General features: G+C 63.6%; 51 protein-coding genes and 1 pseudogene (1 of these 52 cut by a window edge). 30 read left to right on the forward strand and 22 right to left on the reverse strand.

The window, feature by feature from the left end:
- Nucleotide 1: 1 nt before the first annotated feature.
- Nucleotides 2-1,102 (reverse strand): Gfo/Idh/MocA family protein, encoded by a 1,101-nt coding sequence (locus AC6CIG_RS25410; RefSeq protein WP_127710621.1) that lies wholly within the window; start codon nucleotides 1,100-1,102, stop codon nucleotides 2-4.
- Between the two features lie 42 nt (nucleotides 1,103-1,144).
- On the reverse strand, nucleotides 1,145-2,350 hold the full coding sequence (locus tag AC6CIG_RS25415; protein ID WP_127710623.1) for an ROK family transcriptional regulator: 1,206 nt from the start codon (nucleotides 2,348-2,350) through the stop codon (nucleotides 1,145-1,147).
- 229 nt (nucleotides 2,351-2,579) lie between these two features.
- On the opposite strand from AC6CIG_RS25415, the gene AC6CIG_RS25420 reads away from it, so the two are divergent.
- The 16 genes and pseudogenes from AC6CIG_RS25420 to lpdA all read left to right on the forward strand — a co-directional run bounded on the left by AC6CIG_RS25420 (nucleotide 2,580) and on the right by lpdA (nucleotide 20,456).
- On the forward strand, nucleotides 2,580-3,884 hold the full coding sequence (locus AC6CIG_RS25420; protein WP_127710625.1) for an ABC transporter substrate-binding protein: 1,305 nt from the start codon (nucleotides 2,580-2,582) through the stop codon (nucleotides 3,882-3,884).
- Between the two features lie 78 nt (nucleotides 3,885-3,962).
- A complete protein-coding gene (locus AC6CIG_RS25425; protein WP_127710627.1) occupies nucleotides 3,963-4,901 on the forward strand; it encodes a carbohydrate ABC transporter permease in 939 nt (312 codons plus the stop codon).
- Nucleotides 4,894-5,742: a carbohydrate ABC transporter permease gene (locus AC6CIG_RS25430; protein ID WP_127710629.1), complete on the forward strand. Its 849-nt coding sequence runs from the start codon at nucleotides 4,894-4,896 to the stop codon at nucleotides 5,740-5,742. The genes AC6CIG_RS25425 and AC6CIG_RS25430 overlap by 8 nt, the downstream gene beginning before the upstream one ends.
- Nucleotides 5,743-5,778: 36 nt before the next feature.
- Nucleotides 5,779-6,849, forward strand: a complete 1,071-nt coding sequence (locus AC6CIG_RS25435; protein ID WP_127710631.1) for an ABC transporter ATP-binding protein — start codon at nucleotides 5,779-5,781, stop codon at nucleotides 6,847-6,849.
- A 194-nt stretch (nucleotides 6,850-7,043) separates the two neighbouring features.
- Nucleotides 7,044-7,583 (forward strand): protease inhibitor Inh/omp19 family protein, encoded by a 540-nt coding sequence (locus tag AC6CIG_RS25440; protein ID WP_018097293.1) that lies wholly within the window; start codon nucleotides 7,044-7,046, stop codon nucleotides 7,581-7,583.
- Nucleotides 7,584-7,645: 62 nt separating this feature from the next.
- Nucleotides 7,646-7,789 (forward strand): annotated as a pseudogene (locus tag AC6CIG_RS25445) (helix-turn-helix transcriptional regulator); the annotation flags it as partial.
- 41 nt (nucleotides 7,790-7,830) lie between these two features.
- A complete protein-coding gene (zapE, locus tag AC6CIG_RS25450; RefSeq protein WP_127710632.1) occupies nucleotides 7,831-8,985 on the forward strand; it encodes a cell division protein ZapE in 1,155 nt (384 codons plus the stop codon).
- Between the two features lie 181 nt (nucleotides 8,986-9,166).
- The gene (gene mdh / locus AC6CIG_RS25455) at nucleotides 9,167-10,129 is read left to right on the forward strand and encodes a malate dehydrogenase (protein ID WP_018097290.1); all 963 of its coding nucleotides are present in this window, start codon (nucleotides 9,167-9,169) and stop codon (nucleotides 10,127-10,129) included.
- A gap of 33 nt (nucleotides 10,130-10,162) precedes the next feature.
- A complete protein-coding gene (sucC, locus tag AC6CIG_RS25460) occupies nucleotides 10,163-11,359 on the forward strand; it encodes an ADP-forming succinate--CoA ligase subunit beta (RefSeq protein ID WP_018097289.1) in 1,197 nt (398 codons plus the stop codon).
- 6 nt (nucleotides 11,360-11,365) lie between these two features.
- The gene (sucD, locus tag AC6CIG_RS25465) at nucleotides 11,366-12,268 is read left to right on the forward strand and encodes a succinate--CoA ligase subunit alpha (protein WP_003530262.1); all 903 of its coding nucleotides are present in this window, start codon (nucleotides 11,366-11,368) and stop codon (nucleotides 12,266-12,268) included.
- Between the two features lie 280 nt (nucleotides 12,269-12,548).
- Nucleotides 12,549-15,545, forward strand: coding sequence for a 2-oxoglutarate dehydrogenase E1 component (locus tag AC6CIG_RS25470; protein ID WP_018097288.1), 2,997 nt, complete (start codon nucleotides 12,549-12,551; stop codon nucleotides 15,543-15,545).
- 115 nt (nucleotides 15,546-15,660) lie between these two features.
- The gene (odhB, locus tag AC6CIG_RS25475) at nucleotides 15,661-16,917 is read left to right on the forward strand and encodes a 2-oxoglutarate dehydrogenase complex dihydrolipoyllysine-residue succinyltransferase (protein ID WP_018097287.1); all 1,257 of its coding nucleotides are present in this window, start codon (nucleotides 15,661-15,663) and stop codon (nucleotides 16,915-16,917) included.
- Nucleotides 16,918-17,105: 188 nt separating this feature from the next.
- A complete protein-coding gene (locus tag AC6CIG_RS25480; protein WP_018097286.1) occupies nucleotides 17,106-17,750 on the forward strand; it encodes a LysE family transporter in 645 nt (214 codons plus the stop codon).
- The gene (locus AC6CIG_RS25485) at nucleotides 17,750-18,250 is read left to right on the forward strand and encodes a hypothetical protein (RefSeq protein ID WP_018097285.1); all 501 of its coding nucleotides are present in this window, start codon (nucleotides 17,750-17,752) and stop codon (nucleotides 18,248-18,250) included. Before AC6CIG_RS25480 ends, AC6CIG_RS25485 begins: the two co-directional genes overlap by 1 nt.
- Entirely contained in the window at nucleotides 18,247-18,999 is a 753-nt protein-coding gene (locus AC6CIG_RS25490; protein WP_018097284.1) for an SDR family oxidoreductase, read from the forward strand. Before AC6CIG_RS25485 ends, AC6CIG_RS25490 begins: the two co-directional genes overlap by 4 nt.
- Nucleotides 19,000-19,049: 50 nt before the next feature.
- Nucleotides 19,050-20,456 (forward strand): dihydrolipoyl dehydrogenase, encoded by a 1,407-nt coding sequence (lpdA, locus tag AC6CIG_RS25495; RefSeq protein WP_498324062.1) that lies wholly within the window; start codon nucleotides 19,050-19,052, stop codon nucleotides 20,454-20,456.
- Between the two features lie 42 nt (nucleotides 20,457-20,498).
- On the opposite strand, the gene AC6CIG_RS25500 is transcribed toward lpdA, so the two are convergent.
- Nucleotides 20,499-21,575 (reverse strand): TraB/GumN family protein, encoded by a 1,077-nt coding sequence (locus tag AC6CIG_RS25500; RefSeq protein WP_018097282.1) that lies wholly within the window; start codon nucleotides 21,573-21,575, stop codon nucleotides 20,499-20,501.
- Between the two features lie 86 nt (nucleotides 21,576-21,661).
- Entirely contained in the window at nucleotides 21,662-22,597 is a 936-nt protein-coding gene (locus AC6CIG_RS25505) for a tyrosine recombinase XerC (RefSeq protein WP_164866960.1), read from the reverse strand.
- A gap of 177 nt (nucleotides 22,598-22,774) precedes the next feature.
- Here AC6CIG_RS25505 and AC6CIG_RS25510 point away from each other — a divergent pair, with 177 nt between their 5' ends.
- Together AC6CIG_RS25510 and AC6CIG_RS25515 are read left to right on the forward strand one after the other, a co-directional pair.
- Nucleotides 22,775-23,698 carry a GNAT family N-acetyltransferase gene (locus AC6CIG_RS25510; RefSeq protein WP_018097280.1) on the forward strand — a complete coding sequence of 308 codons (924 nt, stop codon included), beginning with the start codon at nucleotides 22,775-22,777 and terminating at the stop codon, nucleotides 23,696-23,698.
- Nucleotides 23,699-23,707: 9 nt separating this feature from the next.
- Entirely contained in the window at nucleotides 23,708-24,844 is a 1,137-nt protein-coding gene (locus tag AC6CIG_RS25515; protein WP_018097279.1) for an AAA family ATPase, read from the forward strand.
- Nucleotides 24,845-25,012: 168 nt separating this feature from the next.
- Here AC6CIG_RS25515 and fsa read toward each other — a convergent pair whose 3' ends face one another.
- The gene (gene fsa / locus AC6CIG_RS25520; RefSeq protein WP_003530290.1) at nucleotides 25,013-25,666 is read right to left on the reverse strand and encodes a fructose-6-phosphate aldolase; all 654 of its coding nucleotides are present in this window, start codon (nucleotides 25,664-25,666) and stop codon (nucleotides 25,013-25,015) included.
- Nucleotides 25,667-25,841: 175 nt separating this feature from the next.
- On the opposite strand from fsa, the gene AC6CIG_RS25525 reads away from it, so the two are divergent.
- The 7 genes from AC6CIG_RS25525 to AC6CIG_RS25555 all read left to right on the forward strand — a co-directional run bounded on the left by AC6CIG_RS25525 (nucleotide 25,842) and on the right by AC6CIG_RS25555 (nucleotide 33,862).
- Entirely contained in the window at nucleotides 25,842-28,046 is a 2,205-nt protein-coding gene (locus tag AC6CIG_RS25525; protein ID WP_127710638.1) for a primosomal protein N', read from the forward strand.
- A gap of 121 nt (nucleotides 28,047-28,167) precedes the next feature.
- Nucleotides 28,168-28,554 carry an AGROH133_08824 family phage infection protein gene (locus AC6CIG_RS25530; protein WP_003530294.1) on the forward strand — a complete coding sequence of 129 codons (387 nt, stop codon included), beginning with the start codon at nucleotides 28,168-28,170 and terminating at the stop codon, nucleotides 28,552-28,554.
- A gap of 238 nt (nucleotides 28,555-28,792) precedes the next feature.
- Complete coding sequence (locus AC6CIG_RS25535; protein ID WP_010970368.1) at nucleotides 28,793-29,359, forward strand: F0F1 ATP synthase subunit delta; 567 nt, start codon at nucleotides 28,793-28,795, stop codon at nucleotides 29,357-29,359.
- On the forward strand, nucleotides 29,359-30,888 hold the full coding sequence (atpA, locus tag AC6CIG_RS25540) for a F0F1 ATP synthase subunit alpha (protein ID WP_018097277.1): 1,530 nt from the start codon (nucleotides 29,359-29,361) through the stop codon (nucleotides 30,886-30,888). The genes AC6CIG_RS25535 and atpA overlap by 1 nt, the downstream gene beginning before the upstream one ends.
- 27 nt (nucleotides 30,889-30,915) lie before the next feature.
- On the forward strand, nucleotides 30,916-31,797 hold the full coding sequence (locus AC6CIG_RS25545) for a F0F1 ATP synthase subunit gamma (RefSeq protein WP_018097276.1): 882 nt from the start codon (nucleotides 30,916-30,918) through the stop codon (nucleotides 31,795-31,797).
- A gap of 24 nt (nucleotides 31,798-31,821) precedes the next feature.
- Nucleotides 31,822-33,336 (forward strand): F0F1 ATP synthase subunit beta, encoded by a 1,515-nt coding sequence (gene atpD / locus AC6CIG_RS25550; protein ID WP_018097275.1) that lies wholly within the window; start codon nucleotides 31,822-31,824, stop codon nucleotides 33,334-33,336.
- A 121-nt stretch (nucleotides 33,337-33,457) separates the two neighbouring features.
- Nucleotides 33,458-33,862 carry a F0F1 ATP synthase subunit epsilon gene (locus AC6CIG_RS25555; RefSeq protein ID WP_026168835.1) on the forward strand — a complete coding sequence of 135 codons (405 nt, stop codon included), beginning with the start codon at nucleotides 33,458-33,460 and terminating at the stop codon, nucleotides 33,860-33,862.
- Between the two features lie 374 nt (nucleotides 33,863-34,236).
- On the opposite strand, the gene AC6CIG_RS25560 is transcribed toward AC6CIG_RS25555, so the two are convergent.
- Nucleotides 34,237-35,340 (reverse strand): saccharopine dehydrogenase family protein, encoded by a 1,104-nt coding sequence (locus AC6CIG_RS25560; protein WP_127710640.1) that lies wholly within the window; start codon nucleotides 35,338-35,340, stop codon nucleotides 34,237-34,239.
- Between the two features lie 124 nt (nucleotides 35,341-35,464).
- Between AC6CIG_RS25560 and AC6CIG_RS25565 the strand changes: the two genes are divergently transcribed.
- Nucleotides 35,465-35,896 carry an Lrp/AsnC family transcriptional regulator gene (locus tag AC6CIG_RS25565; protein WP_033047599.1) on the forward strand — a complete coding sequence of 144 codons (432 nt, stop codon included), beginning with the start codon at nucleotides 35,465-35,467 and terminating at the stop codon, nucleotides 35,894-35,896.
- Between the two features lie 14 nt (nucleotides 35,897-35,910).
- Here the strand turns inward: AC6CIG_RS25565 and AC6CIG_RS25570 are convergent, their stop codons facing one another.
- From AC6CIG_RS25570 to AC6CIG_RS25590, 5 genes are all read right to left on the reverse strand, one after another.
- The gene (locus AC6CIG_RS25570) at nucleotides 35,911-36,795 is read right to left on the reverse strand and encodes a DUF6030 family protein (protein WP_437412432.1); all 885 of its coding nucleotides are present in this window, start codon (nucleotides 36,793-36,795) and stop codon (nucleotides 35,911-35,913) included.
- Nucleotides 36,796-36,923: 128 nt separating this feature from the next.
- The gene (locus tag AC6CIG_RS25575; protein WP_127710644.1) at nucleotides 36,924-37,778 is read right to left on the reverse strand and encodes a metal ABC transporter permease; all 855 of its coding nucleotides are present in this window, start codon (nucleotides 37,776-37,778) and stop codon (nucleotides 36,924-36,926) included.
- Nucleotides 37,775-38,632, reverse strand: a complete 858-nt coding sequence (locus tag AC6CIG_RS25580; RefSeq protein ID WP_437412431.1) for a metal ABC transporter permease — start codon at nucleotides 38,630-38,632, stop codon at nucleotides 37,775-37,777. The genes AC6CIG_RS25575 and AC6CIG_RS25580 overlap by 4 nt, the downstream gene beginning before the upstream one ends.
- A complete protein-coding gene (locus AC6CIG_RS25585) occupies nucleotides 38,629-39,564 on the reverse strand; it encodes a manganese/iron ABC transporter ATP-binding protein (protein ID WP_127710646.1) in 936 nt (311 codons plus the stop codon). The genes AC6CIG_RS25580 and AC6CIG_RS25585 overlap by 4 nt, the downstream gene beginning before the upstream one ends.
- Nucleotides 39,561-40,466, reverse strand: a complete 906-nt coding sequence (locus tag AC6CIG_RS25590; RefSeq protein WP_127710648.1) for a metal ABC transporter substrate-binding protein — start codon at nucleotides 40,464-40,466, stop codon at nucleotides 39,561-39,563. Before AC6CIG_RS25590 ends, AC6CIG_RS25585 begins: the two co-directional genes overlap by 4 nt.
- Nucleotides 40,467-40,587: 121 nt before the next feature.
- On the opposite strand from AC6CIG_RS25590, the gene AC6CIG_RS25595 reads away from it, so the two are divergent.
- A complete protein-coding gene (locus AC6CIG_RS25595) occupies nucleotides 40,588-41,016 on the forward strand; it encodes a Fur family transcriptional regulator (RefSeq protein WP_018097266.1) in 429 nt (142 codons plus the stop codon).
- A 6-nt stretch (nucleotides 41,017-41,022) separates the two neighbouring features.
- Here AC6CIG_RS25595 and AC6CIG_RS25600 read toward each other — a convergent pair whose 3' ends face one another.
- The 11 genes from AC6CIG_RS25600 to AC6CIG_RS25650 form a co-directional block, all read right to left on the reverse strand.
- Complete coding sequence (locus AC6CIG_RS25600) at nucleotides 41,023-41,928, reverse strand: DMT family transporter (protein ID WP_127710650.1); 906 nt, start codon at nucleotides 41,926-41,928, stop codon at nucleotides 41,023-41,025.
- 125 nt (nucleotides 41,929-42,053) lie between these two features.
- Nucleotides 42,054-43,538 (reverse strand): nucleobase:cation symporter-2 family protein, encoded by a 1,485-nt coding sequence (locus AC6CIG_RS25605; protein ID WP_127710652.1) that lies wholly within the window; start codon nucleotides 43,536-43,538, stop codon nucleotides 42,054-42,056.
- Nucleotides 43,539-43,728: 190 nt separating this feature from the next.
- The gene (locus tag AC6CIG_RS25610) at nucleotides 43,729-45,201 is read right to left on the reverse strand and encodes a nucleobase:cation symporter-2 family protein (RefSeq protein ID WP_437412430.1); all 1,473 of its coding nucleotides are present in this window, start codon (nucleotides 45,199-45,201) and stop codon (nucleotides 43,729-43,731) included.
- Between the two features lie 258 nt (nucleotides 45,202-45,459).
- Nucleotides 45,460-47,184, reverse strand: a complete 1,725-nt coding sequence (locus AC6CIG_RS25615; RefSeq protein ID WP_018097262.1) for an ABC transporter substrate-binding protein — start codon at nucleotides 47,182-47,184, stop codon at nucleotides 45,460-45,462.
- An 81-nt stretch (nucleotides 47,185-47,265) separates the two neighbouring features.
- Nucleotides 47,266-47,685, reverse strand: a complete 420-nt coding sequence (locus AC6CIG_RS25620) for a DUF2160 domain-containing protein (RefSeq protein ID WP_127710656.1) — start codon at nucleotides 47,683-47,685, stop codon at nucleotides 47,266-47,268.
- Nucleotides 47,685-48,509, reverse strand: coding sequence for a carbohydrate ABC transporter permease (locus AC6CIG_RS25625; protein WP_010970356.1), 825 nt, complete (start codon nucleotides 48,507-48,509; stop codon nucleotides 47,685-47,687). The genes AC6CIG_RS25620 and AC6CIG_RS25625 overlap by 1 nt, the downstream gene beginning before the upstream one ends.
- Nucleotides 48,510-48,528: 19 nt before the next feature.
- On the reverse strand, nucleotides 48,529-49,395 hold the full coding sequence (locus AC6CIG_RS25630; protein ID WP_003530331.1) for a carbohydrate ABC transporter permease: 867 nt from the start codon (nucleotides 49,393-49,395) through the stop codon (nucleotides 48,529-48,531).
- 1 nt (nucleotide 49,396) lies between these two features.
- Nucleotides 49,397-50,467, reverse strand: coding sequence for an ABC transporter ATP-binding protein (locus AC6CIG_RS25635; RefSeq protein WP_018097260.1), 1,071 nt, complete (start codon nucleotides 50,465-50,467; stop codon nucleotides 49,397-49,399).
- Between the two features lie 24 nt (nucleotides 50,468-50,491).
- Nucleotides 50,492-51,562, reverse strand: coding sequence for an ABC transporter ATP-binding protein (locus AC6CIG_RS25640; RefSeq protein ID WP_018097259.1), 1,071 nt, complete (start codon nucleotides 51,560-51,562; stop codon nucleotides 50,492-50,494).
- A 38-nt stretch (nucleotides 51,563-51,600) separates the two neighbouring features.
- Nucleotides 51,601-53,112, reverse strand: coding sequence for a glycerol-3-phosphate dehydrogenase (gene glpD, locus AC6CIG_RS25645; RefSeq protein WP_018097258.1), 1,512 nt, complete (start codon nucleotides 53,110-53,112; stop codon nucleotides 51,601-51,603).
- A 128-nt stretch (nucleotides 53,113-53,240) separates the two neighbouring features.
- Nucleotides 53,241-54,005 carry a DeoR/GlpR family DNA-binding transcription regulator gene (locus AC6CIG_RS25650; protein ID WP_018097257.1) on the reverse strand — a complete coding sequence of 255 codons (765 nt, stop codon included), beginning with the start codon at nucleotides 54,003-54,005 and terminating at the stop codon, nucleotides 53,241-53,243.
- Nucleotides 54,006-54,170: 165 nt separating this feature from the next.
- Here AC6CIG_RS25650 and AC6CIG_RS25655 point away from each other — a divergent pair, with 165 nt between their 5' ends.
- The 3 genes from AC6CIG_RS25655 to AC6CIG_RS25665 form a co-directional block, all read left to right on the forward strand.
- The gene (locus tag AC6CIG_RS25655) at nucleotides 54,171-54,941 is read left to right on the forward strand and encodes an SDR family NAD(P)-dependent oxidoreductase (protein WP_127710658.1); all 771 of its coding nucleotides are present in this window, start codon (nucleotides 54,171-54,173) and stop codon (nucleotides 54,939-54,941) included.
- Nucleotides 54,942-55,060: 119 nt separating this feature from the next.
- Nucleotides 55,061-55,957, forward strand: coding sequence for a LysR family transcriptional regulator (locus AC6CIG_RS25660; RefSeq protein WP_010970351.1), 897 nt, complete (start codon nucleotides 55,061-55,063; stop codon nucleotides 55,955-55,957).
- A gap of 174 nt (nucleotides 55,958-56,131) precedes the next feature.
- On the forward strand, nucleotides 56,132-56,389 hold the 5' portion of the coding sequence (locus tag AC6CIG_RS25665; RefSeq protein WP_127710660.1) for a formate dehydrogenase subunit gamma. The gene runs 222 nt beyond the window's last position; 258 of the gene's 480 nt are visible here — the first part of the coding sequence; it begins with the start codon at nucleotides 56,132-56,134; its stop codon lies off the right edge, out of view.

Here is a 56,389-nt window from a genome sequence, read left to right on the forward strand (position 1 = left end):
ACTAGCGGCCGATGCGACCGTCGACGAGCGATTGCGACAGAGGGGCCGGCCGCTCGGCCTTCGTGCTGATGCTGACGGTGGAACCGGTATCGGCCGCCTTGTGGAACGCTTCCATGACCTCCAGCACGTGCAAGGCGAGGTCTCCGTTTGCCCGGTGCGGCCGGCCCGAGCGGATCGCATGTGCCATGTCGGCCACCCCGATCGAGCGGTAGTTGCCGTCGGCATAGGGCTCGCTCGTCGCGGTCTGCTCGAAGGTGCCGCCCTTTTTCAGTAGCTCGATCTGGCCGCCGAAATGGTTCGGATCCGGGACGATCAGCGTGCCCTCGGTTCCATAGAGCTCGAGAGGCACATGCCTGTGGCCCGCCACATCGAAGCTCATGCCGATCTGCACGACGGCTCCATTCTCGAAGGCCATGATGCCGGCGACATGGGTCGGCACGCGGACGGGGATGCGTTCGCCGTTGCGCGCCTCGCTGGTGATGGTCCGCTCCTTCCGTGCCGCCGTCGCAAATCCGGCAACCTTGGCGACGGGGCCAAGGAGGTTGACGAGGTCGGTGATGTAGTAGGGACCCATATCGAGCATCGGCCCGCCGCCGACGTCGTAATAGAAGTCCGGATTGGGATGCCAGCGCTCGTGACCCGGGCACATGAAGGTGGCGGTGCCGCCGACGGGCGTGCCGAGCACGCCGGAATCGACGATTGCGCGTGCCGTCTGATGCGAGCCGCCGAGAAAGGTGTCCGGGGCGGCGCCGATCCGCAGGCCTTTCTCGCGAGCCAGCGCCACCAGCTTGCGTCCGTCAGCGAAGTCGGTGGCGAGCGGCTTTTCGGAATAGGTGTGCTTGCCGGCCTCGAGGACCTGCATGGCGACGGCCACGTGCGCCTTCGGCACGGTCAGGTTGACGATGAGCTCGATCGACGGGTCCGCGAGGAGATCGGCGACGCTGCGGGCCTCGACCTTGAACTCCGCCGCGCGCTCTTCGGCAAGGTTGCGGTTCAGGTCGGCGATGCCGCGGATGTCGAGGATCGGAAAGGCTGCCATCGCCTTCAGATAGGCCGACGAGATGTTGCCGCAGCCGATGATGCCGATACCGAGTTTTTCCATCAGTCTCCTCCCGAAATGGATACATAAGTTCGGCGCAGCGCATCAAAGCGCCGGTGCCGGTCCGGTCGTCCCCCAGGGGGACTCGTAGAGTTCGCAGAGCGCCACGACCGCCGCCCCCTGAGCCCAGGTCTCGTCGGCCGATTCGTCGAAGACGAGTTCGGCCACCGTCGAGATCGAGGGCGGGATCGCGTTCTGAAAGGACCGGCGGATGCTCTCCACGAAAACGGTGCCGAGCGACAGGCTCGAACCGACGATGACGACGCGCGGCGGTCCGAACAGCGTAACTATGTTGGCGACGGCGAGCCCGACCGCTTCTCCGGCCCGCGAGGCGGCCGTGGTCAGCGCTTCGTCCTCGGCCGCGATCAGCATCTGCGCATGCGTCATGCCCCGTCCGAGGCGCACCGCCTCGGCGAACCGCCCGTCCATCGGGTGTTCGCCGAGAATCGCGTTCTCCCCGGCGAGCGTCGAAAGGCGGACGGTACGGCTCTCGCCGACGCCGAGCACAAGATCGCCGAGATTGTGGCTCAGGCCCCCGGCGCCTCGGAAAAGCTGGCCGCCATGCAGCACGCCAAGCCCGAGGGTCTGCTCCAGCGAAACGAGAACCATATCGTCGAGGTCGCGGGCGCGACCGAACCAGTGATGGGCAAGCGTGATGGCGTGCGCGTCGCTCTCGACGATCGTCGGGACGTTGAGCCTGCTCGTCATTTCGCTTGCGAAATCGACGTCCGTTTCCCGGAAGATCGGGCTGGAGCGGACGTGACCGGTGCGGTGTTCGACCACGCCCGGCAGGCCGATGCAGATCGAATCGATGTCGTCGAGCGAAAGGTCGGCGTCGACCACGCAGCGGCGCACGCCGTCCTCGATCAGATCGGCGATGACGGCGATCGGCTGGCGGTCGACCCGGATCGGCAAAGTCAGGTCGGAGAGCACTTCGCCGCGAAAGTTGGTGACGGCGAAAACCATACGATTGGCGGCGATCTTGGCACCGACGACGCGAGCGGCCTCCGGGTCGAGCTCCAGCATGACGCGCGGGCGGCCCCTTGCGGCAGCGTTGCGGATATCGCCCTCGTGCCGGGTCAGGATGAGGCCGTCGTCAAGCAGCGACGCGGTGATCGCGGAAACGGTGGTCGTGGACAGTTCGGTGCGTTCGCTGATCTCGACGCGTGAAATGGGGCCGTGCCGGCGGATCGTATCGAGCACGTTGAAGCGATTTATCGCGCGCATCAGTTCGGGATCGGCGGTCTTCATCGGTCTTCAGTATGCTCGCATGCTGGATTGGTTGGCTGGGCGGGGTGAAATCATTTAGCAGGAATACGAATTAAATAACGGGCAATTAGCGCCTCCTGTCAAGCGGAGCTCCCGAAATATTCGCGAGGGCTGTTGACATTTGCCGGCATCTCCTCTGAATTAATCCGCATTGGGGACAAAATGAAGAGGACGTTTTGGCCCCTTGAAGGAGTTTGGGAGGAGAAAGATGATGATGCTCGAACGCGGGTCGGCGCCTCTGCGCGCCACCAGACTTTCCGCGCTTGCTGCCGTAGCCGGCATGGCGCTTCTCTTCGATGCGAGCCACGCATCCGCCGATACGGTGGTCAGGTGGCTTCATCTGGAGACTGTTCCGGCCTATTTAAAGATGTGGGAGGACATCGCCGCAAAGTACGAATCGGAACATGCGGGCGTCGATATTCAGCTCCAGTTCCTGGAAAACGAGGCATTCAAGGCGAAGCTGCCGACGCTTCTGCAGTCGGATGACGCGCCCCATTTCTTCTATAGCTGGGGTGGCGGCGTGCTGAAGCAGCAATCCGAGACCGGGGCGCTCATGGATCTGACGGAGGCGATGCGCGCCGACGGCGGCGCCTGGGAGAAGAGCTACAATCCCGCTGCGCTCAAGGGCTTCACCTTTGACGACAGAATTTATGCGGTTCCCTTCAAAATGGGAACGATCAGCTTCTTCTATAACAAGGAGCTCTTTCAGAAGGGTGGCGTCAAGGCCGAGGACATCAAGACCTGGGACGATTTCCTCACGGCCGTGAAGACGCTGAAGGAGGCCGGTATTACGCCGATCGCCGGCGGCGGCGGCGACAAGTGGCCGTTGCATTTCTACTGGAGCTACCTGGTCATGCGCAATGGCGGCCAGCAGGTCTTCGAGGATGCCAGGAACAACGAGGGCGAGGGCTTCCTGCATCCGTCGATCATCAAGGCCGGCGAGCAGCTCGCCGAGCTCGGCAAGCTCGAGCCGTTCCAGGGCGGTTATCTCGGCGCGAGCTGGCCGCAGACGCTCGGCCTGTTCGGCGACGGCAAGGCGGCGATGATCCTGAGCTTCGAGACGACCGAAGCCACCCAGCGCGCCAATTCCGGCGACGGCAAGGGCCTCGCGCCAGAGAATATCGGCCGCTTTCCCTTCCCCGCCGTCGAGGGCGGGGCGGGTGCTGCCACCGACACACTGGGCGGTCTCAACGGCTGGGCGGTAACCAAAAATGCTCCGCCTGAAGCGCTGGATTTCCTGCGCTACCTGACCAATGCGGAAAACGAGCGGCTGATGGCGAGCATCGGCATGATCGTCCCGGCGGCGGCAGGGGCCGAGGATGGCGTCACCAACCCGCTGGTGCGGGCTTCGGCCGACCAGCTCGCGGCCTCTACCTGGCACCAGAACTATTTCGACCAGGATCTCGGCCCCTCCGTCGGCCGCGTCGTGAACGACGCTTCGGTCGAAATCGTCTCCGGACAGATGTCCTCGGAAGAGGCGGCCCGGATGATCCAGGACGCCCGCGAACTCGAATGAGTGCGTAAGCGAGGGCGGCGGGAGCTCCCGCTGCCCGGCTTTCCTTCGACCATCCGGAACGAAAGGTGCGAGGACCAGATGACCGACGCGACTGCGACGATCACCGCGGTGCCGGCCACGGCAAGCCGCAAGAAAGTGCGGTACAAGAGCCCGACCGTGCGCGGGCGCCTGCCGGTGCTCATCCTCTTTCTGCCGCCGGCCCTGCTGCTGTTCACGGTCTTCGTCATCCTGCCGATGGGAGAGGCGGCCTGGTACAGCCTCTATCGCTGGAACGGCTACGGAACCCCGACGCAGTTCGTAGGCCTGCGCAATTTCGAGGTGCTGTTCAACAATGCGGCCTTCTCGCGGGCGCTGATCAACAACGGCATCATCATTCTCGTTTCGGCGCTCCTGCAGATTCCGCTCGCCCTCTGGCTTGCTATGATGCTCGCGCACAGGATCGCCGGCGTCGTCGCCTTCCGGCTGATCTTCTTTCTGCCCTACGTGCTGGCGGATGTCGCGGCCGGGCTCATCTGGCGTTTCGTCTATGATGGCGACTACGGGCTAGTGGCCGCGGTCGCCGGCTTCTTCGGCGTCGCCACCCCCTACGTGCTCGCCGACCGCAGCCTTGCCATCTATGCGGTGCTTGCCGTGATCATCTGGAAGTATTTCGGCTTCCACATGATGCTGTTCATCGCCGGCCTGCAGGCGGTCGACAGGAGCGTGCTCGAAGCTGCCGAGATCGACGGAGCGACCGGTTGGCAGAAATTCCGCTACGTGACCCTGCCGCTCCTCGGCTCGACCGTCAGGCTGTCGATCTTCTTCGCCGTCATCGGATCGCTGCAGCTCTTCGACCTCGTCATGCCCCTCACGGGCGGCGGGCCGTCGAACTCGACGCAGACCATGGTGACCTTCCTCTACACCTACGGCGTCACCCGCATGCAGGTGGGGCTCGGAAGCGCGGTCGGCGTGGTCCTCTTCGTCATCTGCGTCACGCTCGCTTTCGGCTACAAACGGATATTCATGCGCCATGACTGACACGACTTCTTCCGTTCGCATGACCGCAGCCACCCGCCTCTATCTCTACGTGTCGCTGTCGCTGGTGGCGATGGTGGTCCTGCTGCCCCTGGTCACCACGGCGCTCGGCGGCTTCAAGTCGCTCGGCGATCTGCGCGTCAATCCGTTCGGCCTGCCTTCCGAATGGCTGTGGTCGAACTATCTCGATATCCTTTTCGGCGACCGCTACTGGCGGCAGATGCTGAACTCGCTGTTCATCGCGGCCATAACGGTGGCGCTGACCGTCATCGTTTCGGCCATGGCCGCCTTCACCTTCGCCCATGTCAGGTTCTTCGGTTCGAACCATTTGCTGAACTATTTCCTGATCGGGCTCATGTTCCCGGCGGCAACGGCGATCCTGCCGCTCTTCATCCGCATCCGCGATCTCGGCCTGCTCGACACCTATTGGGGCGTGATCCTGCCTCAGGTGGCCTTCGGCCTCGGCATGAGCATCCTGCTTTTCCGCAATTATTTCCGGAACCTGCCGGAAGAACTCTTCCAGGCCGCCTTCGTCGACGGCTGCGGCTACATCCGCTTCTTCTGGTACATTTCCCTTCCGCTTTCCCGCCCCATCGTCTCGACGGTCGGCATCATCACCTTCGTGCATAGCTGGAACAGCTACATCCTGCCGCTGATCATGCTGAACACGGAGGCGAAATATCCCTGGCCGCTCGGCATCATGGTCTATCGCGGCGAGTTCGGCACCGATTGGCAGCTCGTGCTCGCCTTCATCACGCTGACGATCCTGCCGACGGTGATCGTCTTCTTTCTCGCCCAGAAGCACATCATCGCAGGCCTGACGGCCGGCGCGGTGAAATCCTGAGCCCTTTCCTGACGCGTCGTTCCAAGGAGAAAGCATATGGCATCGGTCGAACTCAGGGACATCCGCAAGAGCTATGCTGCGCTCGAGGTGGTCCACGGCGTGTCTCTCTCGATCGCGGAGGGCGAATTCATCGCGCTCGTCGGTCCGTCCGGCTGCGGCAAATCCACGTTGCTGCGCATGATCGCCGGATTGGAAGAGATCAGCGACGGCGAGGTGCTGATCGGCGGCAAGGTGGTCAATCCGCTGACGCCGCGCGAGCGCAACATCGCCATGGTCTTCCAGTCCTACGCGCTCTACCCGCACATGTCGGTGGCCGAGAATATGGGCTTCAACCTCAAGCTCTCCGGTCTCCCGCGTCCCGAGATCGACAGAAAGGTCAGCGAGGCGGCGCGCATGCTGGCGCTGACGGAGCTTCTCGATCGCAAGCCGAGCCAGCTTTCCGGCGGCCAGCGCCAGCGCGTCGCCATGGGCCGCGCGATCGTCCGCGACCCGGCCGTCTTCCTGTTCGACGAACCGCTCTCCAATCTCGATGCCAAGCTCCGGGTGCAGATGCGCACCGAGATCAAAGCCTTGCATCAGAAGGTCGCCACCACCTCGATCTACGTGACCCACGACCAGATCGAGGCGATGACGCTCGCCGACCGCATCGTCGTCTTGAACGGCGGCAGGATCGAGCAGGTGGGCACGCCGCTGGAGCTCTATCGCACGCCCGCCAACCTCTTCGTCGCGGGTTTCATCGGTTCGCCGGCCATGAACGTGCTCGACGGAACGGTCGATGCCGATAACGGGGAGCCGGCGGTGCGCCTCGGCGACGGGTCGGCGATCCGCATCGCGCCCGAGCGCAAGGTGCGGCCCGGGCAGGCGGTCCGGATCGGACTGCGCCCGGAACATTTCGTCGCGGGCGGGGAGGGCAATGCCATTGCCGGCCAGACGCTGCTGGTCGAGCCGACCGGTGCCCAGACGCATGTGCTTTTCGAATTTGCCGGCGAACAGATAACCGCCGTCGTCGACGGCGACCACCCCGCCCGCCATGGTTCCCTCTTCAAGGCGGCGATGGACCGCAGCCAGGTCTATGTCTTCGATAGGCAGACGGGCGCGGCACTGTGAGCATCACACCCGGCTGTCCGCCCGGGCGGGCCATGTCCGCGTGAAGGCACATGCGCGCGAATCCGCCGGGCGTCTCAATCCTGCAACTGCCGGACGCGAAATGGCTTGCCTTGATTTGAAAGGTGGTTTTGCTGTAATTCGGCCTATATTATCGCGTTGCGTTATGGTTCGCGGACAATATCGGGGGTAAAGATATGCGGGTTTCACATGCGGCGGCCGGGTTGGCGGTTGTACTTGCGCTAGCCGGATGCCAGCGGACGTCCTTCGGTGGTTTCGGATCTCAGGATGTTTCTCGCGCTCCCGCTCCCCTGCAGGCGCAGCCCGTACCTTCCGTCTCCGCGGGGCAACTGCCGCCTCCGGCGGGGGCGTCGCAGTTCCCGGCCGCACCGACGACAGGCACCGCAGCGCCCGGCGCGGCGGCCGGCACGGAAGTGGCCGCCGCCACCAATGCGCTCGACGTGACGAAGGAGTCGATGGTCGGCAACTGGCGCGTTTCGAGCGCCGGCAGTTCCTGCGACATGTTCCTGACGCTCACCAATCTCGGCAGCGGTTCGCGCGGCGGCACGCGCGGCTGCGCCGGCGAGCTGACGGCCATGGGATCCTGGGAAGTGGCGGGCAAGCAGGTCGTGCTCAAGGACCGCAGCGGCAATCCGATCGCCCGGCTCTACAAGACGGCCGATGCGCGCTTCGACGGCTCGACCAATGGCGGGCAGCCGGTCAGCCTCAGCCGCTAGGGCGGAGGAGAAGTGTGTGCGGTTTCGCCCGCATCCCGCATCTCAACTTGCAAGAATTGATCACGACCGGCGATACGGCTCTGCGGCTTTCCAAGGCCTTTGGTACGACGCCGGAATTCTGGATTAATCTCCAAAGCCATTATGAACTGGAACGCGCGCGTGATGCCGCAGGTGATCTGAGCATTTCTCCGCTTCACGCCGCATGATAGACCAAAGCCGCAAAACCACGAAACGGTAGAAGCGCATCGTGCTCAATCCCGACGACAGCATTCTTCGCAAGCTCGAGGCGCTCGTTGCCGCCGGCGAGCGGCAGCGCGACCCGGCTCAATTCGCAATCGCAAGACGGCTCGACAGCCTGACGGCAAAGCTCCTGGCGAGCCGCCCCTCGCGCAAGACCAATGCGCTCGGCTGGCTCTTTGCGGCGCGCAAAAAGGACCAGCCGCCGGTCAAGGGGCTCTATATCCACGGCGGCGTCGGGCGCGGCAAGACCATGCTGATGGACATGTTCTTCGACGCCGTGCCGATCCAGCGCAAGCGCCGCGCCCATTTCCACGAATTCATGGCCGATGTGCATGAGCGCATCTACAGGCACCGGCAGAAGCTCAAGAACGGCGAGACCAAGCAGGCCGATCCGATCCCGCCCGTCGCTTCCGATCTCTTCGGCGAAGCGCGGCTCCTGTGTTTCGACGAGTTCACCGTCACCGACATCGCCGATGCGATGATACTGGCGCGGCTCTTCGGCGAACTGTTCGCCAAGGGCTGCGTGCTTGTCGCGACCTCAAACGTCGAGCCGGACAATCTCTATCGCGACGGCCTCAATCGCGGTCTCTTCCTGCCGTTCATCGATCTTCTGAAGGCGAATGCCGAGATCATCTCGCTCGACACGGAAACGGATTATCGTCTGGGCAAGACCGATGGCACGCCCGTCTGGCTGTCGCCGCTCGGGCCGGAAACGGAAGCCGCCATGGATCGCGCCTGGTATCGGGAAACGGGCGGAGCGCCGGTCGCCTCGGCCGAGATCGGCCGCAAGGGGCGCACGATCCGCGTGCCGGCGGCCGCCGGCCGGGCCGCGCGGTTCACCTTTGCAGACCTGTGCGCGCAGCCGCTCGGCGCCGCCGACTACCTTGCGATCGTCGCGCAGTACAGCACCATCTTCCTCGACCACGTTCCGCATCTCGGGCCGCACCTGCGCAACGAGACGAAGCGCTTCATCATCCTGGTCGACGCTCTCTATGATCAGGGCGCCCGCCTGTTCGCCTCGGCTGACGCCGAACCGCAGCATCTGCTGACCGCCAGGAAGGGCACCGAAGGCTTTGAATTCGACCGTACGGTTTCGCGTCTCATCGAGATGCAAAGCCAGGATTACGCTGCGGCTCACCCGCACGATTCAGCGGAGGAATGACGCTCAGGCGACAAGGATTCTTACGTTTACGTAAGATTTTTACGATCTAACCGATTGAATTTGTTCTGCCCAAAAGTATCGATTGATATTTTTCGCTTTGCCGTTTAAGGGCTTCGGCGAAGGTTTGGCGTTTGCCGCGTTTCAGGCCTTGATCATTTGGGATCACAAAGGAAGCACTTTCATGGCGCGCAACAAGATCGCACTTATCGGTTCGGGGATGATTGGTGGCACGCTGGCGCATCTCGCCGGCCTGAAGGAACTGGGCGACATCGTCCTCTTCGACATTGCCGACGGCATTCCCCAGGGCAAGGGCCTCGACATCGCGCAGTCCTCTCCGGTCGAGGGCTTCGATGCATCGATGACCGGTGCGAGCGACTATTCCGCGATCGAGGGCGCCGACGTCTGCATCGTCACCGCCGGCGTGCCGCGCAAGCCCGGCATGAGCCGCGACGATCTGCTCGGCATCAACCTCAAGGTCATGGAACAGGTCGGCGCCGGCATCAAGAAATACGCTCCGAACGCCTTCGTCATCTGCATCACCAACCCGCTCGACGCCATGGTCTGGGCGCTGCAGAAGTTCTCCGGCCTGCCGAAGAACAAGGTCGTCGGCATGGCCGGCGTGCTCGACTCTTCGCGCTTCCGGCTCTTCCTTGCGGAGGAGTTCAACGTCTCGGTCAAGGACGTCACCGCTTTCGTGCTCGGCGGCCATGGCGACACCATGGTGCCCCTCGCGCGCTATTCGACCGTCGCCGGCATTCCGCTGCCCGACCTGATCCAGATGGGCTGGACCACCAAGGAAAAGCTCGACCAGATCATTCAGCGCACCCGTGACGGCGGCGCCGAGATCGTCGGCTTGCTCAAGACCGGCTCGGCCTATTATGCGCCGGCCGCCTCGGCGATCGAAATGGCCGAGGCCTACCTCAAGGACAAGAAGCGCGTGCTGCCCTGCGCCGCCCATCTCTCCGGCCAGTATGGCGTCAAGGACATGTATGTCGGCGTCCCCACCGTGATCGGCGCCGGCGGCATCGAGCGCATCATCGAGATCGACCTCAACAAGGGCGAGAAGGAAGCCTTCGACAAGTCGGTCGCGGCCGTCGCCGGCCTTTGCGAAGCGTGCATCAACATCGCACCCAGCCTGAAGTAACCGCCATCCGGCCTATCAGACAGGAAAGAACCAATGAACATCCATGAATACCAGGCCAAGGCTCTGTTGAAGAGCTATGGCGCGCCGGTCGCGGAAGGCGTCGCGATCTTCTCCGCCGACGAGGCCGAAGCGGCTGCGAAGAAGCTGCCGGGACCGCTTTACGTGGTGAAGAGCCAGATTCATGCCGGCGGCCGCGGCAAGGGCAAGTTCAAGGAACTCGGCCCCGATGCCAAGGGCGGCGTGCGCCTGGCCAAGTCGGTGGATGAGGTCGTCGCCAATGCCAAGGACATGCTCGGCAACACGCTGGTGACCAAGCAGACCGGTCCGGCCGGCAAGCAGGTCAACCGCCTCTATATCGAGGACGGCGCCGATATCGACCGCGAACTCTATCTCTCGATCCTCGTCGACCGCTCCGTGGGCCGGGTGGCCTTCGTCGTTTCGACCGAGGGCGGCATGGACATCGAAGCGGTCGCCGAACATACGCCGGAGAAGATCGTCACCGTCGCGATCGATCCGGAAAAGGGTGTGACCGCTGAAAATCTGAAGACGCTCGCCGACGCGCTGAAGCTCGAAGGCGAAGCGCGCGCCGATGCCGAGAAGCTCTTCCCGATCCTCTACAAGGCATTCGTCGAAAAGGACATGAGCCTGCTCGAGGTCAATCCGCTGATCGTCATGACGAACGGCCGGATGCGCGTCCTCGACGCCAAGGTCTCCTTCGACGGCAACGCCCTCTTCCGCCATGAGGACGTGGTCGCGCTGCGCGACACGACGGAAGAGGACGACAAGGAAATCGAGGCGTCGAAATACGACCTCGCCTATGTCGCCCTGGACGGCAATATCGGCTGTATGGTCAACGGCGCCGGTCTCGCAATGGCGACGATGGACATCATCAAGCTCTACGGCGCCGAGCCTGCGAACTTCCTCGATGTCGGCGGCGGTGCCTCGAAGGAAAAGGTCACCCAGGCCTTCAAGATCATCACGGCCGATCCGGCGGTGAAGGGCATCCTCGTCAACATCTTCGGCGGCATCATGAAATGCGACGTCATCGCCGAGGGCGTGCTTGCAGCGGTCAAGGAAGTCGGCCTCAAGGTGCCGCTCGTCGTGCGCCTGGAAGGCACCAATGTCGAGCTCGGCAAGAAGATCATCAATGAATCGGGCCTCAACGTGATTTCCGCCGATGATCTGGACGACGCCGCCCAGAAGATCGTTGCAGCCGTGAAGGGAGCCTGAGGTTTCATGTCCATCCTGATCAACAAAGACACCAAGGTTCTCGTTCAGGGCCTGACCGGCAAGACCGGTACCTTCCACACCGAGCAGGCACTCGCCTATAACGGCACCAAGATGGTCGGCGGCATCCACCCGAAGAAGGGCGGCGAGACCTGGACCGGTGCCAAGGGCGAGCAGCTGCCGATCTTCGCGACGGTCGCCGAGGGCCGCGATGCGACCGGCGCCAACGCTTCCGTCATCTATGTCCCGCCGGCCGGTGCCGCTGCGGCGATCATCGAAGCGATCGATGCGGAAATCCCGCTCATCGTCTGCATCACCGAGGGCATTCCAGTCGCCGACATGGTGAAGGTCAAGGCCCGGCTCGAAAAGTCGTCTTCGCGCCTCATCGGCCCGAACTGCCCGGGCGTGCTGACGCCGGACGAGTGCAAGATCGGCATCATGCCGGGCAACATCTTCCGCAAGGGTTCGGTCGGCGTGCTTTCGCGCTCCGGCACGCTGACCTACGAGGCGGTGTTCCAGACCACCAATGAAGGCCTCGGCCAGACGACGGCAGTCGGCATCGGCGGCGACCCGGTCAAGGGCACCGAGTTCATCGACGTGCTGGAAATGTTCCTCGCAGACGACGAGACCAAGTCGATCATCATGATCGGCGAGATCGGCGGCTCGGCCGAAGAGGAAGCGGCGCAGTTCCTGAAGGACGAGGCGAAGCGCGGCCGCAAGAAGCCGATGGTCGGCTTCATCGCGGGCCGTACCGCGCCTCCCGGCCGCACGATGGGCCATGCCGGCGCCGTCATCTCCGGCGGCAAGGGTGGTGCGGAAGACAAGATTGCGGCGATGGAATCGGCCGGGATCCGCGTCTCGCCTTCGCCCGCACGCCTCGGCAAGACGCTGGTCGAAGTCCTGAAGGGCTGACGAACAATCCCGCGGCGCCCGCGCGTCCTGCCGGACGCATCAAGGTCGCCGTGGCACTTTGCAGCGGGGCGGCAGGCCATGCCGCCCCATTGGAGCCACGAAAGATACGATGATGAGCGTCAAGTCCGGTGCAGATGGCGAACAGCCGGAACCGGGCCGACGCAGCCGGAACGACGCGCGTGACCGTTGAAGGGCGCCGATCCGGCAGAAGGCAAACACGACCGGGACAACCCGGCACACCAACTTAAGTCAGGAGGCGGGCTGAAGTCCGCGATAGACCATGACAAGGCAAGAGGCCAACGAGCAATTCCAGCTCACATCCTTTCTGGACGGCGCCAATGCCGCCTATATCGAGCAGCTCCATGCGCGCTATGAAGCGGACCCCTCATCCGTTTCGGCCGAGTGGCAGTCCTTCTTCAAGGCGCTTGCCGACCGGCCCGAAGATGTGGTGAGGGCGGCCAAGGGCGCCTCCTGGAAGAAGCAGAACTGGCCGATTCCCGCCAATGGCGAACTCGTCTCGGCCCTCGACGGCGACTGGGGCACGGTCGAGAAGGTCATCGAAAAAAAGGTCAAGGCGAAGGCCGAGGAAGCCGCAGCCGCTGCCGGCGTGGCGCTCAGCGAGGCCGAGGTGCATCAGTCGACGCGCGATTCCGTCCGCGCCATCATGATGATCCGCGCCTATCGCATGCGCGGCCACCTGCACGCCAAGCTCGACCCGCTCGGCCTTGCCGATCCGGTCGAGGATTACGACGAACTCTCCCCGAAGACCTATGGCTTCGAAGAGAAGGACTACGACCGCAAGATCTTCATCGACAACGTGCTCGGCCTCGAATATGCGACCGTGCGCGAGATGGTCGAGATCCTCGAGCGGACCTATTGTTCGACGATCGGCGTCGAATTCATGCATATGTCCAACCCGGAAGAGAAGGGCTGGATACAGGAACGCATCGAAGGCCCGGACAAGGGCGTCGAATTCACCCCCGAGGGCAAGAAGGCGATCCTGCAGAAGCTTATCGAGGCGGAAGGCTTCGAGCAGTTCATCGACGTCAAGTACAAGGGCACCAAGCGCTTCGGGGTCGACGGCGGCGAATCCCTGATCCCGGCGCTCGAGCAGATCATCAAGCGCGGCGGCCAGCTCGGCCTCAAGGAGATCGTGCTGGGCATGGCGCATCGCGGCCGCCTCAACGTTCTCTCGCAGGTCATGGCCAAGCCGCACCGCGCCATCTTCCACGAGTTCAAGGGCGGCTCCTACACGCCCGATGACGTGGAAGGCTCCGGCGACGTCAAATATCACCTGGGCGCTTCCTCGGACCGCGAGTTCGACGGCAACAAGGTCCACCTGTCGCTGACGGCAAACCCGTCGCACCTGGAGATCGTCAATCCGGTCGTCATGGGCAAGGCGCGCGCCAAGCAGGACCAGATGGCGACCGTATTCGAAGGCGACATCATTCCGCTGCGCGAACGCGTCAAGGTCATGCCGCTGATCCTGCACGGCGACGCGGCCTTTGCCGGCCAGGGTGTGGTCGCCGAAATTCTCGGCCTCTCCGGCCTGCGCGGGCATCGTGTTGGCGGCACGGTGCATTTCATCATCAACAACCAGATCGGCTTCACCACGAACCCGGCCTTCTCGCGTTCCTCGCCCTATCCGTCGGACGTGGCGAAGATGATCGAGGCGCCGATATTCCACGTGAACGGTGACGATCCGGAAGCGGTGGTCTATGCGGCCAAGGTCGCGACCGAATTCCGGATGAAGTTCCACAAGCCGGTCGTCATCGACATGTTCTGCTACCGCCGCTTCGGTCACAACGAGGGCGACGAGCCGGCGTTCACGCAGCCGAAGATGTACAAGGCGATCCGTGCGCACAAGACCGTCGTCCAGCTCTATTCGGACCGGCTGATCGCCCAGGGCCTGATCAGCGAAGGCGAAGTCGAGAAGATGAAGGCCGATTGGCGCGCCCATCTCGAACAGGAATTCGAGGCGGGTCAGTCCTACAAGCCGAACAAGGCCGACTGGCTCGACGGCGCCTGGTCGGGCCTGCGCACGGCCGACAACCAGGATGAGCAGCGCCGCGGGCGCACCTCGGTGCCGATGAAGCAGTTGAAGGAGGTCGGTCGCAAGCTGTCCGAAATTCCGGCCGGCTTCAGCGCGCACCGCACAATCCAGCGCTTCATGGAAAACCGCGCCAACATGATCCAGACCGGCGAAGGCATCGACTGGGCGATGGCGGAAGCGCTCGCCTTCGGTACGCTCGTGACCGAGGGCACCAAGATCCGCCTGTCCGGTCAGGATTGCGAGCGCGGCACCTTTTCCCAGCGCCATTCGGTTCTCTACGATCAGGAGACCGAAGAGCGCTACATTCCGCTCGCCAACCTGTCGCCGACCCAGGCACGCTACGAGGTCATCAACTCGATGCTCTCGGAAGAGGCCGTCCTCGGCTTCGAATACGGCTATTCGCTTGCTCGCCCGAACGCCCTGACGCTCTGGGAAGCCCAGTTCGGCGACTTCGCCAACGGCGCGCAGGTGGTCTTCGACCAGTTCATCTCGTCGGGCGAGCGCAAGTGGCTGCGCATGTCGGGCCTCGTCTGCCTGCTGCCGCACGGCTACGAGGGCCAGGGGCCGGAGCATTCCTCCGCCCGGCTGGAACGCTTCCTGCAGCTTTGCGCGGAAGACAACATGCAGGTCGCCAACGTCACGACCCCGGCGAACTATTTCCACATCCTGCGCCGTCAGGTGAAGCGCGATTTCCGCAAGCCGCTGATCCTGATGACGCCGAAGTCGCTGCTGCGTCACAAGCGGGCGGTCTCCAGCCTGTCGGAAATGGCCGGCGAGAGCTCCTTCCATCGTCTCCTCTGGGACGATGCCGAGGTCATCAAGGACGGTCCGATCAAGCTGCAGAAGGATTCGAAGATCCGTCGCGTCGTCATGTGCTCGGGCAAGGTCTATTACGACCTTCTGGAGGAGCGCGAGAAGCGCGGCATCGACGACATCTACCTGCTGCGCGTCGAGCAGCTCTATCCGTTCCCGGCCAAGGCGCTCATCAACGAGCTCAGCCGCTTCCGCAACGCGGAGATGGTCTGGTGCCAGGAAGAGCCGAAGAACATGGGCGCCTGGGCATTCATCGATCCCTATCTGGAGTGGGTCCTTGCCCATATCGATGCCAAGTACCAGCGGGTGCGCTATACCGGCCGTCCGGCCGCCGCTTCGCCGGCGACCGGCCTGATGTCCAAGCATCTGGCTCAGCTTGCCGCCTTCCTCGAGGATGCGCTGGGGGGCTGACCAAGCCCCTCACGGTCTGCCGCTCGCTGACGCGCTTTCAGCGTAGCGGTTTTCCGTCCGGGAGCGCGTAACTCGAAGAGCTAGAAACAGAAATCTGATCAACGGAACAAAACTCATGGCAACAGAAATCCGCGTTCCCACTCTTGGCGAATCCGTCAGCGAAGCGACCGTCGGCACCTGGTTCAAGAAGGTCGGCGACGCGATCAAGGCCGACGAGCCGATCCTCGAGCTCGAGACCGACAAAGTGACGATCGAAGTCCCGGCCCCGGCCGCCGGCACGCTCAGCGAAATCGTCGCGCAGGCGGGCGAAACCGTCGGCCTCGGCGCGCTGCTCGGCCAGATCTCCGAGGGCGGCGCGGGTGCTGCCGCCGCTGCGCCGGCTGCGGCCGAGAAGAAGCCTGAGCCTGCGGCGGCTACCGCTGCTCCGGCTGCGGCCGCGCAGCCGGCCGCCGCTGCCGCGACGCAGACGTCCACGTCGATGCCGCCGGCACCGGCGGCTGCCAAGCTCATGGCCGAGAACAGTCTTTCCGCCGATCAGATCGACGGCTCGGGCAAGCGTGGCCAGGTGCTGAAGGGTGACGTGCTCGCGGCCGTCGCCAAGGGCATTTCGGCTCCGGCTGCAGCCGAGCCGGCCAAGATCCAGGCCCGCGCGCCGGCACCGGCGGAAGATGCCTCTCGCGAAGAGCGCGTGAAGATGACCCGCCTGCGGCAGACGATCGCCCGGCGCTTGAAGGACGCGCAGAACACCGCGGCTATGCTCACCACCTATAACGAGGTGGACATGAGCGCCGTCATGAGCCTGCGCTCGAAGTACAAGGACATCTTCGAGAAGAAGCACGGCGTGAAGCTCGGCTTCATGGGCTTCTTCACCAAGGCGGTGACGCATGCGCTGAAGGAGTTGCCGGCTGTCAACGCCGAGGTCGACGGCACCGAGATCATCTACAAGAACTTCTGCCACGTCGGCGTCGCCGTCGGTACCGACAAAGGCCTCGTCGTGCCCGTCGTGCGCGATGCCGACCAGATGTCGATCGCCGAAATCGAGAAGGAAATCGGCCGTCTCGGCAAGGCAGCGCGCGACGGAACGCTGGCCATGGCCGACATGCAGGGCGGCACCTTCACCATCTCCAACGGCGGCGTCTACGGTTCGCTGATGTCCTCGCCGATCCTCAACGCTCCGCAATCGGGCATCCTCGGCATGCACAAGATCCAGGACCGCCCGGTCGCGATCGGCGGTCAGGTCGTCATCCGGCCGATGATGTATCTGGCGCTCTCCTACGATCACCGCATCGTTGACGGCAAGGAAGCGGTGACCTTCCTCGTGCGCGTCAAGGAAAGCCTCGAGGATCCGGAACGCCTGGTGCTGGATCTCTAGATTACGGTGATCTAGGCCGGATCGGCCTGAATGGCGGGGGCCGCGTGCCCCCGTTTCCATCTCCACCGATGCCCGGACCGGGACGCACGTCTGACGGGCATCGACAGCCACGGAACCAGAGGTTAGGTTTTGGGGGCACGCTATGCGCGCATCCCGGACAGTTGGCATCGTAAGCACCGGTCGCAACCATGATGAGCTATCTGATCGAACTCGCTTCGCTAATGGCGATCTTCACCTTCGCCATCGTTTCGCCCGGCGCCGACCTCGCCATGGTGCTGCGCCAATCGCTGGTGCACGGCCGCCGCGCGGCGATCGTCACCTCCTTCGGCATCGGCGCGTCGCTGATGTTCCACGTGACCTACACCATTCTCGGCCTCGGGCTGATCATCTCGCAGTCGATCTACCTCTTCAACATCGTCAAGTGGTGCGGCGTCGCCTACCTGATCTACATCGGCATCAAAGCCCTTCGCGCCGGCCAGACGGAAATCGCGGTCGAGGCAGCGGCCGAGACCGGCGAAGCCCGCAGGCAGCAGTCGGCGCTGAAGGCCTTCGGCCTCGGCTTTGCCGCCAACGCGCTCAATCCCAAGGCGGTCTTCTTCTTCCTGTCCATCTTCTCGACGGTCGTCAGCGCCCATACGCCGATGACGGTCAAGTTCGGCTATGGCTTCGTCATGGCGAGCGCGCTGATCCTCTGGTTCGTCGGGGTCAGCCTGTTCATGACGACGCCGCGGATGCGGGCGGCCTTCACGCGCGCGAGCAAATGGATCGACCGGGCGAGTGGCATGGTCTTCATCGCTCTCGGACTGAAGCTGGCGACGGAAAAGGCCGCGTGATGATCTGCGGCCGCAACGTTCTCTTCGTTTCGCTTATGCTTTCGGCAGCACCGGCCCTTGCGGACGAGTGCACCCAGGCGCAGGCGGTCTACGCCGACCCGGCCGGAACCTATGAGCTGCGCTTCGAGCCCGTCGGATCGGAGGCAGCAGTCACCAGCAATCACTTCAAGATCAGGATCGGGGACACCGGCCTTCTGCTCGATGGCGTCGTGATGCAGTCCGGCGAACCGCTGCGGGCGAACGGGATCGTCATGAACGACTGCCCGACCGGCGACGTGACCGGCGCGGAACTCGAGGCCTGCACCGTCTGGCAGGGCCCGATCTATGCGGTCGACAAGGCCGGCCAGATCGGGCTGCTTCAGCCGGAGGACGCGCCCGCAGCCGATCGGATCCTGCTTCCGGATTTCGGACCGTCGCTGCGTGAATCGAGTGCCTGGGGCGAAGGCAAGGGCACCACCGACAGTTCGGATGTCTTCCAGTTCAAGGGGTGTGGATCATGAGCAGCGGACCTGTACTTCTCGTCACCGGGGGCAGCCGCGGCATCGGCGCCGCGGTCGCGCTTGCCGCGGCCAGCGAAGGCTGGCGGGTCGCCGTCAACTATGCGTCCAATCGCGATGCGGCCGAGGACGTGGTCCGTCGCATCGCGGAGGCCGGCGGCACGGCCGTTTCCGTCGAGGGCGACGTGGGCAGGGAAGAGGGGGTGAAGGCGATCTTTGCAGCCGTCGACACCGCCTTCGGCCGTCTCGACGGCCTCGTCAACAATGCCGGGATCATCGGTCCGCCGCAGCGCGTAGACGAGGTTTCGCCCGAGCGGATCGAGCGGCTGTTCCGCACCAACGTGACGGGCTCCATCCGTTGCGCCGCCGAGGCGGTGCTCCGGATGTCGACGCGCCACGGCGGGCGGGGCGGCTCGATCGTCAATCTCTCCTCCATCGCCGCCGTGCTTGGCGCGCCGGGGCAATATGTCGACTACGCCGCCACGAAGGGCGCGATCGACAGCTTCACGGTCGGCCTGGCGCGTGAAGTTGCCACCGAGGGCATACGCGTGAACGCGGTCCGGCCCGGCGTCATCGATACGGAAATTCATGCCTCCGGCGGGCTGCCCGACCGCGCCCGCGACCTCGCACCCACGATCCCGATGCAGCGGCCCGGAACGGCCGGCGAAGTTGCCGATGCAATTCTCTATCTCCTGTCCGACAAGGCGACTTACGTGACGGGAACCATTCTCACCGTGAGTGGCGGGCGGTAGCCCTCCCAAGACCGTCCTCCCAAGACCGTCCTCCCAAGAAGGATTATCAAATGGCCTATGATCTCATCGTTATCGGAAGCGGCCCCGGCGGCTATGTCTGCGCCATCAAGGCGGCGCAGCTCGGCATGAAGGTTGCCGTGGTCGAGAAGCGCAGCACCTATGGCGGCACATGCCTGAATGTCGGCTGCATCCCCTCCAAGGCGCTGCTGCATGCTTCCGAAATGTTCCATCAGGCGCAGCACGGCCTGGAGGCGCTGGGAGTCGAGGTCGCAAGCCCGAAGCTCAACCTTCAGAAGATGATGGCCCACAAGGACGCGACCGTTAAGTCCAATGTCGACGGCGTCTCCTTCCTCTTCAAGAAGAACAAGATCGACGGCTTCCAGGGTACCGGCAAGGTTCTCGGCCAGGGCAAGGTCTCGGTCACGAACGAAATCGGGGAGGAGCAGGAGCTCGAGGCGAAGAACGTCGTCATCGCCACCGGTTCGGATGTCGCCGGCATTCCGGGCGTGGAGGTCGCGTTCGACGAAAAGGTGGTCGTCTCCTCGACCGGGGCACTCGCGCTCGAAAAGGTCCCGGCGAGCATGATCGTCGTCGGCGGCGGCGTCATCGGTCTCGAGCTCGGCTCCGTCTGGGCGCGCCTCGGCGCAAAGGTGACCGTGGTCGAATTCCTAGACACGATTCTCGGCGGCATGGACGGCGAGGTTGCCAAGCAGCTTCAGCGGATGCTGACCAAGCAGGGCATCGACTTCAAACTCGGCGCCAAGGTGACCGGTGTCGTGAAATCGGGCGACGGTGCCAAGGTCACCTTCGAACCGGTGAAGGGCGGCGATGCGACCACGCTCGATGCGGAGGTCGTGCTCATCGCTACCGGACGCAAGCCCTCGACGGACGGCTTGGGTCTCGCCAAGGCGGGCGTCGTTCTCGATTCGCGCGGCCGCGTCGAGATCGACCAGCATTTCCAGACGAGCATTACTGGCGTCTACGCGATCGGCGACGTCGTGCGTGGGCCGATGCTGGCGCACAAGGCCGAGGACGAAGGCGTTGCCGTCGCCGAGATCATCGCAGGCCAGGCCGGGCATGTGAATTACGACGTCATTCCGGGCGTCGTCTATACCCAGCCGGAGGTCGCCTCCGTCGGCAAGACCGAGGAAGAGCTGAAGGCCGCGGGCGTCGCCTACAAGGTCGGCAAGTTCCCCTTCACGGCCAATGGCCGCGCCCGCGCAATGCTGCAGACGGACGGCTTCGTGAAGATCCTCGCCGACAAGGAGACCGACCGCGTGCTCGGCGGCCACATCATCGGCTTCGGCGCCGGCGAAATGATCCACGAGATCACGGTGCTGATGGAGTTCGGCGGGTCGTCGGAGGACCTCGGCCGCACCTGCCACGCCCATCCGACGATGTCTGAGGCGGTAAAGGAAGCGGCGCTCGCCACCTTCGCCAAGCCGATCCACATGTGATTATCGGGAGGGCCCTGCCCTCCCACCGCATTGACCGGCCGGTCATTCCACCTGCGTCACAGTGAACCCCTGCTGACGCAGGAGTTCGACGAGGCCTTCCTTCCCGGGAAGGTGCAGCGCGCCCACGGCCATGAACACGCCGCCGCCCTTCAGGAGGGGCGCGGCGCGATCTGCCATGATCCTGTTGCGATCGATGATGATGCGCTGCTCGAATTCGGCATAGCCGGCGTCGTCGGATGAAATACCGGCGGAGGCGAGTTTCATCATGGGCATGATCGTGCCCGTCTCGCCGGAGAGGTAGAGATCGGTGGTCGTCGTCATCACGTCGTCGATCGTCTTGCCGAGAGCAAGCGTTTCGATCAGTGCCTTGAGATGCATTTCGACCGGCAGCGAATCCATTGCCGAAAGCTGCTCGACCAGCGTTTCAAGACCCTTGAGCGTCTTGCCCTCCCTCAACGCGTCCTCGGCGAGCTTCTTGTCGAGGAAGGAGGCACCGGCCGCCTTGCGCGAGAATTCGCAGGCCGGCAGGGCGACGAAGCTGGCAATCATCCAGGGCTTCATCTTGGTGACGAGCGGCAGAGGGATGCCGCGCGCCTTGAGACCGCTTTCGAGAAGCGCGCGGTCCTCCGGTTTCAGGAAATCGTTGATCGTCTTGTCGCCGGTGAACATGGTCAGTTCCGGCTGCATCATGATCGCGGCGGTCGCCCTGTTCTGGTCGACGATCTCGTCGGACTCGACGATCACCGTCTCAGCCCTTGCGAAGGCCTCCGTCGCGCCGCCGGGCATCGCCAGCACGCGAGGATCGGTGACATGCATGGTGCCGAGCAGGAAGGAGGGCGCCTGACCGTGCCCTTCGATCTTCCAAAGCAGGCCCTTTCCGTTGGGCACCGCCGCCGCTTCCGCGCGCAGCGCCGCCAGGCGGGCCGGATCCGAATGTTCGAGGCCGGTCAAGATGTTGCTGCCGGCGCAGTCCGTCTCTTCCGCCCGTGCCTCCGACACATGGAGCAGGGCGGCAACGAGGCTCGCCGCCGTCAGTAGATTGAGCAGTGCCGTCAGCCACAACAGGCCGTCGGCCGCCTTGGCCGCGAGATCGCGGACGGGTCTGGTGAAAGTGTTCATGGATGCCCCCGGCATTGACGGAACCCTACTCCCCCACGGTCACGGGTTCCTTAACACGCTTGGTTAACGGCCAAGGACGTCAGATTTTAGGCGCGCGGATGGGCGCGGTCGTAGATTTCCAGAAGCCGTGCCGAATCGACGCCGGTATAGACCTGCGTGGTCGACAGGCTGGCATGGCCGAGCAGTTCCTGGATGGTGCGGAGGTCCCCTCCGCCCGCCAGAAGATGCGTCGCGAAAGAGTGGCGCAGCGCGTGCGGTGTCGCCGAATCCGGCAGGCCGAGTGCGGCGCGCAGCTTCTGCATCTCGCGCTGGATGATCGCCGGCTGGAGCTTCGCGCCGCGGGCGCCGCGGAAAATCGGTTCTCCGGGCTCGATATGGTAGGGGCAGAGCTTTCGATAGGTCTCGACCGCTTCGGCGGCGGCGGCGATCATCGGCACGATCCGTGTCTTGCCGCCCTTTCCGGTGACCCTGAGCGACGTCACCGGTCCTGAGAAATCGGCGGGGGTCAGGTCCAGCGCCTCCGCTATCCGCAGGCCGCAGCCATAGAGCAGGGTCAGCACTGCGGCATTGCGCGCCGCGATCCAGGGTTCCTCGGCCAGTTGCGCGTCCGCGGTGACGACCTTCAGGGCCTCCCGGTCGGTCAATGCCTTGGGGAGAGACTTCGGCTGCTTCGGGGACCGCACCGCCCCTGCACCCGCCGCATTGGCGAGCCCGTTTCTCTCGAGATAGCGCAGGAAGGAACGCAGACCTGCCAGGCCGCGGCCGAGCGTGCGCGCGCCGGCGCCTCCCTTGCGGCGCTGCGCCAGGAAGCCGCGCAGATCCGCGGGGCGAAGGGCGCGGATATCCGAGAGCCGCGGCGGACCCGCAAGGTGCCCGGTCAGGAATGTCAGGAACTGCCGCGTGTCGCGCTCATAGGCGTCGACCGTCTTTTCGGACAACCGGCGTTCCTCGGCGAGGCTCGCAAGCCAGCGCCTTCGTTCCGCCATCACTTCGGGATGGCCTATGGCAAGAAGTTCGTTCATCATCGGGCCCGGCGGGTTCATCAGCGCGGTGCGCTCACTGATCCAGGCTCGGAGCATCGCATCGGGCGTGTTATGTTTTTGCTAACGTGCTGAAGTTTGCTGCTGCGGCCTCTTGGAATTTGTCATTGTTCGATCATATTGAACTGCAATGTTCGGCCAGCAACAGCGGATGGGACAATGTCGAGACGTGATTCGGCGAGCGCTCTGGCGCATTTTGCGGAGGCGGTTGCGCTGGTCTCGCAAGGGCGTCCCGGCCATATCGTCGATACGCTGATCGCGGAACGCGGCCAGAAGATCGTCTGCCATCCCCTGTGGCCCGTCATGCGGCCCTTTCTCTACACGCTGCTCAACTACCGCAAGGCGATCGAGTTCGCCAATGCCGTCGCCAATATGCCGGGCTTCCAGGCCTTCGAGCATCTGAGTTCCCTTCTCGCTCTCGAGATCCGCGCCGACAAGCCGGAGCGCATTCCCGAGAAGGGCGGGTTCCTGCTCGTCAGCAACCATCCGACGGGGATCGCCGACGGCATCGCCGTCTTCGATCTCCTGAAGAGCCGGCGGCCGGACATGATGTTCTTTGCGAACCGCGACGCGATCCGCGTCAATCCGCGCTTCGTGGAAATGGTCATTCCGGTCGAATGGCGCGAGGAATACAAGTCGAAGCTCAAGGCGCGCGAAACGCTGCAGGTGACGAACAGGGCCATCGAGGCGGGCAAGGCGACCGTGCTCTTCCCCTCCGGCCGCATCGCCTATTGGGCCGAGGGACGGCTCAACGAGCGCCCCTGGAAGAGCTCGGCGGTCGGCTTCGCGCGCAAATACGGCCTGCCGATCCTGCCGGTGCATATGAGCGCGCGCAATTCCGGCCTCTTCTACTGGTTTGCCAAATGGTCGACGGAACTGCGCGACATGACTGTGTTCCACGAACTCCTCAACAAGAAGGGCGACCGCTTCGACTTCCGGATCGGCAATCTCATTCCGGCGGATGCGCTCGACGGCGATCCGGTGGAGGTGACGCGTGCGCTGGAGCGTCATACGGTACACGCACTGGCTGCCGACAGCGACGCGGCGTTCGAGCTGTCTGCCAGGGCGGTTGCAGCGGGCTAAGCCGTCACCATGATGCTTCGCTCGATGTTCGCCGAGAACTACCGGTCGCTGCGCTCGATCCGAATGGATTTGGCCGGCGTCAATCTGTTCATCGGAGAGAACGGCGTCGGGAAGTCCAACCTCTATCGTGCCCTGCAGCTGGTTCAGGCTGCCGTGAGAGGCCATCTCGCCCGCGAGATTGCGGAAGAAGGCGGCATGGCGTCCGCCATCTGGAGCGGCCCGCAGCGCGTCGGCAAGCCGGCGCGTATTCGGCTGGACGCCGAACTGATCGACGAGGAGCGAGCGATCACCTTCCGCTACCGGATCGAGGCGGGTTTCCGCCCGCCAAAAGCGGCGGCGGGTTTCGCCTATGAGCCGCAGGTCAAGGAGGAGGAGCTCACGATCGAGACGGGCCGGCGCCCGGTTCCGGTGATGAAGCGCAGCGGCCCCGGTATCTTCGTGCGCGGCGAGGGCGGCCGGATGGTGGACTATCCGGAGCAGGCGATGACCTCGGAGACGGCTATCGCGCTGCTCGGCGACGCCGGCCACTACCCTGAAATCGGCAGCTTCCGCCGGGCGGTCGACCAATGGCGGTTCTTTCACGGCTTTCGCACCGACCGCGAATCGCCGCTGCGGATGCCCTGCCTCGCCATCACCGCGCCATTGCTGGACGAAACCGGCGCCAACATGGCCGCCGTCTTCGCGACACTCCGGCACACGAGGCAGGATACGGTCGATCTCGATCGCGCGGTTGCCGACGCATTTGCAGGCGCCCGCCTGCAGGTGCCCGAACCCGGCCAGTTCGCCGAATTCTCGCTCGTCTTTCCGGACTTTCCGCACCGGGCATTTTCGCCGCGCGAGCTTTCGGACGGGCAGATGCGTTTCCTGGCACTTGCGGCGGCGCTGTTATCCTATCGCCGTCCCCGGTTCATCGCGCTCAACGAGCCCGAGACGAGCCTTCATCCGGATATGCTGCCGGCACTGGCTGCCATGGTCGCCAGTGCCGCGCGGGAAAGCCAGATCTGGATCGTCACGCATTCCGAACGCCTGGCCGAGCTGGTCCGGCAGCAATGCGGCGTTCGTCCGCGGCGTGTGATTCGCAAGGACGGAGCCACCTGGATCGACGGCATGCGCCTTACCGGCGCGGTCGAAGAGGAGGACGAGTAAGGGCTCTCTTATCTGGCCTGCCGGCCACCCTGCAGGCAGGGCAACATGACGGCCGCGTACTCGTCCCCTCGCCCGCCTGCAGAGCGACCTTTAGAAGACGGGCGAACTCGGAAAAAAAGGCCCCGCATCACTGCGAGGCCCCTGGTCAATTCCGTTCGATGCGGAGGATCAGGCGATCTTCTGGCCGGTCTTGGCCCAGTCGGCGAGGAACATTTCGAGGCCCTTGTCGGTCAGCGGGTGCTTGACCAGGGCCTTCAGCGTTGCCGGCGGGGCGGTGACGACGTCGGCGCCGATGAGGGCGGCCTCCTTGACGTGGTTTACCGTGCGCACCGAGGCGGCGAGGATCTCCGTCTCGTAGCCGTAATTGTCGAAGATCTGGCGGATTTCGCGGATCAGGTCCATGCCGTCGACGGCGATATCGTCGAGGCGGCCGATGAACGGCGAGACGAAGGTCGCGCCGGCCTTGGCGGCGAGCAGCGCCTGGTTTGCCGAGAAGCACAGCGTCACATTGGTCTGGTGACCGTCCGAGGTCAGCGCCTTGCAGGCCTTGAGGCCGTCGAGCGTCAGCGGCAGCTTGATGCAGATATTGTCGGCGATCTTCGAAAGCGCGGCCGCTTCCTTCATCATCGCGCTGTATTCGGTCGCGGTCACTTCGGCCGAAACCGGTCCTTCGACGATCGAGCAGATTTCCTTGGTAACCTCGACGATGTCGCGGCCCGCCTTCAGGATCAATGACGGATTTGTGGTGACGCCGTCGAGCAGGCCGAGATCGTTCAGTTCCCGGATGTCCTTCACATCGGCGGTATCAACGAAAAATTTCATCGGAGTCTTCCTTTGGCACTCAGCCGTTTCGGGCGCATCTCCACAGCAGGAAATTCCATGGCGGATATCGCGCGCGTTGAAACTCGGTTGGAACCGTGACAAACCCTGCTTTCCGCAAGGCAGCGGTTCGCTGCGAGTTTTCTTTAACTGAAAGCGGTGGCAAGGTCACGGCAAAATGACTCTTGATTCAACCGATTTATTCGGCCCCGTACTCGACCGCCGGGTGGTGCCCGTCCTGGTGCCCATGCCGGCGCCGAGGGCCTATTCCTACGGGGTGCCCGACGGCATGGCGGTCGAGCCGGGATCGATCGTCCAGGTGCCGCTCGGCCCCCGTTTCGTCGTCGGCGTCGTGTGGGACGGCGAAGACGACGGCGGCGTCGATCCGAAAAAGCTGAAGCAGATCGAGAAGGTCTTCGACTGCCCGCCGCTCGGCCCGGACATGCGCGCCTTTCTTGATTGGGTGGCGAGCTACACGCTGACGCCGCCGGGCCTCGTCGCCCGGATGGCACTCCGGGCGCCGGCCGCGTTCGATCCGGAGCCGATGGTGGAGGCCCTGCGTCTGACCGAGATGCGGCCGGAACGGATGACTGCGGCGCGCGAGCGCGTCCTCGCCACCGCGAGCGACGGGCTTTCCTGGACCCGCTCGGGGCTTGCCCATGCCGCGGGGGTCTCGTCCAGCGTCATCGACGGCCTGACGTCGCAGGGCGTGTTCGAGACCGTGTTCATGCCGCCGCCGCCGGTCGTCGCCGCGCCGGATCCGGCTTTCGCCGCGCCGCGCCTCGAAGGCCCGCAGAGGCAGGCGGCTGCCGACCTGCTGGTCGCCGTCGAGGAGCGGAAATTCTCGGTATCGCTGATCGACGGCATTACCGGTTCCGGCAAGACGGAGGTCTATTTCGAGGCGATAGCGGCGACGTTGCGCGCCGGCAAGCAGGTCCTGATCCTGCTGCCGGAGATCGCGCTGACCGCAAGCTTCCTCGAACGCTTCCAGGAGCGCTTCGGCGCGAAGCCCGCGGAGTGGCATTCCGATCTCGCGCCGCGCACGCGGGAAAAGGTCTGGCGGCAGGTGACGACCGGCCAGGTGCGCGTCGTCGCCGGCGCCCGCTCGGCGCTTTTCCTGCCCTTCGAGGATCTCGGCCTCATCATCGTCGACGAGGAGCACGACCCCGCCTATAAGCAGGAGGACCGCGTCTTCTACAATGCGCGCGATATGGCCGTGGTACGCGGGCGGATCGGCAATTTTCCGGTCGTGCTCGTCTCCGCCACACCTTCGGTCGAGAGCCGGGTGAACGGCGAGGTGGGGCGTTACCGGCCGATCCATCTGCCCACCCGCTTCGGCGATGCGGCGCTCCCCGATCTCGGCATAGTCGATATGCGCCGCCATCCGCCGGAACGCGGCGGCTTTCTTTCGCCGGTGCTCGTGAACCAGATCGGCAAGACGATCGGCCGGCGCGAGCAGGCGCTCCTGTTCCTGAACCGGCGCGGCTATGCGCCGCTGACGCTCTGCCGCGTCTGCGGCCATCGCTTTCAGTGCCCGGACTGCTCGAGCTGGCTGGTCGAGCACCGTTTCCGCGGGCAGATCCAGTGCCATCATTGCGGCTATTCGGAGAGGACGCCGGAAGCCTGCCCGGAATGCGGCACGCTCGATCATCTCGTTGCCTGCGGCCCCGGGGTGGAGCGCATCGCCGAAGAGGTCGAGCGGCATTTCCCCGACGCGCGCACCATTGTGCTCTCCTCCGACCTGATGGGCGTCAAGCGGCTGCGGCTGGAGCTCGAGGCGATCGCCCGTGGGGAGGCGGACATCGTCATAGGCACCCAACTCGTCGCCAAGGGCCACAACTTCCCGAACATGACGCTGGTCGGCATCGTCGATGCGGATCTGGGTCTTGCCAATGGCGACCCCCGCGCTGCGGAACGGACGTTCCAGCTCCTTTCCCAGGTGACGGGGCGTGCCGGCCGGACGGGCCTCAAGAGCCTCGGGCTTCTGCAGACCTATCAGCCGCAGCATCCGGTCATGCAGGCGATCGTGTCCGGCGATTCCGACGCTTTCTACGAACGCGAGATCCATGAGCGGGAAAGGGCGGTGCTGCCCCCTTTCGGCCGGCTCGCCTCGATCATCGTTTCGGCCGATACGCGCGGCGATGCCGAGGGCCACGCCCGCGGACTGCGCAATGCCGCGCCGCGCGTCGACGGCATCGCGATCCTCGGACCGGCGGAAGCGCCGCTTGCGCTCATCCGCGGCCGACATCGCTTCCGGCTTCTCGTCCACGGGCGGCGCAACAGCGACATGCAGTCCTTCGTCCGGGCGATGATCGCCGCCGGCCCCAAGGAGCGCGGATCGGTCAGCGTCCAGCTCGACATCGATCCGCAGAGTTTTTTGTGATCACTGTCGGATCTTCGTCCTTCGACCGATTCACATCCGGAAGGACATAGGCTAGACCTCTTCCCCGCATCGCGTCGGCTCGGCGCGAGCGGAGGGTCCACAGCAACGGGCGGGGACGGAGATGGAGTTCTACATACCGACGGAAACCGGGGAGCTGCTGGCTTTTTGTGCGGCCGCGCTCGCGGCGCTGATCGGGCTCGTCATGCTCTTTGCGCCGCGCCTGACCTTTCGTGCCGCCGGGATCGGCATCGCCGAGGGGCGGCGGGGAGGGCTGGCGGAGGCCCGCTCCACCATGGGCGGCATGCATCTGGGCCTGGGCCTCGGCGCCATCCTGCTTGCCCAGCCAATGGTCTATCTCGCCGTCGGCGCGGCTTTCGCACTCGCGGCGTTCGGTCGCATCCTGTCGATCATGAGCGACAACGGCGCGACCCTCTTCAACTGGCTCGCGCTCCTGGTCCAGGCGGCGCTGGCGATCCTGCCTCTTGCCTATGTTTTCGGGCTGATCTGATCGCCGACAAGGGCCTGCGACACTATTTACGGCAAAATTCGGCCGAAGCGGCCGGGTAATGCCGCATTCCTGCCGTTGGCGTGTTGCGAGTCCAAACATCCTATGCTAGACGAACCGCGAACTGCGGGGGAAGTGGGTCGACCGGCCTCGATATCCTGCGAGTTATTGCAGCAAATTCAAGATGTTAGGTCGACGGTTCGCCTGTCCTGGCATTCCTGGATGATTTTGAGAGAAGCTTGTGCCCGTGGCAGACACATCCCAGCTCATTTCCGGTGTTGCAGAAAGATATGCCTCCTCGCTTTTCGAGCTTGCCCTTGATGCCGGGTCGATCGAAGCAGTCGGCGCCGATCTGACGCGCATCCAGGCGCTGATCGACGGCAGCGACGATCTGAAGCGGCTGATCGTAAGCCCGGTCTTTTCCGCCGACGACCAGTTCAAGGCCATTTCCGCCCTCGTCGAGAAGTTCGGCTTCTCCGGGCTGGTCGGCAACTTCCTGAAGGTCGTCGCGCGCAATCGCCGCCTCTTCGTGCTGCCGGGCATCATCAAGGCGTTCCGTCTGCTCGCTGCCCGTCACAAGGGCGAAATCACCGCCGACGTCACGTCGGCACATGCGCTGACGCTGGCGCAGGAAATCGAATTGAAGGCGGCGCTGAAAGGCGTCACCGGCAAAGACGTGGCGGTAAACGTCACCGTCGACCCGTCTATTCTTGGAGGTCTGATCGTGAAGGTCGGGTCCCGCCAGATTGACACCTCCCTTCGCACCAAACTCTCTACCCTTAAGCTTGCACTGAAAGAGGTCGGCTGATGGATATCCGCGCCGCGGAAATTTCCGCAATTCTTAAAGATCAGATCAAAAATTTCGGCCAGGAAGCGGAAGTTTCCGAAGTCGGCCAGGTGCTTTCCGTCGGTGACGGTATCGCCCGCGTCTACGGCCTCGACAACGTCCAGGCAGGCGAGATGGTCGAATTCCCAGGCGGAATTCGCGGCATGGCGCTGAACCTCGAAGCCGACAATGTCGGTGTGGTTATCTTCGGCTCGGACCGGGACATCAAGGAAGGCGACACGGTCAAGCGGACCGGCGCCATCGTGGACGTTCCCGTAGGTCCGGAGCTGCTCGGCCGCGTCGTGGACGCACTCGGCAATCCGATCGACGGCAAGGGCCCGATCAATGCCAAGCAGCGCGCCCGCGTCGACGTCAAGGCGCCCGGCATCATTCCGCGCAAGTCGGTCCACGAGCCGATGTCGACCGGCCTCAAGGCCATCGACGCCCTCATCCCGGTCGGCCGCGGCCAGCGCGAGCTCGTCATCGGCGACCGCCAGACCGGCAAGACCGCGATCATTCTCGATACGATCCTCAACCAGAAAGCCATTCACGACAATGGCCCGGAAGGGGATAAGCTCTATTGCGTCTATGTCGCTATCGGCCAGAAGCGCTCGACGGTCGCTCAGTTCGTCAAGGTGCTCGAAGAGCGCGGCGCGCTGCAGTATTCGATCATCGTCGCCGCAACGGCTTCCGATCCGGCGCCGATGCAGTATCTGGCTCCGTTCGCCGGCTGCGCGATGGGCGAATATTTCCGCGACAACGGCAAGCACGCCCTGATCGGCTATGACGACCTTTCCAAGCAGGCCGTCGCCTACCGTCAGATGTCGCTGCTGCTGCGCCGCCCGCCGGGCCGTGAAGCCTATCCGGGCGACGTCTTCTACCTGCATTCGCGCCTTCTGGAGCGCGCCGCCAAGCTCTCCGACGAGCGTGGCGCCGGCTCGCTGACGGCTCTGCCGGTCATCGAGACACAGGGCAACGACGTGTCCGCGTTCATTCCGACCAACGTGATCTCGATCACCGACGGCCAGATCTTCCTCGAAACCGACCTGTTCTACCAGGGTATCCGTCCGGCCGTTAACGTCGGTCTGTCGGTTTCGCGCGTCGGCTCCTCCGCCCAGATCAAGGCGATGAAGCAGGTCGCCGGCTCGATCAAGGGCGAGCTCGCCCAGTACCGCGAAATGGCGGCCTTCGCACAGTTCGGCTCGGACCTCGATGCCGCGACGCAGCGTCTGCTCAACCGCGGTGCCCGCCTGACCGAACTTCTGAAGCAGCCGCAGTTCTCGCCGCTGAAGACGGAAGAGCAGGTCGCGGTCATCTTCGCCGGCGTCAACGGCTATCTCGACAAGCTGCCGGTCAGCGAGGTCGGCAAGTTCGAGCACGGTCTCCTTTCCTACCTCCGTTCGGAAGGCAAGGCCGTTCTGGATACCATCCGTACGGAAAAGGCTATCTCGGACGACACCAAGGCCAAGCTGAAGGGCGCAATCGACAGCTTCGCCAAATCCTTCGCCTGAGCGGACCTCAACTAGGACGGACAACGGATGCCTTCACTTAAGGATCTGAAGAACCGGATCGCCTCCGTCAAGGCGACGCAGAAGATCACCAAGGCGATGAAGATGGTCGCCGCGGCGAAGCTTCGGCGTGCGCAGGAGGCGGCCGAGGCCGCCCGGCCCTATTCGCAGCGCATGGCTGCCGTTCTCGCCAATATCGCCCAGGCGGTCGGCGCGGACGACAGCGCGCCGCGGCTGATGACGGGAACCGGCAAGGACGACACGCACCTGGTGATCGTGTGCACGGCCGAGCGCGGTCTTTGCGGCGGCTTCAACTCGCAGATCGCCCGCTTTGCCCGCGACCATGTGCGCAAGCTTCTGGCCCAGGGCAAGACGGTCAAGATCATCTGCGTCGGGAAGAAGGGCTTCGATATGCTTCGGCGCGACTTCGCGTCGCTGATCATCGACCGTGTCGACCTGCGTGAAGTCAAGAAGATCGGTTTTGAGAACGCGGACCGGATCGGCCACAAGGTCATCGAGCTCTTCGACAATGGCGAGTTCGACGTCTGCACCCTGTTCTATTCCGAGTTCAAGTCCGTCATTTCCCAGATCCCGACCGCCCAGCAGCTCATCCCGGCATCGGCCGGCGAAGTGGCCGCCGAAGGCGAAGGGGCATCGGCGATCTACGAATATGAGCCGGAAGCCGGCGCGATCCTCAGCGATCTCATCCCGCGCAATATCTCCGTGCAGATCTTCCGGGCCCTGCTCGAGAACGTCGCGGGTGAAATGGGCGCGAAGATGAGTGCCATGGACAATGCGACGCGCAACGCGGGTGAGATGATCGACAAGCTGACGCTCAGCTACAACCGTCAGCGGCAGGCGCAGATCACCAAGGAACTCATTGAAATCATCTCTGGCGCGGAAGCGCTCTAAGGTTACGAGAAGAGGGTAAGAATTATGGCTAAGGCAGCTACCCCGAAAGAAACCGCAGCGGCGAAGAAGCCGGCTGCTCCGAAGAAGGCAGCTTCCGCCAAGACAGTCGTTGCGGCTACGGGTGCTGTCGGCCGCGTGACGCAGGTCATCGGCGCCGTCGTCGACGTCGCATTCGAAGAAGGCCAGCTCCCGCAGATCCTGAACGCGCTGGAAACCGACAACAACGGCAACCGCCTCGTTCTCGAAGTCGCACAGCATCTCGGCGAAAACTCCGTCCGCACGATCGCCATGGACTCGACCGAAGGTCTCGTTCGCGGCCAGAAGGTCGCCGACACGGGTGGCCCGATCGCGGTTCCGGTCGGCAAGGAAACGCTCGGCCGCATCATGAACGTCATCGGCGAGCCGGTCGACGAAGCCGGTCCGCTGAAGACTTCCGCCCGCCGCGCCATCCACCAGGACGCTCCGGCCTATGTGGAACAGTCGACCGAAGCGCAGATTCTCGTCACCGGCATCAAGGTCGTCGACCTGCTCGCTCCCTATGCCAAGGGCGGCAAGATCGGCCTCTTCGGCGGCGCGGGCGTCGGCAAGACCGTTCTGATCATGGAACTGATCAACAACGTCGCCAAGGCGCACGGCGGTTACTCCGTCTTCGCAGGCGTCGGCGAGCGGACCCGCGAAGGCAACGACCTCTATCACGAAATGATCGAGTCCGGCGTGAACAAGCACGGCGGCGGCGAAGGCTCCAAGGCCGCACTCGTCTACGGCCAGATGAACGAGCCGCCCGGCGCCCGCGCACGCGTCGCGCTGACCGGCCTGACGGTCGCCGAACAGTTCCGTGACGAAGGTCAGGACGTTCTCTTCTTCGTCGACAACATCTTCCGCTTCACCCAGGCGGGCTCGGAAGTGTCGGCTCTGCTCGGCCGTATTCCTTCGGCCGTGGGCTATCAGCCGACGCTTGCAACCGACATGGGCCAGATGCAGGAGCGGATCACCACCACGACCAAGGGCTCGATCACCTCGGTTCAGGCGATTTACGTTCCCGCCGACGACTTGACCGACCCGGCACCGGCGACCTCGTTCGCGCACCTCGATGCGACGACGGTTCTGTCGCGCTCGATCGCCGAAAAGGGCATTTATCCGGCCGTGGATCCGCTGGATTCGACCTCGCGCATGCTGGACCCGATGATCGTCGGCGAAGAGCATTACGAAGTGTCGCGCAAAGTGCAGTCGACCCTGCAGCGCTACAAGGCCCTCCAGGACATCATCGCGATCCTGGGCATGGACGAGCTTTCCGAAGAGGACAAGATCGCCGTCGCCCGCGCCCGCAAGATCGAGCGTTTCCTGTCGCAGCCGTTCTTCGTCGCCGAAGTCTTCACCGGCTCGCCGGGCAAGCTGGTTGCGCTCGAAGACACGATCAAGGGCTTCAAGGGCCTCGTCAACGGCGAGTACGACCACCTGCCGGAAGCTGCCTTCTACATGGTCGGTTCCATCGAGGAAGCCGTCGAGAAGGCCAAGAAGCTGGCTGCCGAAGCCGCCTGATCTGCATCAGGAACCGTGGCGCGGAGTTCCTTGCGCCACGGCTTTCATCCCGCCTGACAGTTGAGGCGGAGAACGTGCACAGCCCGCCGACCAGCGGCGCGCTCACCAGAAGTGAATGGTCATGGCCGAAAGTTTCAATTTTGAGCTTGTTTCCCCCGAGCGTCTGCTTGTCTCGGAGAAGGTGACCGAAGTCGTCATTCCGGCGACCGAGGGCGAGATGACCGTGATGGCCAATCACGCGCCGACCATGACGACCGTCAAGCCGGGCGTCGTGGCGGTGAAGACCGCCGCCGGCAAGACCGAACGCTACGCCGTCTTCGGCGGCTTTGCCGATATCCTGCCTTCCGGCTGCACGCTTTTGGCCGAATCTGCCGTCCATGTCGACGAACTGGACAGCACGGTTCTCGAAAACCGCATCGAAGCGGCACGCGCCGAACTCGAAGGCGCCGGTGACGAGAAGAAGACGCGTCTGGAACAATTCATCGCCGAACTCACGAAGCTCGGGGAGATCGTGATCCCGGCCTGAAAGGGACATCCCGATAAGGGATAATGCCTATCGAACCCCGCCTCGAGCGGGGTTTTTCGTCTCCGCGAGTTCGTTTCTCCCCGCAAGCGGCCGATAGAGCGTCTCAAGACAGCGGGTACTTTCCACCCGTTGCCGCCCCTCATCCCGCTGCCGCGACCTTCTCCCCGCAGGCGGGAAGAAGGGGCAAGCCGCGAGGGCCCAGCCCCATCCCGCCACTCGCTTCGAGGAAAGAGAACGGGCCGCCGCGTGTCTCTCGCCCCGCTTGCGGGGAGAAGGCGCCGGCAGGCGGATGAGGGGGCGCTGCAAACAGAAACGAAAATGCCCGGACGAAAGGTCCGGGCATTTCGGTAATCGACCTAGCCTCGGCCTCGGCCTCAGCTCGCGGCGCGTTCCGTCTCGTGCTTCTGGGCGTAGTAGTGGCCGAAGCGGTTGGCGAGGAAGGCGTCGAGCGCGATGTCTTCCTGGCGGACGAAGCCCTTGGTGGGGATCTTGCCTTGGGCGAGCATGTCGAGAACGGCGCAGATGCTGCCGGCGGTGGTGATCTGGATGCCGCTCTGCATGCGTCCCGCAACGACGCCGCTATAGACCTTGTTGGCGTAGGTCTCCTGCACCAGGCGACCTTCGCGGAAGCCCGAAACGGTGACGAAGATCACGACCACGTCCTGGGTGGTGGTCGGCAGGGCGTTTTCGAGGATGTCCTTCAGTACCTCGCGGCGATGACGCAGGCCGAGGTCGTTCAGGAGCGCCTTGAAGATCGCGGCATGACCGGGATAACGGATCGTCTTGTAATTGAGCGTGCGGACCTTGCCCTTCAGCGTCTCGCAAAGCGTGCCGAGGCCGCCGGAGGTGTTGAAGGCCTCGTAGGTGACGCCGTCGAGCGAGAACTCCTCGCGCTCTTCCATCGCGGGAACTTCGATCAGCGAACCTTCGACGATCGCCTCGCAGGGCTCGATATATTCGTTGATGACCCCGTCGGTGCTCCAGGTGAGATTATAGTTCAAAGCGTTCGACGGGTATTGCGGCAGGGCGCCGACGCGCATGCGAACGCTTTCGAGCGTATCGAAATGCCGGCTGAGATCGTTGGCGACGATCGAAATGAAGCCCGGTGCGAGGCCGCATTGCGGAATGAAGGCGGTGTCGGCCTCAGCTGCGATCGCCTTGACCTGGCGGGTGGATTCGACGTCTTCCGTCAGGTCGAGATAGTGGATTTTCGCCTCGGCTGCGGCTTCGGCGATCGCGACCGTCAGATGGAACGGCGCGGCGCTGAGCACGGCGAATTTTCCGGAGAGCAGGGCGACGAGCGCCTTTCTGTCGGCGATGTCGACGACTGCGGTCGAGACGGCATCGTGCTTCTCGACCTGCTGCAACTGCTCGGCGCTGCGATCGGCGACGCAGACGCGGTAGTCGCCGCTATGCGCCAGCATGCGCGCGATGGTGGAGCCGATCTTGCCGGCACCGATGACGACGATGTCTTTCATTTTGTATCCCCGGGGTATGAGCCTCTTTCACCACCATTGTCTCGCGGCCGAATATTGATTTGAAGCGTCGATATGGCTAAATCGTCGGTCTGTATTCGGCGTTTTGCCGATCAAGGTCGACGATATGCATGTAACGGACAAGGATCGCGAACTCCTCGCCATACTGAGCGAGAACGCCCGCATGCCGACGGCGACGATCGCCCGCCGGCTCGGCCTGTCGCGCACCACGGTGCAGGCGCGCATCGAGCGGCTGGAGCGCGAGGGGGTGATCGCAGGCTATGGCGTGCGCCTCTCGGAAAACTACGAGAAAGGCCTCGTGCGAGCGCATGTTCTGATCACGATTGCACCGCGGGCGCTCGGTCGGGTCACGCCCGAGCTCGCCGCCATTCGCGAAATCCGCATGCTGCATTCCGTCAGCGGCAGCTTCGATCTGATCGCGGTCGTCGCTGCAGCTTCGATCAGCGAGCTGGACCTGTTGATCGACCGGATCGGCGAAATCGAGGGTGTCGAAAAGACCCTGTCCTCCATCATTCTCTCGACGCGCATCGATCGCTGATACGCAGGTTCGCATCAATGCTCGGGCGTTGCGCCCCGACCGGCAGGCTGCCCCGCTGCACTCTGCGGTTCTGCCGATTGGACCGGCCGCGTCCAGGCGCTTGGGCCCCGGATATAGGAAACGCTCGCGCCGTCGCCCGGGACCAGCCATTTATCGCGGTCGAAATAGAGCTCGGCGATGCTCTTCGGCCGCGCGCGTGCGGCCTGATTGGCAAGGAAGTTGTAGCGGGGCGTGTCCCCCATTTCCCGCTTGAACTGGATACGACTGCCGAAGCGCTTGAGGTCGAATTCCTGGAGGCCCTGGATCTGGAGAGTGACGCTTGCGCTCCCGGCCCAACGAACCTCCCTCAAGAAGACGGATGCCGCCTTGGCAGCAGCGCTGGTGACGACCGGTGTGTCCCCGCTGTGCTCGATGTTGAGTTTTACGCGAAAGGAGGTGATCTCCTCCTCGCCACGGCCCTTGACCAGGATAAAGATGGACGAGCTCGGCTCCTGGCCCGGGCGGGCAAAGGGAACGAGCGACGAGCACTCCCAGCGGCCGCTCTCGGCTGATTTCCATTCGAGGTCGCGGAAGCCGGCTTCCCTTAGTCCCTCGCAAAGCGCCCGCGGGTCGCTGCGGATCTGACGGATGAATTGCTGTTCCGGCGTTGCAAGATCCGCGAAGATGTGGGCGGGCAGGAGTGCCTTTGGCGGTTCGGACTTTTTGCGTGGACCGCGGGCAGTCTCCGGCGGCCGCTCCGCTTGCGGCGGCGTCATCACGAAACCCAGCCCCGCGAGCAGCTGCTTCAGGTGGCGCTGTTCGTTGGCCAGGAGCACGGTCGCGGCGATCGCCGCAAAGACGAGCCCCACGGCGACGAGGAAGAAAGCGATGCCGGAACGGCTTTGCTGTTTCCTCTCCATCTTGCGCCGTCGCTCCGCCACGGAAGGTCACGGCATTCCACCGGACCGCTCCAAACCTTCAGTCGTGGCGCACCATAAGGGATCATGGCGCCGGCGTCCAAGAGGTGAAAGAGAGGTCTTCCTTCCTTCTATTCCACGCTTGTCCGCTGCGCTTCGGCGCGTGCCACCTTCCAGGTGGAATAGGCGAAGGCGAGCAGGAATATCGCCGTCATCAGAAGGACGATGGTGGGTGCCGGTGCGCTGTCGATGAAGAAGGAGAGATAGACGCCGCAGAAGGAGGCGGCGACGGCGACGATCACCGCGATCGCCAGCATGTGGCCAAACGTCCGCGTGACGAGATAGGCGATCGCGCCGGGGGCAATGAGCATGGCGATGGCCAGGATCAGCCCGACGGCCTTGAGGGCGCCGACGATCGTCAGCGACAGGATCGCCAGCAGTCCGTAGTGCAGCCAACCGACCCTCAGACCGATCGCGCGTGCCTGAGCCGGATCGAAGGCGTGGAGCAGCAGATCGCGCCACTTCAGGCCGAGAATGCCGGCGGCGAGAAGCGCGATGAGGCCCGTCTCCAGAATGTCGCCCCAGCCGATGCCGAGCATGTCGCCGAAGAGGATGTGATCGAGATGCACGTCGCTCTGGATCTTGGTGTAGAGCACAAGGCCAAGGCCGAACATGCCGGAAAAGACGACGCCCATCACCGTGTCCTGCTTGATGCGGCTGTTTTCCTTCAGATAGCCGGTCAAGAGTGCGCAGCACATGCCGGCCGTAAAGGCGCCGACGGCGAGCGGCAGGCCGACAATGTAGGAGACGACGACGCCGGGAAAGACCGCATGCGAGATCGCGTCGCCCATCAGCGACCAGCCCTTGAGGACCAGGAAACAGGACAGCATCGCCGTCGGAATCGCGACCAGGACCGAGATCAGGAGCGCATTGCGCATGAACTCGAACTCGAAAACGGCAAGGAGCATGTCGAGCGAAGGCATCATGCGGTCTCCAGAGCCTCGGATGCGCGGCGGCGTGCGGCGAGCAGCCCGTGTTTCGGGGCAAATACGAAGGCGAACAGAAAGATCGCGGTCTGCAGGACGATGATGATGCCCCCGGTTGCGCCGTCGAGGAAGTAGCTCGCATAGGCGCCGACGAAGCTCGTCAGTGCCCCGATCGCGACGCTGATCACGATCAGCCGCGGGAAACGGTCGGTCAGGAGATAGGCGGTTGCGCCGGGGGTGACGACCATGGCGATGACGAGGAAGGCGCCGACCGTCTGCAGCGCCGCCACGGTCGAGGCCGAAAGGAGCGTGAAGAAGAGCACCTTCAGGAAGGTGGTGTTGGTGCCGATCGAGCGGGCGTGGCTTTCGTCGAAGAAAGTCACCATCAGGTCCTTCCACTTCGCGGACAGGATCAGCAGCGAGACGATGCCGATGATGGCGAGCTGCAACGTGTCGGCCGGCGTGATGGCGAGGATATTGCCGAGCACGATCGTCTGGATGTTCACCGAGGTCGGCGACAGAGAGACCATGAACAGGCCGAGACCGAAGAAGGAGGTGAAGATCAGGCCGATGATCGTGTCCTCCTTCAGCCGCGTGCGCTGGTTGAGGAACAGCATGGCACCGGCGGCAAGCGCACCGGAAAAGAAGGCGCCCAGCGAGAAGGGAAGCCCGAGCATGTAGGCCCCGGCGACGCCCGGCACGATCGAGTGAGAGAGCGCATCGCCGATCAGCGACCAGCCCTTCAGCATGAGATAGGCCGAAAGGAACGCGCAGACTGCGCCCACGAGTGCGCTTACCCACATGGCATTCACCATGTAGCTATAGGCGAACGGCTCGATGAGCGTGGCGATCATTCGGAGTCCGCCTCGGAATCCGATTCCGGTTTGGCCGGCTGCGCAACCATGCGGTCGCGGGCGCCATACATGACGAGCGGACGCTCGTCGTCGCTGATGACAGAGAGCTGGCGTGGATCGGCATCGTCATGGAGGTTCTCTCCGCCGAGCACGAAGTGACGCAGGACGCCCCCGAAGGCGAGCTCCAGGTTTTCGCGGGTGAAGGTGGTTTCCGTGGGGCCGTAGGCGAGCACCGTATTTTTCAGAAGGATGGTGCGGTCGCAGAATTCCGGCACGCTTCCGAGATTATGGGTGGAGACGAGCATCACACGACCCTCTTCGCGAAGCGCGACGAGCAGGCGGATGATAGCGTCTTCCGTCTTCACGTCGACCCCGGTGAAAGGCTCGTCGAGCAGGATGACGCGGCCGTTCTGGGCAAGTGCCCGGGCCAGGAAGACCCGCTTCTTCTGGCCTCCGGAAAGCTCGCCGATCTGGCGCTTGCGGAACTCGCTCATGCCGACCCGTGCCAGCGCCGTCTCGACCGCCTCGTGATCGGCCTTTTTGGGGATGCGCAGCATGTTCATATGGCCGTAACGGCCCATCATCACCACGTCTTCGACCAGGACGGGAAAATTCCAGTCGACCTCTTCGGCCTGCGGGACATAGGCGACGAGGTTCTGTTTCAATGCCTGCGTCACGGTGAGGCCCAGGATCGAGATGTCGCCCTTGGCCAGCCGGACGAAGCCCATGATCGCTTTGAACAGCGTCGACTTGCCGCTGCCGTTTACGCCGACGAGGGCCGCGATGGTGCCCGTCGGGATTTCGAAGGAGGCGTCGCGCAGCGCCCGGTGGCCGTTGCGGTAGGTCACCGTAGCACCGCTGACGCGAATGCCGCCATCCTCGTCTTGCGGAGCAGCTCCCGGATAGGCGCGGGCCTTTTCCTGAAGGTTCATTGCGACAAGCCTTTCGCAATCGTTTCCGATGTAACGCGCAGCAGATCGATATAGGTCGGAACGGGGCCGTCGGCCTCGCTCAAGGAGTCGACATAGAGCACGCCTCCGTATTTTGCACCCGTCTCCCGCGCGACCTGCTCAGCGGGGTCCGGCGAAATGGTGCTTTCGGAGAAGACGACGGGTATCCGATTAGCTCGAACCACGTCGATCACCTTGCGCACCTGCTGCGGCGTGCCTTGCTGGTCGGCATTGATCGGCCAAAGATAAAGCTCCTTCATGCCGAAATCGCGGGCGAGATAGCTGAAGGCGCCCTCGCTCGAAACGAGCCATCGCCTTTCCGCCGGGATCCTTTCGAGCTCGGCGCGGATGGGTGCGACCGCCGCCTCGATCTTCTTCTTGTAGGCCTCGGCATTGGCCTTGTAGACCTCGGCATTGGGGGGATCGTGTCGCATGAAGGCGTCGCGAATATTGTCGACATAGATCAGGGCGGCCGATGGCGACATCCAGGCGTGCGGGTTGGGTTTGCCGGTATAGGGGCCCTCGGCGATGCCCATCGGCTCGACGCCTTCGGAGACGACGACGCCGGGAACGCCGTCGAAGTTCTGGAAGAACCTTTCGAACCAGAGCTCGAGGTTCAGCCCGTTCCAGAGAATGAGGTCGGCGTCATGCGCCTTGAGGATATCGCGGGGCGTCGGCTGGTAATTGTGGATCTCGGCGCCCGGCTTGGTGATCGATTCGACCACCGCGGCGTCGCCCGCGACGTTCTGCGCCATATCGGCGATGACCGTGAAGGTGGTGACGGCCTTGAGCTTTTCGGCCGCCCGGGCGGCCACCGGCAGAAGCGATAGAGCAGCCATCGCCGCTGCGGCCGCCACGATCATGCGCCTCGTTGGATGGATCATCCGGCTCTCCTCTTTGCGAACCATAATATGGGTAGGCGAATGGTCTGCATAAGTCAATGCAAATGAGAAGCATTTGCAACTAGCTATTTCCAAAAGGCGTCCCCTTGGCTAGTGTCGCGGGATGAGCCAGAGCAAGAATCGGATCGAGGAACTGGAAGGAATCCTGCGGGAAGGCGGCGTGCGTGTGACGCGCCAGCGCGCCGCGATCCTGAAGATCCTGGCCGAGGCCGCGGACCACCCGGATGCCAGCGAACTTCACCGGCGCGCGAAGGAAATCGACGCGACGGTGTCGCTCTCGACGGTATACCGGACGCTTTCGGCGCTGGAGCAGCAAGGGGTGGTGCAGCGGCATGCCTTCGAGAATGCGACTGCCCGCTTCGAGACGGCGGATGCACCCCACCACGATCACCTGATCGATATCGAAACGGGTGCGGTGATCGAGTTTCGCTCCGACAAGATCGAGCAGTTGCAGGCGGAGATCGCTGCCGAACTCGGCTACGACCTGGTGCGCCACCGGCTGGAGCTCTATTGCCGGAAGCGCAAGGACTGAGCGGAATTACCCTCCGACAGCGGCAATCTTGGGGCGCGTCGGCATGGTCATGGCGGCGACGCCGGCGATGACGCAGCCGAGGCCGAGCCATGCGGTGGTCGAAAGCGTTTCCCCGAGAAATACCACTCCGATCGCAACGCCGATCGGAACGCGCACATAGGCCTGTGCCGTCGCGCCGACGGAACCGAGCGTGTGGATCAGGCGGAAATAGATGACGAAGGCGAGCGCGGTCGAGAAGACGGACAGGCAGAGGAGCGCGATCAGCGATTCCGGCGAGGGATCGAGCGTCCAGGGCCGATCGACGACGAGGCTTGCCGGGATGAGCAGGGCCGCACCCGCGAGAAGCGATCCGCAAGCGGGCATCATCGGATCGAGGCCCCTGAAGCCCTTCCCGAATATCGCCGCGCCGGCATAGCAAACCGTCGCAAGAACGACCGCAAGCTGCGGGATGAGCTGATTGCCGATGCCGCGGAAGGCCTCGAGACCGATGATCAGCGCGATTCCGGCGAGGCCCGCAAGGACGCCCAGGAACTTGCGGGCGGTAACGGGCTCGTGCCGGGTGATCAGGGCCGTCAGGAGAAAGGCGAAGATCGGCGTCGTGGAGTTGAGGATGGCCGCGACGCCGGCATCGATCGTACGCTCCGACCAGGCGATCAAGGTGAATGGGACGACGCTGTTGAGGCAGGCCTGGAACAGGAACCGCCGCCACATCGCCCCGTCGCGCGGCAATGTCAGGCCGCGCCATGCGATCAGCGCCAGAAGAACCATGCCGGCAAGCAGCGTTCGCGCGGCGATCAGCGTCACCGGGGGAATGGTTTCGACGCCGATCTTGATGAAGGTGTAGGAGGCGCCCCAGAGCGTTGCCAGGGCGACAAGCAGAAGCAGTTCGAGAGCGAGACGTGGCCTGTCCATGAATGCGGTCCTTGTGAATCGTTGTTCATCGGACCATTCCTAGCGTCCGGAGCCCCTGCGATGCTTCGGTGCCGATCGAAGTATGGCGCGTACCCCGCGGGCCTTCGCCCGCGGGGTATCGCGGTTCAATGGCCGTCTGCCAGCCGCGCGGCCTCGACGCATGCGGAACGCTCGATGCTGAGGCCGTTGAAGAAGGCATTGAGCACGACGGCCGAGGCCGCGGCGAGCACTATGCCGGACTCGATGATGGGATGGATCGCATGCGGCATCCACATCAGGAAGTTGGGTGCGATCATCGGAATGAGGCCGAAGCCGACGGAGGCGGCGACCACGAACAGGTTGTTTCGCGAGGTCTTGAAGTCGACCGTCGAGAGTATCCTGACGCCGGTTGCCGCCACCATGCCGAACATCACGAGCCCCGCTCCGCCGAGAACGAAGGTCGGAACCGCCTCGACCAGCGCGCCCATCTTCGGGACAACGCCCAGCAGGATCATGATGACGCCGCCCATCACGCAGACGTAGCGGCTCTTGACTCCGGTGACGCCGACGAGGCCGACATTCTGCGAAAAGCTCGTATAGGGAAATGTATTGAAGAGACCGCCGATGATGGTGCCGAGACCGTCCACCCGAAGTCCGGCGGTCAATTGCTGTTGCTTGACCTCGCGGTTCGTCATCTCGCCGAGTGCCAGGAACATGCCGGTCGATTCGATCATCACGACGATCATGACGAGCGACATGGTGGCGATCAGCACCGGATCGAAGATCGGCATGCCGAAGCGCAATGGGGTCACGACGGCGAACCAGCCGGCGCTCGCCACACGATCGAAATGCATCATGCCGAGCATGGCTGCCGCGACGCATCCGATCACGATGCCGATCAGAACCGCGATGTTGCTGATGAGCCCCTTGCCGAAACGGGCCACTACGAGAATGGAGACCAGCACGAAGGCGGCAAGCGCCACATGGCCCGGTTCGGCATAGATCGGGTTCGGAACCGTGGCACCCAGGACCAGCCCGTCCGGCACGGCCGGACCGCCGGTTGCGGCGAGCTGCTTCAAATCGGCGAGCCATTGCGCGTGAGCCGGATCGACGAGTTTCGGCGCCGTCGGACCGAAGGGGTTGCCGAATATCCAATTGACGCCGACGCGCATCAGGGTCACCCCGATGACGAGAATGATGGTGCCGGTGACGACGGGCGGGAAGAACTTCAGCAGCCGTCCCATGATGGGCGCGATGAGAAGGGCCACGAGGCCGGCGCCGATGATCGCGCCGAAGATCGTCCGTGCTCCGTCGATCCCGGGTGTCATGGCGGCCATGGAGACCATCGGGCCGACGGCGGCAAAGGTGACGCCCATCATCACGGGAAGGCGGATGCCTATGCCCCTGGTCAGCCCGAGCGACTGAATGATGGTGACGATGCCGCAGACGAACAGGTCCGCCGAGATCAGGAAGGCGACGTCCTCCGGGCTCAGCTGCAGCGCCCGGCCGACGATCAGGGGCACTGCGACGGCGCCGCCATACATGACAAGAACATGCTGTATCCCGAGGGTCGCAAGCCTGCCGATCGGCAGGCGCTCGTCCACGGGATGTATGCTGGATGCGTCGTTCATGGTTCCTCCTCCATCGCCGCCACCGTCCGTTCCCGTCCTCCAACGGGGAGGGGAATTTTTCGCCCCGCAGGAGCATGCCGCAAGGGTGCAGGAAGTGAAAACACTTTCGGATTTTCGAGGGTAATCGGGCGCATCGCGGGCGATCCGGACATGCGCCCGGATCGCGTTCAGGGGAACGGCTTGCCGGCCGTCAATGCGCTTCCGCGGCAAGCACGCGCACTTCCGTGCCGTTGGCGTCGTAGAGCTTGCCGTTGAGGAAATAGTCGCCGTCGTGCAGTCGCGCGATGTCCTGGTAGCGGAGCGTCCGCTCCGTCCCGGCGACGAACACCGATTGCTGGTCCGAGTTCCCGGCGGTCATATGGTTGAAGATCAGGTTGAGGCCGATCGCCATCAGCGCGGCGGAGCTGATGCCGGAATGGAAAATCGTCTCGACCCAGGCCGGGAAATGCTCGTAGAAGGTCGGCGAGGCGATCGGGATCATGCCGAAGCCGATCGAGGTCGCGACAATGACAAGGTTCATGTTGTTGGCGTAGTCCACCTTCGACAGGGTGCGGATGCCGCTCGCGGCGACCGTGCCGAAGAGCACGATGCCGGCGCCGCCGAGCACCGAACTCGGAACCGCCGCGACGATGCGGCCCATGACCGGCAGAAGACCGAGCGTGACGAGAAACAGGCCGCCGGTTGCAACGACATAGCGGCTCTTGACCCCGGTGACCGCCACCAGCCCGACATTCTGGGCAAAGGCGCTCTGGGTGAAGGAGCCGAAGATCGGAGCGAGCAGGCTCGACAGCATGTCGGCCCTGAGTCCGTCGCCGAGCCGGCGCGAATCCACCTTCGTTTCGATGATCTCGCCGACCGCCAGAATGTCCGCCGAAGTCTCGACCAGCGTCACCAGGATGACGATGAACATCGAGGCGATCGCCGCGACTTCGAAGGTCGGATAGCCGAAGTGGAAAACCAGCGGAAGCGCGAGGAAAGGCCCTTCGGTTACCTGCGAGAAATCAGCCATGCCGGCGAAATAGGCTATCACCGTACCGATGATCAGGGCGAGCAGGATCGAGAGCCGCGAGATCGCGGCGCTTCCGAGCTTGCTGAGCAGGAGCACGATGACGAGCGTGACCGCTGCAAGCTGGATATTGGCGGGACTGCCGAAATCGGGGGCACTGCTGTTCCCGCCCATGGCCCAGCGCGCGGCCACCGGCATCAGCGTCAGTCCTATGGTGGTGATCACGATTCCGGTGACGAGCGGCGGAAAGAAGCGGGTGATCCGCGAAAATACAGGCGTTATCAGCAGGCCGATCAGCGAGGCGGCAATGACGGCGCCGAGCACCGACTGGAGCCCCCCATTGCCGGAAATGGCGATCATCGTCGCCACGCCGGAAAAGGAAACGCCCTGGACCAGCGGCAACTGGCTTCCGAAGAAGGGCAGGCCGATTGTTTGCAAGATGGTGGCGAGGCCGCCGGCAAATAAGGATGCCGTGATGAGCAGGCCGATGTCGCCGGGGCCGAGGCCTGCGGCCTGACCCAGTATCAGGGGCACGGCGACGATGCCTCCATACATCGTCAGCACGTGTTGCAGGCCATAGGCCAGATTGGCGCCGATTCCGAGCGTCTCATCCTCCGGACGCGTTGGTGATAGGGTTTCCTCTGCACTGTTTGCCAAGGTAATCTCCTCCAATACCTTTGCATGTCATCCACTTCTTACGAAGAAGGTGGCAAATAATGTCAGCGACGATGAGGCGCTGCCTTACCGAAATAGGGGAAACAGTTTTCGTCTGGCGGGCGGTAATGCTGCGGTGAGCGCAGCGGCGAGCGTGGGGTGGCCCCCTCGATTCGAAACGAAAAAACCGGGGCCGTTTCCAGCCCCGGTGCCGCATCTCCTTTTAACAACGCCGCCGACGGATCGCGCAGCGTCTGTCGATCAGTTCGTCTGCCAGCTCTTGACCAGCTCGTCGTAGTTGACGGTAGTCGGCTTTTCCTTCTCGTTCTCGATCTTGAGCTGCGGTGCGAGGTTGCCGGCCTTTACGGCTTCGGCGTTCCAGTATTCCAGATCGTGCTCTTCGGCGAGCTTCGGACCGATGTCGCCCTGGACGCCGGCACGTTCCAGGCGCTGCAGCACCTTTTCCTGCTCGGCGCAGAGCGAGTCCATGGCTTCCTGGGCGGTTTTCGCGCCGGAGGAAGCGTCGCCGATCGCCTGCCACCAGAGCTGTGCCAGCTTCGGATAGTCGGGCACGTTCGTTCCGGTCGGCGACCACTGCAGGCGGGCCGGTGAACGGTAGAACTCGATCAGGCCGCCGAGCTTCGGGGCGCGGTCGGTGAAGCTCTGATGGTCGAGCGTCGACTGGCGGATGAAGGTCAGGCCGACATGGCTCTTCTTAACGTCCACCGTCTTCGACGTCACGAACTGCGCGTAGAGCCACGCAGCCTTGGCCCTATCGTCCGGCGTCGATTTCAGGAGTGTCCAGGACCCGGCGTCCTGGTAGCCGAGCTTCATGCCGTCCTTCCAGTAGACGCCGTGCGGGCTCGGGGCAAAACGCCACTTCGGTGTGCCGTCCTCGTTCACGACCGGCAGGCCTTCCTTCACGAAGTCGGCGGTGAAGGCCGTATAGGTGAACATCTGCTGGGCGACCTCGCCCTGCGATGGTACCGGGCCGGATTCCGAGAAGGTCATGCCCTGGGCAGCAGCCGGCGCATAGGCCTTCATCCAGTCGAGATATTTCTGGATGGCGTAGACCGAGGCCGGGCCGTTGGTGTCGCCGCCGCGCGCGACGCAGGATCCGACGGGCCGCGAGTTCTCGTCGACCTTGATGCCCCACTCGTCGACCGGCTTGCCGTTCGGGATGCCCTTGTCGCCGTTACCGGCCATCGACAGCCAGGCATCGGTGAAGCGCCAGCCCAGCGACGGGTCCTTCTTGCCGTAGTCCATGTGGCCATAGACCTTCTTGCCGTCGATCTCGCGGCCGGTGAAGAACTCGGCGATGTCCTCATAGGCCGACCAGTTGACCGGAACGCCGAGTTCGTAGCCGTACTTGGCCTTGAAGTCCGCCTTGTTCTTCTCGTCGTTGAACCAGTCGTAGCGGAACCAATAGAGGTTCGCGAACTGCTGATCGGGAAGCTGGTAGAGCTTGCCGTCCGGCGCGGTCGTGAAGGATTTGCCGATGAAGTCGTCGATGTCGAGGTTGGGATTGGTGACGTCCTTGCCCTCGTTCGCCATGAAGTCGGTCAGGCTGCGGGCCTGCTGGTAGCGCCAGTGCGTGCCGATCAGGTCAGAGTCGTTGATATAGGCGTCATAGACGTTCTCGCCCGACTGCATCTGCGTCTGCAGTTTTTCGACCACGTCGCCTTCGCCGATCAGGTCATGGGTGATCTTGATGCCGGTGATCGCGGTAAAGGCGGGTGCCAGAACCTTCGATTCGTATTCATGCGTGGTGATCGTTTCGGAAACGACCTTGATCTCCATGCCGGCAAAAGGCTTTGCCGCATCGACGAACCATTGCATTTCCGCTTCCTGGGCGGCGCGGTCGAGCGAGGACATGTCGCCGACTTCCTTGTCCAGGAACTGCTTTGCCTCGTCCATCCCGGCAAATGCCGAGCCGGTAAATGCCAGCAGCATAGCCGCCGTCGTTGTCAAAAGGTGCCTTCGCATTAAATCCTCCCTTGGGTTTTGCGATTGCGTTCACTTGCAGTTTCAAAGGGCGCCCGCGGTGAGCGCCCTTCGTTTGGTTCCTCAGACGTAGCGGAAGACGCCGACCGCGTAGATCACCGACAGGGCGACCGCCCACCAGAGATTTGCGCCGACCAGCCCCAGCCAGGCGAGGTGAATGAATGCGCTTCCGAGCAGCGACACGAAGAGCCGGTCGCCGCGGGTCGTCTCGAAGCGCAGGATGCCGACGCGCGGGTTTCCGCCCGGCCGGGCATATTCCCAGACGGCCATCAGCGACAGGAGCGCGAAGATCGTCAGAAAGAACATGGCGGTAGGGAAAGACCAGGCCATCCAGCCGCCGGGGATCAGCGGGGCGAACCAGTCGGTCTTGCCGTCCTTGGCCGGCAGAACGGAAAAAAGCAGGCCGGCCGCGGTGAGATAGACGACGAGCACGGCGGCAAGCGCGACGGGCCAGCGGTTCCTGCGAGTGGCGACGGTTGCCATCAGACCCTCCCCAGGGCGAAGCCCTTGGCGATGTAGTTGCGGACGAAATAGATGACGAGCGCGCCGGGGATGATCGTCAGCACGCCGGCGGCGGCGAGCACGCCCCAGTCCAGACCGGAGGCGGAGACCGTGCGCGTCATCGTCGCGGCGATCGGCTTGGCGTCGGTCGTCGTCAGGGTGCGGGCGATCAGCAGCTCGACCCAGGAGAACATGAAGCAGAAGAAGGCGGCCACGCCGATGCCGGACGCGATCAGGGGCACGAAGATCTTCACGAAGAAACGCGGGAAGGAGTAGCCGTCGATATAGGCGGTCTCGTCGATCTCCTTCGGCACGCCGGACATGAAGCCTTCCAGGATCCAGACGGCGAGCGGCACGTTGAACAGGCAATGCGCGATCGCCACCGCGATGTGCGTGTCGATGAGACCGAAGGCGGAATAGAGCTGGAAGAAGGGCAGCGCGAAAACCGCCGGCGGCGCCATCCGGTTGGTGAGCAGCCAGAAGAACAGGTGCTTGTCGCCGAGGAAGCGGTAGCGCGAAAAGGCGTAGGCTGCCGGCAGCGCCACCGTCACCGAGATCAGCGTGTTCAGGACGACATAGGTGATCGAATTGATGTAGCCGTTGTACCAGGAGGGATCGGTAAAGATCACCGCATAGTTCCGAAGCGTCGGATTCTGCGGCCACAGCGAGAAGGTGCTGAGGATCTCGCTCGTCTCCTTGAAGCTCATATTGACGAGCCAGTAGATCGGCAGGAGCAGGAAGACGATGTAGATCGTCGGCACCAGCCAGGAGAGGCGCTGCGAAAGTGGTTGCTTGTTGGTCATCATGATGTCTCCTCCCTCCTTCTCAGCCTTGCGCGTCGCTCGTGGTCATCACCGTGTAGAAGATCCACGACAGGAGCAGGATGATGAGGAAGTAGATGATCGAGAGGGCTGCGGCCGGGCCGAGGTCGAACTGGCCGATTGCCGTCTTGACGAGATCGATCGACAGGAAGGTCGTCGAATTGCCCGGGCCGCCGCCAGTCACGACGAAAGGTTCCGTATAGATCATGAAGCTGTCCATGAAGCGCAGCAGGAAGGCGATCAGGAGCACGCGCTTCATCTTCGGAAGCTGGATGTAGCGGAAGACCGACCAGCGCGAGGCGCCGTCGATCTTGGCGGCCTGGTAGTAGGCGTCCGGGATCGAGACGAGGCCGGCATAGCAGAGCAGCACGACGAGGCTAGTCCAGTGCCAGACATCCATGACGATCAGCGTGACCCAGGCGTCGAGCGGATTCTGCACGTAATTATAGTTGATGCCGAGCGAGGCGAGCGTGCGCCCGAGCAGGCCGATGTCGACCCGGCCGAAGACCTGCCAGATGGTGCCGACGACGTTCCACGGAATGAGCAGCGGCAGCGCCATCAGAACGAGGCAGATCGGCACGCCGATGCCTCTCTTCGGCATGTTGAGCGCGATGACGATGCCGAGCGGGATCTCGATCGCGAGAATGATCGCCGAGAAGATCAGATTGCGGGTAAGCGCGTCCCAGAAACGGTCGGATTCGAGCACGTCCAGGAACCAGTCGGTGCCGGCCCAGAAGAACTCGTTATTGCCGAAGGTGTCCTGTACCGAATAGTTGACGACGGTCATCAGCGGGATCACCGCCGAGAAGGCGACGAGCACCAGTACCGGCAGGACCATGAACCAGGCCTTGTTGTTCCAGGTCTTTTCCATGTCAGGCCTCCCCGCCGACGCGCCAGGAATCGGCGTAGATGTTGATTGCCTTCGGATCGAAGGTCACGCGCGGCTCGGCGGGGATCTCGCCGTCCTCGTCGACGATGATCGAGATCGGCCGGTCGGCGAAGCGGGCGCGTACGACCTTGTGGCGGCCGATATCCTCGACCTTCGTGACGGCGACCGGCATGCCTTCGCGGCCGAGGGAAATGAATTCCGGACGGATGCCGAGTTCGGTTCTGGCGCCCGGCTTGATCTGCGGCTGGAAATCGAGCGCGATCCTCTGGTCGCCGACGGCGGCCGTGTTGCCGGCGATCTCGGCCGGCAGGACGTTCATGCCCGGCGAGCCGATGAAGTAGCCGACAAAGGTGTGACGCGGCCGCTCGAAGAGCTCGGCCGGCGTGCCGATCTGGACGATCTGGCCGTCATACATGACGACGACCTTGTCGGCGAAGGTGAGCGCCTCGGTCTGGTCGTGCGTCACATAGACCATGGTGAAGCCGAACTGCTTGTGCAGCCGCTTGATCTGCGAGCGCAGGACCCATTTCATTTCCGGATCGATGACGGTCAGCGGCTCGTCGAAGAGGATGGCGCTGACGTCCGAGCGCACGAGGCCGCGGCCGAGCGAGATCTTCTGCTTCTGGTCGGCGGTCAGCCCGCGCGCAGTCTTCCTGGCCCAGCTGCCGAGTCCGGTCATCTCGAGGATTTCCTTGACGCGGCGGTCGACCTCCGTTTCGGGCACATGCCGGTTGCGCAGCGGAAAGGCGAGATTGTCGTAGACGGTCATCGTGTCGTAGATGACCGGGAACTGGAACACCTGGGCGATGTTGCGCTGCTGCGTCGTCAGATGCGTGACGTCGGTTCCGTCGAAGAGAATGCGCCCTTCGGAAGGGTTGATCAGCCCCGAAATGATGTTGAGCAGCGTGGTTTTGCCGCAGCCGGAGGGCCCGAGCAGAGCGTAGGCGCCACCGTCGTTCCACTCGTGATGCACTTCCTTCAGCGCGTAGTCCGCTTCCGATTTGGGCCTGGCGCCGTAGGCGTGGCGGATATGTTCGAGATTGATGCGTGCCATGGTTTCCTCCCCGCCGCCCTTTCCTCAGGCCGTCCCGCCGACCGCCCTGCCGTCCGGCCCGAAGGCCATGAGGTGGCGTGTGTCGACGAAGACATTGAGCGTAGCGTCCGGTTCGATCTCGTGAATGCCGGGTGCGAGCATGACCCAGCGTGCGCCCGCGAAGGCGACGTGAATGAAGCTTTCGGACCCGGTGATTTCCGAGATCGCCGTCTTGACAGTCAGCGGTTCGTCGCTGCCGTTCGGCTGGCCGAAAGAAAGATGGTGCGGCTGAAAGGCCACCGTGCAGGGGCCATCCCCGAGGGAACGAAGATGTGCGGGAACGGGAAGCACCGGCTTGCCCTCGAGCGCAAAATGCGTTCCCGCCTTCACGAGGCCGATGGTGTTCAGCGGCGGATCGGCGAATGTGCGGGCCGTGACGATGTCGACCGGCCGGCGATAGACGTCGATGGTGCGGCCGAACTGGGTGATCCTTCCCTCGCTCAGCGTGGCGGTGTTGCCGCCGAGCAGAAGCGCTTCCGACGGCTCTGTCGTGGCGTAGACGAAGATCGCGCCGGATGCGGCGAAGATCTTCGGCAGTTCCTCGCGCAATTCCTCCCGCAGCTTGTAGTCGAGATTGGCAAGCGGCTCGTCGAGCAGCACCAGATCGGCATTCTTGACGATGGCGCGGGCGAGCGCGGTGCGTTGCTGCTGACCGCCGGACAGGTTGAGAGGCGTGCGGTCGAGATAGGGCGTGAGCTTCAGGAGTTCCGCCGCCTTGCGCACTTCGCGGTCGACGGCGGCGCTGTCGGCGCGCTTGATCCGCATCGGCGAGGCGATGTTCTCGTAGACCGTCATCGCCGGATAGTTGATGAATTGCTGATAGACCATGGCGACCGAGCGTTTCTGCACGGGAACGCCGGTCACGTCGGCACCGTCGAGATGGATCGAACCGGAGGCGGGCTTGTCGAGACCGGCCATCAGCCGCATCAGCGACGTCTTGCCGGAGAGCGTCGGGCCGAGCAGCACGTTGAGCGACCCCCTCTCCAGCACAAGGTCGGTCGGGTGGATGTGCGTCTCTCCACCCACGACCTTGGATATCTTCTTCATTTCAAGCATTGAATTCTCCACCCCAACGGCAGTTCAGCCGTGGTACCTCAGGCGGCCGCGTTGACCGCGCCCCGCATATATTCCTCCAGTTCCGCGGTTTGCGCCCGCGAAAACTTCAGTCCCAGTTTCGTGCGGCGCCAAAGCACGTCCTCCGCGCGCAATGCCCATTCCTGGCCGATCAGCCAATCCACTTCCGCCGCATAGAGATCCGCCCCGAAGTGCTTTCCGAGCTCGGCCTCGCTCGCGGCATTGCCGAGAAGCTGCGCCGCCCGCGTGCCGTAGAGCCGTACCAGCCGGCGGGCGTGGGAGGCGGCTAGAAAAGGATAGCGCGTCTTGAGCTTCGCGACCTCGTCGTCATAGCCGCCGGCCGGAAAATCGCCCCCCGGAAGCTGCGATCCGGCCGTCCACTTCCTGCCCTTTTCCCCGATGGTCTCGCCGATCTTCTCGAGCGCCGATTCCGCAAGCCGCCTGTAGGTGGTGAGCTTGCCGCCGAAGACGTTGAGCAGGGGTGCATCGCCGTTCTCGACGCGCAGCACATAGTCGCGGGTCGCCTCCTGCGCCTTGCTCGCGCCGTCATCGAAAAGGGGGCGCACGGCGGAATAGGTCCACACGATATCCTCTCTGCCCACCGGGTCGCTGAAATATTCGCTCGCCGCCTCGCAGAGATAATCGATCTCTGCGTCGCTGATGCGCACGTCAGCCGGATTGCCGGTGAAATCGCGATCGGTGGTTCCGATCAGCGTGAACTCGTCCTGGTAAGGAATGGCGAACATGATCCGCCCGTCCGGGTTCTGGAAGAAATAGGCGCGCGGATCGTCGAACTTCTTCTTAACGACGATATGACTGCCCTGGACTAGGCGGACATTGCGGACGTCGTTGTTGCCGACCGCTTCGGAGAGAACCCGGTCCACCCAGGGGCCCGCGGCATTGACGAGCATGCGGGCGCGTATCGTCTCGCGCGCGCCTGTCGCCGCATTCTCGATTTCGATCGCCCAACGGCCGCCCTCACGGCGCGCCGAGACGACGCGGGTACGCGCCATGATCCTCGCGCCGCGGTCGGCGGCGTCGCGCGCGTTCAGCACCACGAGGCGAGCATCGTCGACCCAGCCGTCCGAATATTCGAATGCTTTGGTGAAGAGGCGCTTCAGCGGTGCGCCTGCGGGATCGCGCGTCATGTCGAGCGTCTTCGTCGCCGGCAGAAGCTTGCGGCCGCCTATGTGATCGTAAAGAAAGAGGCCGAGGCGGATCAGCCAGGCCGGCCGCGGACCACCCTTGTGGAAGGGCAGCACGAAGCGCATCGGCCAGATGACGTGCGGCGCCATCGCCCAGAGGACTTCGCGCTCCATCAGGGCTTCGCGCACCAGGCGGAATTCATAATGCTCGAGATAGCGCAAGCCGCCATGGATGAGCTTGGTCGAGCCGGAGGATGTTCCGGAGGCGAAATCGCTCATCTCCGCAAGCGCGACGGAATATCCACGGCCAGCCGCATCACGCGCGATGCCGCATCCGTTGATGCCGCCGCCTATGACGAAGACGTCGAATATCGTCTGCTCTGACACTCTTGTTTTCCCCTCCACACTCCGCGACATAAAATTTGTGCAATCGCGAAAGTGAAAGCAGTTAAAGCGAAAATATTTCGAATGTCAAACGAATGTTCCGGCTTCGCGCTCGGGAATCGGGGACCGGATCACACCTCGGTCTCGACCAGCCTCACATCCTGGTCGGCACAGATTTTCCGAACGTTTTCAACGATGCAGCGGTCGGTGATGAATGTCTGTACCTGCGAAATATGGCCGATGCGCACCGGCGCGGTGCGTTCGAATTTCGTCGAATCCGAAACGAGGATGACATGGCGCGCATTGGCGATGATCGCCTGCGCAACTTTCACTTCGCGATAATCGAAATCGAGCAGGGCTCCGTCGGGGTCGATCGCCGAGGCGCCGATCACCGCGAAATCCACCTTGAACTGCTTGATGAAGTCGACGGCGGCCTCTCCGACGATGCCGCCGTCGGAGCCGCGGACGACCCCGCCGGCGATCACCACCTCGATCGAGGGGAAGACCCGCAACCTGTTGGCCACGTTGATGTTGTTGGTGATGATCATCAGTTCCCGGTGGTCGAGGAGCGCCTCTCCCACCGCTTCCGTCGTGGTGCCGATATTGATGAAGAGCGAAGAATTGTCCGGGATGAGCGCGGCCGCGGCCCGGCCGATCGCCTGCTTTTCCGCCGCGGCGATCTGGCGGCGGGATTCGTATCTGACGTTTTCCTTGCCGCTCGGAAAAATGGCGCCGCCGTGAATGCGGTTCAAAACCCTGGCGTCGCAGAGATCGTTCAGGTCCTTGCGGATCGTCTGCGGCGTAACGGAAAAGCGCTGGGCGAGATCCTCGACCAGCACGCGGCCTTCCGTTTTCGCCAGTTCCAAAATCTCCGCCTGTCGTCCGGTCAGATACATCCGCCCCTCGCGTTTCGTTTTCTTTCATAATATGCAAAAACGAAAGCGGCGCAATTTCAGATTAGAAATATCCGGCGCGTTCGATTTTCGTTGCGGCTCGCGCCCGATCTGCGCTGTAATCGGTGGGGGCACGCCAGTCTGACGTTATCGGGAGGAAGAAAGCGCATGTATCATCCGGCCTTGTTCCAGGGCATAAACGTGGTGGTTACCGGCGGCGGGAGGGGCATCGGCCTCGAGGTCGTGCGGCAGTTCCTCGATTGCGGTGCGCGCGTGGTGGTGCATATGGGGCGGACGATCGCCGCCGACCGCCCCGAGTTTCTCGATCTTGCAGCGGCCGAGGGCAGGGCGTTCCTCGCGGCGGCGGATTTCGTTGCCGACGGAGGCGTCGATAGCCTCGCCGATGTGGTGAGGAGCCGCTTCGACAGCGTCGATGTCCTCGTCAACAATGCCGGCACGATGGTTGGCCGCTTTCCGGCGTCCGATCTCACCGATGAGCAATACCGGACGGTCGTGCAGCTCAACCAGACCTCGGTCGTCGAGATGACCCGGACGATGCTGCCGCTCCTGCGCAAGGGCAGACATCCTGCGATCGTCAACACGGTTTCGATCTCGGCGCGCATGGGCGGCAGTCCCGGCTCTTCGATCTACTCTGCCACCAAAGCTTTCGTCTCAACCTATTCGAAGGCGCTGGCGCGTGAACTTGCGCCGGACGGCATCCGTGTCAACTGCGTCTCGCCCGGCACGATCACGACGGATTTCCACGAGCGCTATTCGACCCCGGAGAAGCTGGAGGCGACGCGCAAGACCATCCCGCTCGGCCGGCTTGGGACGGCGGAGGATTGCGCGCCGGCCTATCTCTTCCTCGCCGCACACGCGCTTTCGGGCTATATCACCGGCCAGGTCCTGGAGGTGAATGGCGGGCAGCTCATCGCTTAAGCGCGCGTCCGCCCCTCATCCGCCTGCCGGCACCTTCTCCCCGCTTGGCGGGGAGAAGGCCAGTCCTCGGGTCAAACTCGAGGAGAGGCGAAAAAACGTGTGCACTGAGTGATCCGGATATGATCGACAAGCTGGAATTTTTTCTCGCACTGGCCCGCGAACGGCATTTCGGCCGGGCGGCGGAGGAGTGCGGGGTGACCCAGCCGACGCTTTCGGCAGCGATCCGGCAGCTCGAAGAACAGCTCGGCGTGATCCTGGTCAATCGCGGATCACGCTTCCAGGGACTGACGCCCGAAGGGCAGCGGGTGCTGGAATGGGCACGGCGGATCGTCAGTGACAGCCGTACGATGCGCGAGGAGATGCGTGCAGCGCGAAAAGGTCTTTCGGGGCATATGCGCCTCGCCGCGGTGCCGACGACGCTCTCCATGGTGCCGCTCATCACCGCGCCCTTCCAGGAGAAGCATCCGGACGTCACCTTCTCGGTGCTTTCGACCACCTCGCTGCAGATCCTCGCGCTTCTCGAAAACCTCGAGATCGATGCCGGTCTGACCTATCTGGAGAACGAGCCGCTCGGCCGGGTGACGAGCGTGCCCCTGCAGATCGAGCAATATCATCTGGTTACGGCCGCCGGTACGGCGCTTTCGGATCGCGAAAGCGTGACCTGGAAGGAAGTGAGCGACATTCGGCTTTGTCTATTGACGGCCGACATGCAGAACCGTCGCATCATCAATCAGCACTTTGCCGAGGCGGGCGCGGTCCCGAAGCCGACCCTCGAATCGAATTCGATGATCGTGCTCTTTTCCCACGTCCGGACCGGACGGTGGGCGAGCATCATGCCCTATAACGTTGCGAAATCATTCGGTTTTCACGAGGACATACGGATGATCCCGATCGTCGATCCGGACGTCCGCCATACGGTCGGCCTGGTCGCCACCTATCGTGAGCCATTCACGCCGCTCGTCTCCGCGCTGTTGCACGAGGCGCGTATCCTCGGTGAGCGCAACCAGGTTCAATAGAAATTTTCTATCGATCGACGGAACAGCCATATTGACCCATGAAAGCATAAGCGCGAAGCTTGTTTCATGGGCAAAGAGCGTGAAATCTCCGACCTTTGCCAACTGGTTGAGACAGCGGCACGACGACGGTGGGAGATCCTGGCGGCGCGGCCGCGAGCCGGGAGGGCTCCTTCAGTGAATATCCATCTGCCGCGCGCAGACGTGACCGAACGGACGCTGGCGATCGTCGGCGAGCTCAAGGGGCTCGAAGGCCCGCTTCTTCCCATCTTGCACGAAATCCAGGACGAGTTCGGCTATGTGCCGGAGGAGAGCCTGCCGGTGATCGCGCGGGAACTCAATCTGTCGCGCGCCGAAGTCTATGGCGTGGTTACCTTCTATCACGATTTTCGCGAGCACCCGGCCGGGCGCCATGTGCTGAAGCTCTGTCGCGCC

The sequence above is a fragment of the Sinorhizobium sp. GQ132 genome (assembly GCF_059758575.1).

Excerpts from the sequence above, each read along its gene's own strand:
- AC6CIG_RS25410 (WP_127710621.1), bottom strand. The coding sequence starts at position 1,102 with ATGGAAAAACTCGGTATCGGCATCATCGGCTGCGGCAACATCTCGTCG.
- AC6CIG_RS25415 (WP_127710623.1), bottom strand. The coding sequence starts at position 2,350 with ATGAAGACCGCCGATCCCGAACTGATGCGCGCGATAAATCGCTTCAAC.
- AC6CIG_RS25420 (WP_127710625.1), top strand. The coding sequence starts at position 2,580 with ATGATGCTCGAACGCGGGTCGGCGCCTCTGCGCGCCACCAGACTTTCC.
- AC6CIG_RS25425 (WP_127710627.1), top strand. The coding sequence starts at position 3,963 with ATGACCGACGCGACTGCGACGATCACCGCGGTGCCGGCCACGGCAAGC.
- AC6CIG_RS25430 (WP_127710629.1), top strand. The coding sequence starts at position 4,894 with ATGACTGACACGACTTCTTCCGTTCGCATGACCGCAGCCACCCGCCTC.
- AC6CIG_RS25435 (WP_127710631.1), top strand. The coding sequence starts at position 5,779 with ATGGCATCGGTCGAACTCAGGGACATCCGCAAGAGCTATGCTGCGCTC.
- AC6CIG_RS25440 (WP_018097293.1), top strand. The coding sequence starts at position 7,044 with ATGCGGGTTTCACATGCGGCGGCCGGGTTGGCGGTTGTACTTGCGCTA.
- mdh (WP_018097290.1), top strand. The coding sequence starts at position 9,167 with ATGGCGCGCAACAAGATCGCACTTATCGGTTCGGGGATGATTGGTGGC.
- sucC (WP_018097289.1), top strand. The coding sequence starts at position 10,163 with ATGAACATCCATGAATACCAGGCCAAGGCTCTGTTGAAGAGCTATGGC.
- sucD (WP_003530262.1), top strand. The coding sequence starts at position 11,366 with ATGTCCATCCTGATCAACAAAGACACCAAGGTTCTCGTTCAGGGCCTG.
- AC6CIG_RS25470 (WP_018097288.1), top strand. The coding sequence starts at position 12,549 with ATGACAAGGCAAGAGGCCAACGAGCAATTCCAGCTCACATCCTTTCTG.
- odhB (WP_018097287.1), top strand. The coding sequence starts at position 15,661 with ATGGCAACAGAAATCCGCGTTCCCACTCTTGGCGAATCCGTCAGCGAA.
- AC6CIG_RS25480 (WP_018097286.1), top strand. The coding sequence starts at position 17,106 with ATGATGAGCTATCTGATCGAACTCGCTTCGCTAATGGCGATCTTCACC.
- AC6CIG_RS25485 (WP_018097285.1), top strand. The coding sequence starts at position 17,750 with ATGATCTGCGGCCGCAACGTTCTCTTCGTTTCGCTTATGCTTTCGGCA.
- AC6CIG_RS25490 (WP_018097284.1), top strand. The coding sequence starts at position 18,247 with ATGAGCAGCGGACCTGTACTTCTCGTCACCGGGGGCAGCCGCGGCATC.
- lpdA (WP_498324062.1), top strand. The coding sequence starts at position 19,050 with ATGGCCTATGATCTCATCGTTATCGGAAGCGGCCCCGGCGGCTATGTC.
- AC6CIG_RS25500 (WP_018097282.1), bottom strand. The coding sequence starts at position 21,575 with ATGAACACTTTCACCAGACCCGTCCGCGATCTCGCGGCCAAGGCGGCC.
- AC6CIG_RS25505 (WP_164866960.1), bottom strand. The coding sequence starts at position 22,597 with ATGAACGAACTTCTTGCCATAGGCCATCCCGAAGTGATGGCGGAACGA.
- AC6CIG_RS25510 (WP_018097280.1), top strand. The coding sequence starts at position 22,775 with ATGTCGAGACGTGATTCGGCGAGCGCTCTGGCGCATTTTGCGGAGGCG.
- AC6CIG_RS25515 (WP_018097279.1), top strand. The coding sequence starts at position 23,708 with ATGATGCTTCGCTCGATGTTCGCCGAGAACTACCGGTCGCTGCGCTCG.
- fsa (WP_003530290.1), bottom strand. The coding sequence starts at position 25,666 with ATGAAATTTTTCGTTGATACCGCCGATGTGAAGGACATCCGGGAACTG.
- AC6CIG_RS25525 (WP_127710638.1), top strand. The coding sequence starts at position 25,842 with ATGACTCTTGATTCAACCGATTTATTCGGCCCCGTACTCGACCGCCGG.
- AC6CIG_RS25530 (WP_003530294.1), top strand. The coding sequence starts at position 28,168 with ATGGAGTTCTACATACCGACGGAAACCGGGGAGCTGCTGGCTTTTTGT.
- atpA (WP_018097277.1), top strand. The coding sequence starts at position 29,359 with ATGGATATCCGCGCCGCGGAAATTTCCGCAATTCTTAAAGATCAGATC.
- AC6CIG_RS25545 (WP_018097276.1), top strand. The coding sequence starts at position 30,916 with ATGCCTTCACTTAAGGATCTGAAGAACCGGATCGCCTCCGTCAAGGCG.
- atpD (WP_018097275.1), top strand. The coding sequence starts at position 31,822 with ATGGCTAAGGCAGCTACCCCGAAAGAAACCGCAGCGGCGAAGAAGCCG.
- AC6CIG_RS25555 (WP_026168835.1), top strand. The coding sequence starts at position 33,458 with ATGGCCGAAAGTTTCAATTTTGAGCTTGTTTCCCCCGAGCGTCTGCTT.
- AC6CIG_RS25560 (WP_127710640.1), bottom strand. The coding sequence starts at position 35,340 with ATGAAAGACATCGTCGTCATCGGTGCCGGCAAGATCGGCTCCACCATC.
- AC6CIG_RS25565 (WP_033047599.1), top strand. The coding sequence starts at position 35,465 with ATGCATGTAACGGACAAGGATCGCGAACTCCTCGCCATACTGAGCGAG.
- AC6CIG_RS25570 (WP_437412432.1), bottom strand. The coding sequence starts at position 36,795 with ATGGAGAGGAAACAGCAAAGCCGTTCCGGCATCGCTTTCTTCCTCGTC.
- AC6CIG_RS25575 (WP_127710644.1), bottom strand. The coding sequence starts at position 37,778 with ATGATGCCTTCGCTCGACATGCTCCTTGCCGTTTTCGAGTTCGAGTTC.
- AC6CIG_RS25580 (WP_437412431.1), bottom strand. The coding sequence starts at position 38,632 with ATGATCGCCACGCTCATCGAGCCGTTCGCCTATAGCTACATGGTGAAT.
- AC6CIG_RS25585 (WP_127710646.1), bottom strand. The coding sequence starts at position 39,564 with ATGAACCTTCAGGAAAAGGCCCGCGCCTATCCGGGAGCTGCTCCGCAA.
- AC6CIG_RS25590 (WP_127710648.1), bottom strand. The coding sequence starts at position 40,466 with ATGATCCATCCAACGAGGCGCATGATCGTGGCGGCCGCAGCGGCGATG.
- AC6CIG_RS25595 (WP_018097266.1), top strand. The coding sequence starts at position 40,588 with ATGAGCCAGAGCAAGAATCGGATCGAGGAACTGGAAGGAATCCTGCGG.
- AC6CIG_RS25600 (WP_127710650.1), bottom strand. The coding sequence starts at position 41,928 with ATGGACAGGCCACGTCTCGCTCTCGAACTGCTTCTGCTTGTCGCCCTG.
- AC6CIG_RS25605 (WP_127710652.1), bottom strand. The coding sequence starts at position 43,538 with ATGAACGACGCATCCAGCATACATCCCGTGGACGAGCGCCTGCCGATC.
- AC6CIG_RS25615 (WP_018097262.1), bottom strand. The coding sequence starts at position 47,184 with ATGCGAAGGCACCTTTTGACAACGACGGCGGCTATGCTGCTGGCATTT.
- AC6CIG_RS25620 (WP_127710656.1), bottom strand. The coding sequence starts at position 47,685 with ATGGCAACCGTCGCCACTCGCAGGAACCGCTGGCCCGTCGCGCTTGCC.
- AC6CIG_RS25625 (WP_010970356.1), bottom strand. The coding sequence starts at position 48,509 with ATGATGACCAACAAGCAACCACTTTCGCAGCGCCTCTCCTGGCTGGTG.
- AC6CIG_RS25630 (WP_003530331.1), bottom strand. The coding sequence starts at position 49,395 with ATGGAAAAGACCTGGAACAACAAGGCCTGGTTCATGGTCCTGCCGGTA.
- AC6CIG_RS25635 (WP_018097260.1), bottom strand. The coding sequence starts at position 50,467 with ATGGCACGCATCAATCTCGAACATATCCGCCACGCCTACGGCGCCAGG.
- AC6CIG_RS25640 (WP_018097259.1), bottom strand. The coding sequence starts at position 51,562 with ATGCTTGAAATGAAGAAGATATCCAAGGTCGTGGGTGGAGAGACGCAC.
- AC6CIG_RS25650 (WP_018097257.1), bottom strand. The coding sequence starts at position 54,005 with ATGTATCTGACCGGACGACAGGCGGAGATTTTGGAACTGGCGAAAACG.
- AC6CIG_RS25655 (WP_127710658.1), top strand. The coding sequence starts at position 54,171 with ATGTATCATCCGGCCTTGTTCCAGGGCATAAACGTGGTGGTTACCGGC.
- AC6CIG_RS25660 (WP_010970351.1), top strand. The coding sequence starts at position 55,061 with ATGATCGACAAGCTGGAATTTTTTCTCGCACTGGCCCGCGAACGGCAT.